This is a genomic window from Pseudomonas sp. GM60, assembly GCF_000282415.1.
GTDB lineage: Bacteria > Pseudomonadota > Gammaproteobacteria > Pseudomonadales > Pseudomonadaceae > Aquipseudomonas > Aquipseudomonas migulae.
In genome coordinates this window covers 1-52,160 of sequence record NZ_AKJI01000098.1, presented here as the reverse complement: position 1 = coordinate 52,160, position 52,160 = coordinate 1, and the positions used below count along the sequence as shown (strand labels likewise).

The 52,160-nt window shown below is 60.2% G+C and carries 44 protein-coding genes; 15 read left to right on the top strand and 29 right to left on the bottom strand.

The window, feature by feature from the left end:
• Positions 1–93: 93 nt before the first annotated feature.
• Positions 94–1,434 (bottom strand): substrate-binding domain-containing protein, encoded by a 1,341-nt coding sequence (locus tag PMI32_RS06715; RefSeq protein ID WP_008032792.1) that lies wholly within the window; start codon positions 1,432–1,434, stop codon positions 94–96.
• Between the two features lie 189 nt (positions 1,435–1,623).
• Positions 1,624–2,436, bottom strand: coding sequence for an exodeoxyribonuclease III (gene xthA / locus PMI32_RS06720; protein ID WP_008032791.1), 813 nt, complete (start codon positions 2,434–2,436; stop codon positions 1,624–1,626).
• Positions 2,437–2,677: 241 nt separating this feature from the next.
• Here xthA and PMI32_RS06725 point away from each other — a divergent pair, with 241 nt between their 5' ends.
• The 7 genes from PMI32_RS06725 to PMI32_RS06755 all read left to right on the top strand — a co-directional run bounded on the left by PMI32_RS06725 (position 2,678) and on the right by PMI32_RS06755 (position 13,868).
• The gene (locus PMI32_RS06725) at positions 2,678–3,328 is read left to right on the top strand and encodes a GNAT family N-acetyltransferase (RefSeq protein ID WP_008032790.1); all 651 of its coding nucleotides are present in this window, start codon (positions 2,678–2,680) and stop codon (positions 3,326–3,328) included.
• Between the two features lie 67 nt (positions 3,329–3,395).
• Positions 3,396–5,123: an autotransporter assembly complex protein TamA gene (locus PMI32_RS06730; RefSeq protein WP_008032789.1), complete on the top strand. Its 1,728-nt coding sequence runs from the start codon at positions 3,396–3,398 to the stop codon at positions 5,121–5,123.
• The gene (locus PMI32_RS06735) at positions 5,120–8,788 is read left to right on the top strand and encodes a translocation/assembly module TamB domain-containing protein (RefSeq protein WP_008032788.1); all 3,669 of its coding nucleotides are present in this window, start codon (positions 5,120–5,122) and stop codon (positions 8,786–8,788) included. Before PMI32_RS06730 ends, PMI32_RS06735 begins: the two co-directional genes overlap by 4 nt.
• Positions 8,789–9,025: 237 nt before the next feature.
• Entirely contained in the window at positions 9,026–9,499 is a 474-nt protein-coding gene (locus tag PMI32_RS06740; protein WP_008032787.1) for a MarR family winged helix-turn-helix transcriptional regulator, read from the top strand.
• Positions 9,496–10,965, top strand: a complete 1,470-nt coding sequence (locus PMI32_RS06745) for an efflux transporter outer membrane subunit (protein WP_008032785.1) — start codon at positions 9,496–9,498, stop codon at positions 10,963–10,965. The genes PMI32_RS06740 and PMI32_RS06745 overlap by 4 nt, the downstream gene beginning before the upstream one ends.
• A gap of 15 nt (positions 10,966–10,980) precedes the next feature.
• The gene (locus PMI32_RS06750) at positions 10,981–12,183 is read left to right on the top strand and encodes an HlyD family secretion protein (protein WP_008032783.1); all 1,203 of its coding nucleotides are present in this window, start codon (positions 10,981–10,983) and stop codon (positions 12,181–12,183) included.
• A 155-nt stretch (positions 12,184–12,338) separates the two neighbouring features.
• Positions 12,339–13,868 (top strand): DHA2 family efflux MFS transporter permease subunit, encoded by a 1,530-nt coding sequence (locus PMI32_RS06755; RefSeq protein WP_008032779.1) that lies wholly within the window; start codon positions 12,339–12,341, stop codon positions 13,866–13,868.
• A 126-nt stretch (positions 13,869–13,994) separates the two neighbouring features.
• On the opposite strand, the gene lpxH is transcribed toward PMI32_RS06755, so the two are convergent.
• Together lpxH and PMI32_RS06765 are read right to left on the bottom strand one after the other, a co-directional pair.
• The gene (gene lpxH, locus PMI32_RS06760; RefSeq protein ID WP_008032778.1) at positions 13,995–14,747 is read right to left on the bottom strand and encodes a UDP-2,3-diacylglucosamine diphosphatase; all 753 of its coding nucleotides are present in this window, start codon (positions 14,745–14,747) and stop codon (positions 13,995–13,997) included.
• Positions 14,744–15,247 carry a peptidylprolyl isomerase gene (locus PMI32_RS06765; RefSeq protein WP_008032775.1) on the bottom strand — a complete coding sequence of 168 codons (504 nt, stop codon included), beginning with the start codon at positions 15,245–15,247 and terminating at the stop codon, positions 14,744–14,746. The genes lpxH and PMI32_RS06765 overlap by 4 nt, the downstream gene beginning before the upstream one ends.
• A 250-nt stretch (positions 15,248–15,497) precedes the next feature.
• Between PMI32_RS06765 and PMI32_RS06770 the strand changes: the two genes are divergently transcribed.
• A complete protein-coding gene (locus PMI32_RS06770) occupies positions 15,498–17,198 on the top strand; it encodes a glutamine--tRNA ligase/YqeY domain fusion protein (RefSeq protein WP_008032773.1) in 1,701 nt (566 codons plus the stop codon).
• A 17-nt stretch (positions 17,199–17,215) separates the two neighbouring features.
• On the top strand, positions 17,216–18,598 hold the full coding sequence (gene cysS, locus PMI32_RS06775; protein WP_008032770.1) for a cysteine--tRNA ligase: 1,383 nt from the start codon (positions 17,216–17,218) through the stop codon (positions 18,596–18,598).
• 192 nt (positions 18,599–18,790) lie between these two features.
• Here cysS and PMI32_RS06780 read toward each other — a convergent pair whose 3' ends face one another.
• Positions 18,791–20,632: a sigma-54-dependent Fis family transcriptional regulator gene (locus PMI32_RS06780; protein WP_008032767.1), complete on the bottom strand. Its 1,842-nt coding sequence runs from the start codon at positions 20,630–20,632 to the stop codon at positions 18,791–18,793.
• 347 nt (positions 20,633–20,979) lie between these two features.
• Here PMI32_RS06780 and PMI32_RS06785 point away from each other — a divergent pair, with 347 nt between their 5' ends.
• Genes PMI32_RS06785 through PMI32_RS06810 form a run of 6 tightly spaced genes read left to right on the top strand, consistent with a single transcriptional unit; the run spans position 20,980 to position 26,916 of the window.
• The gene (locus tag PMI32_RS06785) at positions 20,980–22,074 is read left to right on the top strand and encodes an ABC transporter ATP-binding protein (RefSeq protein ID WP_008032765.1); all 1,095 of its coding nucleotides are present in this window, start codon (positions 20,980–20,982) and stop codon (positions 22,072–22,074) included.
• Positions 22,074–23,171 (top strand): ABC transporter ATP-binding protein, encoded by a 1,098-nt coding sequence (locus PMI32_RS06790; RefSeq protein WP_008032763.1) that lies wholly within the window; start codon positions 22,074–22,076, stop codon positions 23,169–23,171. The genes PMI32_RS06785 and PMI32_RS06790 overlap by 1 nt, the downstream gene beginning before the upstream one ends.
• A complete protein-coding gene (locus PMI32_RS06795; RefSeq protein WP_008032762.1) occupies positions 23,168–24,034 on the top strand; it encodes a carbohydrate ABC transporter permease in 867 nt (288 codons plus the stop codon). The genes PMI32_RS06790 and PMI32_RS06795 overlap by 4 nt, the downstream gene beginning before the upstream one ends.
• 8 nt (positions 24,035–24,042) lie before the next feature.
• Positions 24,043–24,843, top strand: a complete 801-nt coding sequence (locus tag PMI32_RS06800; RefSeq protein ID WP_008032760.1) for a carbohydrate ABC transporter permease — start codon at positions 24,043–24,045, stop codon at positions 24,841–24,843.
• A gap of 10 nt (positions 24,844–24,853) precedes the next feature.
• Complete coding sequence (locus PMI32_RS06805) at positions 24,854–25,126, top strand: DUF2160 domain-containing protein (RefSeq protein WP_032829048.1); 273 nt, start codon at positions 24,854–24,856, stop codon at positions 25,124–25,126.
• Positions 25,127–25,173: 47 nt separating this feature from the next.
• Positions 25,174–26,916, top strand: coding sequence for an ABC transporter substrate-binding protein (locus tag PMI32_RS06810; protein ID WP_008032756.1), 1,743 nt, complete (start codon positions 25,174–25,176; stop codon positions 26,914–26,916).
• A gap of 68 nt (positions 26,917–26,984) precedes the next feature.
• On the opposite strand, the gene PMI32_RS06815 is transcribed toward PMI32_RS06810, so the two are convergent.
• The 24 genes from PMI32_RS06815 to PMI32_RS30335 form a co-directional block, all read right to left on the bottom strand.
• Complete coding sequence (locus PMI32_RS06815) at positions 26,985–27,299, bottom strand: helix-turn-helix domain-containing protein (RefSeq protein WP_008032753.1); 315 nt, start codon at positions 27,297–27,299, stop codon at positions 26,985–26,987.
• A complete protein-coding gene (locus PMI32_RS06820; protein ID WP_008032750.1) occupies positions 27,289–27,639 on the bottom strand; it encodes a hypothetical protein in 351 nt (116 codons plus the stop codon). The genes PMI32_RS06815 and PMI32_RS06820 overlap by 11 nt, the downstream gene beginning before the upstream one ends.
• A gap of 250 nt (positions 27,640–27,889) precedes the next feature.
• The gene (nuoN, locus tag PMI32_RS06825) at positions 27,890–29,353 is read right to left on the bottom strand and encodes an NADH-quinone oxidoreductase subunit NuoN (protein WP_008032749.1); all 1,464 of its coding nucleotides are present in this window, start codon (positions 29,351–29,353) and stop codon (positions 27,890–27,892) included.
• Between the two features lie 7 nt (positions 29,354–29,360).
• Entirely contained in the window at positions 29,361–30,893 is a 1,533-nt protein-coding gene (nuoM, locus tag PMI32_RS06830; protein WP_008032746.1) for an NADH-quinone oxidoreductase subunit M, read from the bottom strand.
• Between the two features lie 40 nt (positions 30,894–30,933).
• Positions 30,934–32,787, bottom strand: coding sequence for an NADH-quinone oxidoreductase subunit L (gene nuoL / locus PMI32_RS06835; protein ID WP_008032743.1), 1,854 nt, complete (start codon positions 32,785–32,787; stop codon positions 30,934–30,936).
• The gene (gene nuoK / locus PMI32_RS06840) at positions 32,784–33,092 is read right to left on the bottom strand and encodes an NADH-quinone oxidoreductase subunit NuoK (protein WP_008032742.1); all 309 of its coding nucleotides are present in this window, start codon (positions 33,090–33,092) and stop codon (positions 32,784–32,786) included. Before nuoK ends, nuoL begins: the two co-directional genes overlap by 4 nt.
• Positions 33,093–33,094: 2 nt before the next feature.
• Positions 33,095–33,598 (bottom strand): NADH-quinone oxidoreductase subunit J, encoded by a 504-nt coding sequence (gene nuoJ, locus PMI32_RS06845; RefSeq protein ID WP_008032738.1) that lies wholly within the window; start codon positions 33,596–33,598, stop codon positions 33,095–33,097.
• Positions 33,599–33,607: 9 nt separating this feature from the next.
• Positions 33,608–34,153, bottom strand: coding sequence for an NADH-quinone oxidoreductase subunit NuoI (nuoI, locus tag PMI32_RS06850; RefSeq protein WP_008032736.1), 546 nt, complete (start codon positions 34,151–34,153; stop codon positions 33,608–33,610).
• A 12-nt stretch (positions 34,154–34,165) separates the two neighbouring features.
• Positions 34,166–35,173, bottom strand: coding sequence for an NADH-quinone oxidoreductase subunit NuoH (gene nuoH, locus PMI32_RS06855; RefSeq protein WP_008032732.1), 1,008 nt, complete (start codon positions 35,171–35,173; stop codon positions 34,166–34,168).
• A complete protein-coding gene (nuoG, locus tag PMI32_RS06860) occupies positions 35,170–37,884 on the bottom strand; it encodes an NADH-quinone oxidoreductase subunit NuoG (protein WP_008032730.1) in 2,715 nt (904 codons plus the stop codon). The genes nuoH and nuoG overlap by 4 nt, the downstream gene beginning before the upstream one ends.
• Positions 37,885–38,021: 137 nt before the next feature.
• The gene (nuoF, locus tag PMI32_RS06865) at positions 38,022–39,377 is read right to left on the bottom strand and encodes an NADH-quinone oxidoreductase subunit NuoF (RefSeq protein ID WP_008032727.1); all 1,356 of its coding nucleotides are present in this window, start codon (positions 39,375–39,377) and stop codon (positions 38,022–38,024) included.
• Positions 39,374–39,871, bottom strand: coding sequence for an NADH-quinone oxidoreductase subunit NuoE (gene nuoE, locus PMI32_RS06870; RefSeq protein WP_008020715.1), 498 nt, complete (start codon positions 39,869–39,871; stop codon positions 39,374–39,376). Before nuoE ends, nuoF begins: the two co-directional genes overlap by 4 nt.
• Before the next feature lie 2 nt (positions 39,872–39,873).
• Positions 39,874–41,658: an NADH-quinone oxidoreductase subunit C/D gene (nuoC, locus tag PMI32_RS06875; RefSeq protein WP_008032726.1), complete on the bottom strand. Its 1,785-nt coding sequence runs from the start codon at positions 41,656–41,658 to the stop codon at positions 39,874–39,876.
• Positions 41,659–41,730: 72 nt separating this feature from the next.
• Entirely contained in the window at positions 41,731–42,405 is a 675-nt protein-coding gene (locus tag PMI32_RS06880) for a NuoB/complex I 20 kDa subunit family protein (RefSeq protein ID WP_008032725.1), read from the bottom strand.
• Between the two features lie 10 nt (positions 42,406–42,415).
• Entirely contained in the window at positions 42,416–42,829 is a 414-nt protein-coding gene (locus PMI32_RS06885; RefSeq protein WP_003223812.1) for an NADH-quinone oxidoreductase subunit A, read from the bottom strand.
• A 649-nt stretch (positions 42,830–43,478) separates the two neighbouring features.
• A complete protein-coding gene (gene aceA, locus PMI32_RS06890; protein ID WP_008032724.1) occupies positions 43,479–44,804 on the bottom strand; it encodes an isocitrate lyase in 1,326 nt (441 codons plus the stop codon).
• Positions 44,805–45,279: 475 nt separating this feature from the next.
• Complete coding sequence (locus PMI32_RS06895; RefSeq protein WP_008032723.1) at positions 45,280–46,041, bottom strand: secretin N-terminal domain-containing protein; 762 nt, start codon at positions 46,039–46,041, stop codon at positions 45,280–45,282.
• A 321-nt stretch (positions 46,042–46,362) separates the two neighbouring features.
• Positions 46,363–46,788, bottom strand: coding sequence for a GNAT family N-acetyltransferase (locus tag PMI32_RS06900; protein ID WP_017339601.1), 426 nt, complete (start codon positions 46,786–46,788; stop codon positions 46,363–46,365).
• The gene (locus PMI32_RS06905) at positions 46,781–47,950 is read right to left on the bottom strand and encodes a ribosomal protein uL16 3-hydroxylase (RefSeq protein ID WP_008032721.1); all 1,170 of its coding nucleotides are present in this window, start codon (positions 47,948–47,950) and stop codon (positions 46,781–46,783) included. The genes PMI32_RS06900 and PMI32_RS06905 overlap by 8 nt, the downstream gene beginning before the upstream one ends.
• 86 nt (positions 47,951–48,036) lie before the next feature.
• The gene (gene purB, locus PMI32_RS06910) at positions 48,037–49,407 is read right to left on the bottom strand and encodes an adenylosuccinate lyase (protein ID WP_008032719.1); all 1,371 of its coding nucleotides are present in this window, start codon (positions 49,405–49,407) and stop codon (positions 48,037–48,039) included.
• Between the two features lie 127 nt (positions 49,408–49,534).
• Positions 49,535–50,158, bottom strand: a complete 624-nt coding sequence (hflD, locus tag PMI32_RS06915; RefSeq protein ID WP_008032717.1) for a high frequency lysogenization protein HflD — start codon at positions 50,156–50,158, stop codon at positions 49,535–49,537.
• Positions 50,155–51,300 carry a tRNA 2-thiouridine(34) synthase MnmA gene (mnmA, locus tag PMI32_RS06920; protein WP_008032715.1) on the bottom strand — a complete coding sequence of 382 codons (1,146 nt, stop codon included), beginning with the start codon at positions 51,298–51,300 and terminating at the stop codon, positions 50,155–50,157. The genes hflD and mnmA overlap by 4 nt, the downstream gene beginning before the upstream one ends.
• Before the next feature lie 59 nt (positions 51,301–51,359).
• The gene (locus PMI32_RS06925; protein WP_008032714.1) at positions 51,360–51,806 is read right to left on the bottom strand and encodes an NUDIX hydrolase; all 447 of its coding nucleotides are present in this window, start codon (positions 51,804–51,806) and stop codon (positions 51,360–51,362) included.
• Between the two features lie 190 nt (positions 51,807–51,996).
• Positions 51,997–52,160: NADP-dependent isocitrate dehydrogenase (locus PMI32_RS30335; protein ID WP_008032712.1), on the bottom strand; the 164-nt coding region annotated here is incomplete at its 5' end.

Below are 52,160 nucleotides of genomic sequence, written 5' to 3'. Positions count from 1 at the left end.
CTTGGTTACTTGGGGCTTTTCCAAGTGACTCGCCGTAAGGGCGAAACCATTAGTGGCCGTTACCACAGCAACGGATATACACACAAAACCCAATCAATACACCCAAACCTCAACCCGCCGATTCTTGATCCGCCCCTCATCCGCACTATTGGCCGCCACCGGCATCTCGGCGCCAAAACCGCGAATCTCGCGAAACACCACGCCGCTTTTCACCAACTCCCGCCGCACCGCCATGGCCCGCAATTTCGACAACAGGTCAGCCCGCGCCGGATCGCTCTTGGCATCGCCAAACCCCACCAACGTCACCTGCCGGTTGGTTTTCTGGTTCTGCTGAAGGTAATCGAGCACCCGCGTCAGGTCCTGTCGGGCCTTGTTGTCCAGCGTTGCGCTGCCTTCCTCGAAACGAAAATTCACAGTCAAGCGCTGGGCGTGGCGGCTGAGCGCCTGATAACCCTCGGGCATCAATGCATTGGGCGTAACGGCCATTGCCTGGACGGTCTGGGCAATAAACCCGTTGGCCGCGACGATGGCCTGGCCGTTGCTGCTTTGCGCAAACGCCACCAACGCTTCGGCCCAGGGGTTTTTGGCGTTGGGCGGCAGGTAAAAGAACAACCGCCGCGACAATGGATAGTCTTCCGTGGCGATCAGGCTGTTGAGCGGCGGCATAGCCTGGGATTGGCCATCGACGATCGCCACGGCTTTGGCCTGACGCACGTAGGGCAGGCCGATAAAACCGATGCCTTGCGGATCGAGGCTGACCGCGTCGGACAACTGCTCGCTGGATTCGAAACGTTTCGCTGCGCTGTTCAGCGATTTCCCACGACGGCTGAGGACCACTTCCTTAAACGTGTCGTACGTGCCCGATTGGTCATCCCGCGCATACAGGTGAATGGCTCCGCCGCTGCCGCCGAGTTCTTCCCAGGTTTTCACTTCGCCGCTGAAGATTTGCGCCAGTTGTTCGGTGTTGAGTTGATTCAGCGGGTTTTGCGGATGAAGGATGATTGCCAGGCCGTCGATGGCGATCACCTGCTCGGCGCCGGGGCTCTTCAGGTCGCCGAGGGATTGCAGGGCCAGCAGTTCGCTGTCCTTGATCGGGCGCGAAGAGGCGGCGAGACCCGCCGTGGCGTTTTTCAGGGCTGTGAAACCGGTGCTGGAACCGTGGGCCGCGATGTCCACCATGACCCGGCGGCCCTGAGCGGTTTCGCCGACCACGCGCAATTCGTTGGCTTTGTCCGGGGTTTCGCTGTGGACCTTGAGCAAGCCTTGCTCGCGCATCAAGCCCTCGACCAGCGCCGGGCCCAATGCCGCGCCGATGGTGTTGGAACCCTGGATGCGCAGCACCGGTCCCTGTTTGGGCGTCGGCAAGTCACCGGCCGAGGCGGTGATGGGCAGCCCGGCGCACAGCATTAACAGGAAGAAAACGCGCAGCGTCATGCCGGCACCTTTAAAGAACAAAGAAAGTGCCGGGAGATTAAGTCAGTAAGGTTTCTGAAAGATGACAGTTAACCTTGTAGGAGCTGGCTTGCCAGCGATGTGGGTTTGACATTCAACATTTAAGTTGACTGACAAACCGCTATCGCGAGCAAGCTTGCTCCTACAGTTGAGCTGCGTTGAACCGAGGGATCAGCTCAACTCAAGCCAGATCGGCGCATGGTCCGACGGTTTTTCCATCCCGCGCAGTTCGTAATCCACACCGGCATCCTTCACTCGCGGCAACAAGCCGTGGGACGCCATGATCACGTCAATCCGCAGCCCGCGCTTCGGTTCATCCTCAAAGCCACGGCTGCGGTAGTCGAACCAGCTGAATCGGTCGGCCACGTCCGGGTTCAGGTGGCGGAAGCTGTCCACCAGGCCCCAGTTCTTCAGGCGGGCCATCCACTCGCGTTCTTCCGGCAGGAAGCTGCATTTGCCAGTTTTCAGCCAGCGCTTCATGTTGTCCGGGCCGATGCCGATGTCGCAGTCTTCCGGGGAAATGTTCACGTCGCCCATCACCACCAGCGGCTGTTCGTTGTTGAACTGGCTTTCCAGCAGGTGCTGCAGATCGTTGTAGAAACGTTCCTTGGCCGGGAATTTGGTCGGATGGTCGCGGCTTTCACCCTGTGGGAAATAGCCGTTCATGATCGTCACCGGCACGCCATTGGCATCAGCGAAGGTGCCCCAGATGAAGCGGCGCTGGGCGTCTTCTTCATCGGTGACGAAACCTTTGTGCAGCTCCAGCGGTTCCTTGCGCGAGAGCAGGGCAACGCCGTAGTGACCTTTTTGCCCGTGGAAATACACGTGATAGCCCAGCGCCTGGATCTCGGCCAGCGGGAATTGATCGTCGTGGACCTTGGTTTCCTGCAGGCCGATCACGTCCGGCTGATGCTTTTCGATCAGCGCCGCCAGCTGATGAGGACGAGCGCGCAGCCCGTTGATGTTGAAGGAGACGATCTTCATGGTCGGCAGTCCTGGCAAAAGGGCGATGCTAGCTGACCTGTGGGATTGGGGCCAGTGTGGGGTGAGGGGATTCTCGGTGTTCTGTCAGATCTTCATTGGCAGTACCGGCCTCTTCGCGGGCAAGCCCAGTCGATGAAGATCCTGACTTGGTCTATACCTGTCTGGGGAACCGTGAAGCCACCCAAACGCTCGTACCAATAAGAGCGCAGCCACCCGAGCCGCGCCGGGGAGAATGACCGTTATGCCCGAAACCTCGACCGTCATCGCCGATATCCACATGCTCGACAGCGGCTATTCCCGCGAAGCCCGCTCCCTGTTGTACCAGGCCTACCGCCACGAGCCGACCTTCGGCTACCTCTTCGAAGCCGAACGCCCCGGTTATGAACAGCGGGTGCGCGCCACCGTACGGGAACTGGTCAAGCAACACTTTCTTCAGGATTTGCCAGCCATCGGCCTGCTGGTCAACGACCGCTTGATCGGTATCGCGCTGATCGCGCCGCCGCAACGACGCCTGGGCATCACCGAAAGCTGGGCGTGGCGCCTGCGAATGGTGCTCAGCACCGGGTTTCGCTGCACCCGCCGCTACCTCGAATACCACGACGCGGTGATGGCCTGCGTGCCGTCCGATTCGGTGCACCTGCTGCCATTGCTGGGGGTTCACCCGCAATTTCAGGGCAAGCACTTCGGCGAACAACTGCTGCAGGCGGTCCATAACTGGTGCGCGGTCGATGAACATTCCCAAGGTGTAGTCCTCGATACCGGGAATCCGCGTTATCTGGAGTTCTATAAACGTCAGGGCTACGAGGAAATCGGTGAAGTGGCGGTAGGACCGATCCGCGAGCACGTGTTTTTCCACGCCAACCCACAGGTGCTGCAAACCGCCACGGCATAAAACGGTAGAACTTTCGCGGGGCGCGAGGCTCTATCACGCTCCCACGCTCGTGATAGCATCCGCGCCTATGAAGTTTCCAGGAAGAATTACCAGCGGCGTGCTGATGCTGATCACCAGCTGCGCGGCGCTGGCGCAAAGTGAATTGGATGTGCGGATCAAACCGTCCAACGATGAACTGAAGGCCAATATAGAGGGCTATATCGGCAGCCTCGGCGATCGTGACGAGGAGGCCTTGTTGCGCTTCAGTCGTGGCGCCGAAGAACAGGCGCGCAAGGCCGCCCAGGCCTTGGGTTATTACCAGCCACAGATCGACACGGACGTGAAGGGCGGCAAGACACCGCGCCTGGTCATGAACATCGATCCCGGCGAGCCTGTGCATTTGCGCAATGTCACTATTCGCATCGACGGCCCTGCGGCCTCCCTCAAAACCTTTCGTGTGCCCAAAAGCAATGCGCTGAAAACCGGCGCAGTGCTCAATCATGGCCGCTACGAAGACGCCAAGCGGCTGATCCAGAACCAAGCCTCGCGTTACGGTTTCTTCAGCGGTTATTTCACCCGGCAGAAACTGGCGGTCGACCCGCGAGCCGGCGTTGCCGACATCGAACTGATCTACGAAAGCGGCCCGCGTTACACCTTGGGTAAAGTCAGTTTCGAAGGCGATACGCCGTTCGACGAAGAGTTGCTGCAACGCATGGTGCCGTTCAAGGCGGGTGAGCCCTATGACTCCGAACTGATCGCCGAACTGAATCAGAATCTGCAGGCAAGCGGGTACTTCGAAGGCGTGCGCGTCGACGCCGCGCCGACGGCGTCCAAGAACGATGTGATCCCGGTGGACGTCAAGCTCGACACCCGCAAGCCGCGGACCATGGGCCTCGGCCTGGGCTATTCCACGGACGTCGGCCCTCGGGTCAAGGCCAACTGGACCCGGCACTGGGTCAACCCTCAAGGCCACAGCTATGGCTGGGAAACCGAAGTCTCGGCGCCACGGCAAAACGTCGGGCTGTTTTATGACATTCCGCTGGACCCGCCGCTGACCGACAAACTGCGCTTCGCCGGTGGTTATCAGAGTGAAGAAATCGCCGACAAGGACAGCCTGAGCAAACTGCTGACCCTCGGCCCCGAATGGCACAGCAAGTTGCCCAGCGGCTGGCAGCGAGTGGTGTCGCTGAAATGGCAGCGCGAAGAATATCGACTCGGCGATGACTCGGGGCTGAGCAATCTGCTGATGCCCGGCGTCAGTTATTCCTACCTGAAAAGCGACAACCGCATCGACCCGCACAACGGCTATCGACTGCAGTTCGAAAGCAAAGTGGCCAAGGAAGGCTTGGGTTCCGACAACAACCTGCTTTACGGCACCGCGCTGGTCAAAGGCCTGACCACGGTGTTCGATAAACACCGTTTCCTCGGCCGGGTGCAGGTGGGTGGCAGTGCCACCAATGGCTACAAATCGGTGCCGCCGTCGCTGCGCTTCTTCGCCGGTGGCGATCAGAGCGTTCGCGGTTACGACTACCAGAGCCTGTCCCCGGAAAACTCCGACGGCGACCGCATCGGTGGTCGCTACATGATTGCCGGCAGCGTCGAGTATCAATATTCCATCGCCGAAAAATGGCGGGTCGCAACGTTCGTCGACCAGGGCAATTCCTTCAACAAACTCGAACTGCCCGATCTCAAGACCGGCGTCGGTATCGGCGTGCGCTGGGTGTCACCGGTGGGGCCGATTCGCCTCGACCTGGCCCACGCGATGGACGACGACGGCGGCATACGACTGCACTTTTCCATGGGGCCTGAGCTGTGAAGCGTGGTTTGAAAGTAACGCTGCTGACGATTCTGGCGCTGCTGATGCTGGTGCTGTTGGCTGTGACCACGGTGCTGGGCACCGCGACGGGCAGCCGCTGGGCGCTCGGCTTTGTGCCGGGTTTGACGGTCGAGAATTTCCAGGGCCGTCTGGGCGGTCAGTGGAGCGCCGATCATCTGGTCTGGCAGCAGGACACCAGTCGGGTTGAACTGAGCAAAGTGATTTTCGCCTGGTCGCCGTTGTGCCTGACGCGCATGGCCCTGTGCATCGAGCAACTGAAAACCGATCAGGTCAGCCTGCAATTTCCACCGGGCCCTGAAGAGCAGAGCAGCGGACCGATCACCTTGCCGGATCTGAAATTGCCACTGGCCATCGAGCTGGGCGATGTGCAGGTCGGCAGCTTGCTGTTCAACGGCAGCGAAGAACTCAAAGGCCTGCAACTGGCGGCGCACTGGACCGAGCAGGGGATGCAGATCGACTCCGTGCAACTGCAACGCGACGACCTCAGCCTGAACCTGTCCGGCCTCCTGCAACCCAACGGTAACTGGCCGCTCAAGGCTGAGGGCAAACTGACCCTGCCGGCGCCCGAGCCCTGGGCGCTGACGCTGAAAATCAACGGCGACCTGCTGAAAACCCTGAAGCTCACCGCCGACAGCAGCGGTTACCTGAACGGCCAACTGACCGGCGAGTTGCAGCCGCTGGTGGACAACTTGCCGGCCAAGGTGCGGATTACCGCCGATGGCTTCAAGCCCAGCGCCGATTTGCCAGACACCCTGCAACTCAATCAGCTTGAACTGACCGGCGACGGCGACCTGAAAAACGGCTACCAGTTGCGCGGCAACGCCACGCTACCTGCCGAGCAAGGCCCGGTTGCACTGATGCTGCAAGGCAAAGTCGACGCCAACGGCGCGCAGATCGCCGCGCTGGACCTGACCGCCAACGACAAGCAAAGTCTCAAACTCACGGGTGTTCTGGACTGGAGTAAAGGCCTGAATGCCACGGCGAAAATCGACTGGCTGGATTTCCCCTGGCACCGGCTCTATCCGCTGATCGACGAACCTGAAGTGGCGTTGCGCAGCTTCAACGGCGAAGTCTCTTACACCGACGGCAAATACCTCGGCAACTTCAAGGCTGCACTGGATGGCCCGGCCGGGGCGTTCAGCCTGAGCAGCCCGTTCGCCGGCGACCTGACGAAAATCTACCTGCAACAAATCCAGCTCGACGCGGGGCAGGGCAAGGCCGAAGGCCACCTGAACCTGCAATTTGCCGATGGCTTTGCCTGGGACACCGCGCTGGACCTCTCGGCGATCAACCCGGCGTACTGGGTCGCGGAATTGCCGGGCACCCTGGCCGGACCGTTGCGCAGCAAAGGCGAGATGAAGAATGAAAAACTCAGCCTGAACGCGGACCTTGATCTGAAGGGCAAGCTGCGTGGCCAGCCGGCCATCCTGCAAGCCAAGGCCGATGGCAGCGGCGAGCAATGGAACCTCAGCGCGCTGCAAATCCGCCTCGGTGACAACAGCATCACCGGCAAAGGCAGCTTGCAACAGAAACTCGCCGGCCAGATCGACATCAAGCTGTCGCGCCTGGCGCAGCTGTGGCCGCAACTGCGCGGCCAGCTCAATGGTCGCGTCGATGTCGCCGGCACGCTCAAGGCACCGCAAGGCAAGCTCGGGCTGCAAGGCACGCAACTGGCGTTCGAAGATAATCGCCTGCAAAGCCTGAACCTCGACGCGACCCTCGACAGTGCGCAACGGGCGAAAATCGACTTCAAGGGCAGCGGCATTCAGACCGGCGACACGTCGCTGGGCACGCTGACGGCCAGCGGTCAGGGCGATATCAAAAACCAGAAACTGACGCTCGATCTGCAAGGCCCGCAACTGAAACTGGCCCTGGGTTTCGACGGCAATCTGGACAAAGGCAACTGGCGCGGACGTTTGGCCGGCGGTGACATTCAGGCCGGTGGCCAGGACTGGAAGCTGCAAAACCCGGCGAAACTCGAACGGCTGGCGGACGGCAAAATCAACTTCGGTGCCCATTGCTGGATGTCCGGTCCGGCCAGTCTGTGCGGTGAAGACCAGCGCCTGATGCCGGAACCGAAGCTGCGTTATCACCTCAAGCAATTCCCGATTGAAAGCCTTGCGCAATGGCTGCCGAAGGATTTCGCCTGGAAGGGCCGGCTCAATGCCGACCTGCAACTGGACCTGCCGGCCAGCGGCCCGAACGGCCAGATCAGCCTCGATGCCAGCGGCGGCACCCTGCGCATCAAGGAAAAGGATCAGTGGCTGGACTTCCCCTACCAGACCCTGAAACTCACCAGCAAACTCACGCCCAAGCGCATCGACACCGACCTCAACTTCGTCGGCGGCAAGCTCGGCGAATTGAGTGTGCAGGCGCAGATCAATCCATTGCCGAAGAACAAACCGCTGACCGGCGCGTTCCGCCTCAATGGCCTCGACCTGTCCGTGGCGCGACCGTTTGTGCCGATGGTCGAGAAGCTCACCGGACGCCTGAATGGCAGCGGCACGATTTCCGGTGGTTTGCTGGCGCCTTTGGTCAACGGCAATCTGTTGCTCAGCGACGGCGAGATTTCCGGCCCTGAATTGCCGATGGACCTTGAAGCGTTGCAGCTTCAAGCGCTGATCGCCGGCGAAACCGTGCAGTTGAACGGTGGCTGGAAAAGCGGCAAGAGCGGGCAGGGCAGCTTGACCGGCAGCATCGCCTGGGGTCAGGCGCTGGTGGTGGACCTGGCGCTCAAAGGCACGCAATTGCCGGTCACTGTCGAACCGTACGCCAAGCTCGAAGTGGCGCCGGACTTGAAGATTTCGATGAAGGGCGACGAGCTGGCCATCGCTGGCAAAGTGCTGGTGCCGAAAGGCGAAATCACCGTGCGCGAGTTGCCGCCATCGACGGTCAAGGTTTCTGATGACACGGTGATCATTGGCGCGCAGACCGAAGAGGGCAAACCGCCGCTGGCGATGAAAATGGACATCGACGTGGCCGTCGGCGAAGACAAACTCAGCTTCGCCGGGTTTGGCCTGACCGCCAACCTGCAAGGGCACGTGCACATCGGCGACAACATGGACACCCGCGGCGAGCTGTGGCTCAACGACGGGCGTTATCGGGCCTACGGCCAGCGGCTGACGGTGCGCCGGGCGCGCTTGCTGTTTGCCGGCCCGATCGATCAGCCGTACCTGGACATCGAGGCGATTCGCCAGACCGACGACGTCATCGCCGGTATTCGCCTGAGCGGCAGCGCCGAGCAGCCGGCCACGCAGATCTTCTCCGAACCGGCGATGAGCCAGGAACAGGCCTTGTCCTATCTGGTGCTCGGGCGTCCGCTGAGCACCACCGGTGAAGACAACAACATGCTGGCGCAGGCCGCGCTGGGGTTGGGCCTGATGGGCAGTGCCGGGGTGACCGGCAAACTGGCCAGCGATCTGGGGATTCAGGATTTCCAGCTCGATACCGAGGGCAGCGGCAATACGACGAGTGTGGTCGCCAGCGGCAATATCTCCGAGAAGCTCAGCCTGCGATATGGCGTTGGCGTGTTTGAGCCGGCCAACACCATTGCCCTGCGCTACAAGCTGAGCAAGAAGGTGTACCTCGAAGCGGCGGGTGGCGTGGCCAGTTCGCTGGATATCTTCTACAAGCGGGATTTTTAACACCCGTCCTCTCCAAAACCGAGTCGCTTTCTTCGCGGGCAAGCCTCGCTCCTACAGGGATTACACCGAACCCGTAGGAGCGAGGCTTGCCCGCGAAGGCGTCATTGTGTTCACCACAAAAATCCGCGCCATTTTTCCATCAAATACAAAGCAACCTAACTATTACGTTGACATTGGCTGCCTAGGCAGTAACATCTCGACATACATTCTCTGCCTAGGCAGCTAATTGGTGGTCAGATGAAACATTTCACCCCGGACGAATTCAAGAACTGCCATCTCGGTCTCCTGCTCGGGCGCGCCGCGCTGCTCAAGGACCGGATCATCGACACGCACATGGAACCCCACGGCATCACCGCCGCGCAGTTCAAAGTGCTGATCATCATCGCCCAATACGGCGTCGATACCCCGGCCGAGCTGTGCCGACACTTGTCACTCGACAGCGGTTCGATGACCCGCATGCTCGATCGTCTGGAACAGAAAGGTTTCCTCGCCCGCCAACGCTCCGAAGCGGACCGCCGTCAGGTGCAGCTTGTGTTGACTGAGCAAGGCCAGCAGTTGGCTGACCGCTTGCCGGTGATCGGCGCCGACGCGATGAACGAACTGGCCGGCGCGATCACTCCGGATGAGCTGAAAACCCTGGAACAGATCCTGAAGAAAATTTTGGTGGCAGCCGGTGACTCGATCACGCTGCTGCGGGTAGGTGACAAATGAGCAGCAAAATCTTGCGCGCCGGCCTGAGCCTGGTGCTTGCGGCCATGACCCTGGCCGGTTGCGCCAGCTACAGCGGCCTGACCACCGAAGGCAAAAGCCTCGATGCGAAAGACCTCAAGGCCGGGCAATCCCTCAGCGGCGTGACCCTGTCGCCTGCGGCCTGGCCGAAAAGCGACTGGTGGAAAAGCCTCGGCGACCCGCAGCTCGACGGTCTGATTCGCGAAGCCCTGCACGACAGCCCCGACATGCAGATCGCCGACGCCCGTGCCCATCAGGCCAGTGCCGCCGCGTATGCCGCCGACGCTGCGCGGATGCCGACCCTCGATGCCAGCGCCGGCGTCAGCCGTTCGCGTCTGGCCCGGGATCAAGACCCGAGGGGCGAGGGCGATGCCTACTCCACCGTGCGCAACATCGGTGCCAGCTTCAACTACAACTTCGACCTCTGGGGCGGCCAGCGCGACGCCTGGGAAGCCGCGTTGGGCCAGGCCCGCGCTGCCGAAGTCGATCAGCAGGCCGCGCAGCTGACGTTGTCTGCCGACGTCGCCCGCGCCTACAGCGATCTGGGTCAGGCGCACATCGTTTATGACCTGGCCAACGAAGACCTCAAGCGCACCCGGCAAATGCTCGACCTGAGCCAGCGTCGCCTGAGCTCCGGGATCGACAGCCAGTACCAGTTCCAGCAAACCGAAAGCCTGGAAGCCACGTCTGAAGCCAGCCTGATCGACGCCGAGAAACGTCTGCAAAGCGCGAAAATCGCCCTGGCGGTCTTGCTTGGCAAAGGTCCGGATCGCGGAAATGAAATCGCCCGGCCGAAGATTCTTCAGGCCAGCGCCGTCGCATTGCCGTCGGTCCTGCCCGCCGAGTTGCTCGGTCGTCGTCCCGATCTGGTGGCCGCGCGCTGGCGGGTCGAGGCGGCGAGCAAGAACATCGACGCCGGCAAGACCCGGTTCTATCCCAACCTGAACCTCAGCGCGGCGGCCGGTGCCGAATCGTTGCTGGGCGACGCGATGTTCGGTTCGGCCAGTCGATTCTTCAACATAGCGCCGACCATTTCCCTGCCGATTTTCGACGGCGGTCGCCTGCGTGCCGACCTCGATGCCCGCGACGCTGATTACGACCTCGCCGTTGCGCAGTACAACAAAAGCCTGGTGAAAGCCCTCGGTGATGTCAGTGACACCATCAACCAGTTGCGTGACATCGGCCGGCAGATCGGCGCTCAGCAGCACGCCACCGACATTGCCCAGGATTCTTACAACACCGTGGTCCAGCGGTACGGTTCCGGCATCGGCAACTACCTGGACGTGCTCAGCATCGAGCAGCAATTGCTCCAGGCCCAGCGTCAGCTGGCCAACCTGAATGCCGAGCAGATCGACCTGTCGATCCAACTGATGCAGGCGCTGGGCGGCGGTTTTCAGGGCGAAACCCTGACCGCGGCCAACGCAACCCCAGCCACGCAGCACAACTAATTCAAGGTAATGGTCATGGCCACTGCACAAAACACACAAACCTCCGGCAACCCGCAGGACACCAGCAACCCGCGCAAACGCAAAGTCATGCTGGTGGTCCTGGCCATCGTGGTGGTCCTCGCCGGTGTCGGCGTCTGGGGTTATCACGAATTCTACGGGCGCTGGAACGAAAGCACCGACGACGCCTATGTGAACGGCAACGTGGTGGAAATCACGCCGCTGGTCACCGGCACCGTGGTCAGCATCGGCGCAGATGACGGCGACCTGGTTCATGAAGGCCAGGTGCTGGTGAATTTCGACCCGAACGACGCCGAAGTCGGTCTGCAAAGTGCCCAGGCCAACCTCGCTCGCACCGTGCGTCAGGTGCGCGGCTTGTACAGCAACGTCGACGGCATGAAAGCCCAGGTCAACGCCCAGCAAGCCGAAGTGCAGAAGGCTCAGGACAACTTCAATCGCCGGAAAAATCTGGCGGCGGGCGGGGCGATTTCCCAGGAAGAACTGTCCCACGCTCGCGATGACCTGACCTCGGCGCAAAACGCCCTGGCCAACGCCAAACAGCAACTGAAAACCACCAGCGCCCTGGTGGATGACACGGTGGTGTCGTCGCACCCGGACGTGATGTCGGCCGCCGCGCAATTGCGCCAGGCGTACCTGAACCATTCCCGCAGCACTCTGATTGCACCGGTGACCGGTTACGTCGCCAAGCGCTCGGTACAACTCGGTCAACGGGTCCAGCCGGGCACCGCGCTGATGGCCGTCATTCCACTGGACCAGTTGTGGATCGACGCCAACTTCAAGGAAACCCAACTGCGCGACATGCGCATTGGCCAACCGGTGGATATCCAGGCTGACCTGTACGGCAGCGACGTGAAATTCAGCGGCACCATCGACAGCCTCGGCGCGGGCACCGGCAGTGCGTTTGCCCTGCTGCCGGCGCAGAACGCCACCGGGAACTGGATCAAGATCGTCCAGCGTGTGCCGGTGCGGATTCACATCAACGCCGAAGAACTGGCCAAGCACCCGTTGCGCGTGGGCCTGTCGACTCAGGTCGATGTGAACCTGCGCGACCAGAGCGGCCCGGTGCTGGCTCAACAGCCGCCGCAAAAGGCGTCGTTCAGCACCAGCGTCTACGACCGTCAGTTGGCCGAGGCCGACGCGATGATCACGCAGTTGATCCACGACAACAGCGCAGCGGTCAGCAAAACCGCGCAACGCTGACACCGACCACTGTAGGAGTGAGCCTGCTCGCGATAGCGGTGGATCAATCAACACAGATGTTGGATGTAAGTCCTCCATCGCGAGCAGGCTCACTCCTACACGGTCAGCTGCGTCTTTAATGGGCGCAGCGCCCATCAGGTTTCAAAGGATTCGCGATGAGCAATAACGCGTCTTTCACCCCGCCCAGCCTGCTGCTCAGCACCATCGGCCTGTCGCTGGCGACTTTCATGCAAGTGCTCGACACCACCATCGCCAACGTGGCGTTGCCGACCATTTCCGGCAACCTGGGGGTGAGTTCGGAGCAGGGCACCTGGGTGATCACCTCGTTTGCGGTGAGCAATGCGATTGCGCTGCCGCTGACTGGCTGGCTCAGTCGGCGATTTGGCGAAGTTAAACTGTTTCTGTGGGCGACGATCCTGTTTGTGCTGGCTTCGTTTCTCTGCGGTATCTCCACCTCAATGCCGGAGCTGATCGGCTTTCGGGTGCTGCAAGGTCTGGTCGCCGGGCCGTTGTACCCGATGACCCAGACGCTGCTGATCGCGGTCTATCCGCCGGCCAGGCGCGGCATGGCCCTGGCGTTGCTGGCGATGGTCACGGTGGTGGCGCCGATTGCCGGGCCTATTCTGGGCGGCTGGATTACCGACAGTTATAGCTGGCCGTGGATCTTCTTCATCAACGTGCCAATCGGGGTTTTCGCGGTGATGGTGGTGCGTTCGCAGCTCAAGGCGCGGCCGGTGGTGACCAGTTATCAACCAATGGATTACGTCGGCCTGATCACGTTGATCATCGGTGTCGGCGCGTTGCAGGTGATCCTCGACAAGGGCAACGACCTCGACTGGTTCGAATCGAATTTCATCCTCATCGGCGCGGCCATTTCCGCGATTGCGCTGGCGGTGTTCGTGATCTGGGAAATGACCGACAAACACCCGGTGGTCAACCTGCGCTTGTTTGCGTATCGCAACTTCCGCATCGGCACGATTGTGCTGGTGTTGGGTTACGCCGGGTTCTTCGGCATCAACCTGATCCTGCCGCAATGGCTGCAAACGCAGATGGGCTACACGGCAACGTGGGCCGGGCTGGCGGTGGCGCCGATCGGGATTCTGCCGGTGATCCTCTCGCCGTTTGTCGGCAAGTACGCGCACAAGTTCGACCTGCGGCTTTTGGCGGGCCTGGCGTTCCTGGCGATTGGCCTCAGCTGCTTCATGCGCGCCGGGTTCACCAACGAGGTGGACTTCCAGCACATCGCCCTGGTGCAACTGTTCATGGGTATTGGCGTGGCGCTGTTCTTCATGCCGACCTTGAGCATTTTGATGTCGGACCTGCCACCGAGCCAGATCGCCGATGGCGCGGGCCTCGCGACGTTCCTGCGGACCCTGGGCGGCAGTTTTGCAGCGTCGTTGACCACGTGGATCTGGATTCGCCGGGCGGATCAGCATCATGCGTACATGAGCGAGAGCATCAGCACCTACGAACCGGCGACCCGCGAGGCCCTGAATGCGCTGGGCGGCGCGAACAACCCGGCGTATGCGCAGCTCGATCATGTGCTGACCAGTCAGGCGTACATGCTCTCCACCGTGGATTACTTCACGTTGCTGGGGTGGGCGTTCATGGGGTTGATCGTGCTGGTATGGCTGGCGAAACCGCCGTTTGCGGCAAAGGCCGGGCCCGCGGCCTCCGGCCACTAGAGCGAAACGCGGTCAAATGTGGGAGCGGGCTTGCTCGCGAAGGCGGTCTAACATTCAGCATCTCTGTTGACTGTTACATCGCCTTCGCGAGCAAGCCCGCTCCCACAATGGGTTTTGGGTTTGGCGTTAGCTCGCGGGGGCTGCGAGTTGTGGCGGCGGGGTGAAATCAAACGGCGCCAACGCAAACCCGCTCTCATCCACCTGCAACGCCCACCCTTGGCGATCCCAATCCCCCAGCACAATGCGCTTGGCCGCTTGATCACCAATCTGCAACTTGTGGATGGCCGGGCGATGGGTATGCCCGTGGATCAGGGTTTTCACGCCATAAGCCTGCATGATCCGCGGCACTTCGTCCGGCGTGACATCGACAATGTCATTGGCCTTCATCCGCGTCTGCGCACGGCTTTCGCTGCGCAGTTTGCGTGCCAGTTTATGGCGGGTGCGCAATGGCAAGTGGCGCAGGATGAACAGGGTGATCGGGTTGCGCAGGTAACGACGCAGCTTCATGTAAGCCTCGTCGCGGGTGCAGAGGCTGTCGCCGTGCATCAAGAGCACCGGCTCGCCGTTGAACTGCACGACACTCGGGTCCTTCAACAACGTACAACCGGCCTGTTTGCAAAAGGCCTGGCCGAGCATGAAGTCGCGATTGCCGTGCATCAGAAAAATCGCCGTGCCGCTGTCGCTGAGGTCGCGCAGGGCCTGGCAGATGGAACGCTGGAAGGGCGTCATGGCATCGTCGCCAATCCACGCTTCGAAAAAGTCGCCGAGGATGTACAACGCACTCGCCGAGCGGGCGCGTCCGGCGAGCAAATCCAGAAACGCCCGGGTGATGTCCGGGCGCTCCTCTTCCAGATGCAAGTCTGAAATCAGCAATATCACTCAATGATCTCGGCTTTCTCGATGATCACGTCGTCTGCTGGTACGTCCTGGTGGCCGGCCTTGGAGGTGGTGGACACGCCTTTGATCTTGTCGACGACGTCGGTGCCGGCGGTCACTTTGCCGAACACTGCGTAGCCCCAGCCCTGAACGTTCTTGCCGCTGTGGTTCAGGAAGCTGTTGTCAGCGACGTTGATGAAGAACTGGGCGGAAGCCGAATGCGGCTCCATGGTGCGGGCCATGGCGACGGTGTATTTGTCGTTGGAAAGACCGTTGTCGGCTTCGTTCTGGATGCTTGGGCGCTTGTCTTTCTTTTCTTTCATGCCTGGCTCGAAACCGCCGCCCTGGATCATGAAGTTACCGATGACGCGGTGGAAAACAGTGTTTTCGTAGTGACCGGCTTTAACGTACTCGATGAAGTTGGCCACGGTGATCGGGGCTTTCTCGGCGTTCAGTTCCAGGACGATGTCGCCGTGGTTGGTGGTCAGTTTGACTTGGGTCATGATCGGTACTCTTTCTGGGAATTCGTGGGTTTCAGGGCTGTCGAGCCCTCAACCGGTCCGGCCGATGTCGGCCAAGGTGCGCAGTTTAGCGCGACAGACGCCAATTTCGAGGCTGTTTTTCATTTGCATCCGATTAAATGCAGCCGTTTTCGGGCCTGTACTGTCAGCGACTTGACGGCTTCGGCTATGATAGCGGCTTTGTTTTATCAGGCCCGTGTTCCGGCCGCGCACTTGTACGTTCAAGGATCCTATGAGCAAGCCCACTGTCGACCCTACCTCGAATTCCAAGACCGGCCCTGCCGTGCCGGTCAATTTCCTGCGCCCGATCATCCAGGCGGACCTGGACTCGGGTAAGCACACGCAGATCGTCACCCGTTTCCCGCCTGAGCCCAATGGCTACCTGCACATCGGCCACGCCAAGTCGATCTGTGTGAACTTCGGTCTGGCCCAGGAGTTTGGCGGCGTCACCCACCTGCGTTTCGACGACACCAACCCGGCCAAGGAAGACCAGGAATACATCGACGCCATCGAAAGCGACGTCAAATGGCTGGGTTTCGAATGGTCCGGCGAAGTGCGCTATGCCTCGCAGTATTTCGACCAGTTGCACGACTGGGCCGTTGAACTGATCAAGGCCGGCAAGGCCTATGTTGACGACCTGAGCCCGGAACAAGCCAAGGAATACCGTGGCACTCTGACCGAGCCGGGCCGCAACAGCCCGTTCCGTGATCGCAGCGTCGAAGAAAACCTCGACTGGTTCGCCCGCATGCGCGCCGGCGAGTTCCCGGACGGCGCACGTGTGCTGCGGGCCAAGATCGACATGGCTTCGCCGAACATGAACCTGCGCGATCCGATCATGTATCGCATCCGCCATGCGCATCACCACCAGACCGGTGACAAGTGGTGCATCTACCCGAACTACGACTTCACCCACGGTCAGTCGGACGCCATCGAAGGCATCACCCACTCGATCTGCACCCTGGAGTTCGAAAGCCATCGTCCGCTGTACGAGTGGTTCCTCGAGAACCTGCCGGTGCCGGCGAACCCGCGCCAGTACGAGTTCAGCCGCCTGAACCTGAACTACACCATCACCAGCAAGCGCAAGCTCAAGCAGTTGGTCGATGAGAAGCACGTCAATGGCTGGGACGATCCGCGCATGTCCACGCTGTCCGGCTTCCGCCGCCGTGGCTACACCCCGGCGTCGATCCGCAATTTCTGCGACATGATCGGCACCAACCGTTCCGACGGCGTGGTTGACTTCGGCATGCTTGAGTTCAGCATCCGTCAGGACCTCGACGCGAACGCCCCGCGCGCCATGTGCGTGCTTCGTCCGTTGAAAGTCGTGATCACCAACTACCCGGAAGACAAGGTCGATCACCTCGAACTGCCTCGTCATCCGCAAAAAGAAGAACTCGGCGTGCGCAAGCTGCCGTTCGCCCGTGAAATCTACATCGACCGCGATGACTTCATGGAAGAGCCGCCAAAAGGCTACAAGCGCCTGGAACCGAACGGCGAAGTGCGTCTGCGTGGCAGCTATGTGATCCGTGCCGACGAAGCGATCAAGGACGCCGACGGCAACATCGTCGAACTGCGTTGCTCGTACGATCCGGAAACCCTGGGCAAGAACCCTGAAGGCCGCAAGGTCAAAGGCGTGATTCACTGGGTGCCGGCCGCGGCCAGCGTCGAGTGCGAAGTGCGTCTGTACGATCGCCTGTTCCGCTCGCCGAACCCTGAAAAGGCCGAAGACAGCGCCAGTTTCCTGGACAACATCAACCCTGACTCGCTGCAAGTACTCACTGGTTGTCGTGCTGAACCCTCCCTGGGCAATGCACAGCCGGAAGACCGTTTCCAGTTCGAGCGCGAAGGTTACTTCTGCGCGGATATCAAGGACTCGAAACCAGGTGCTCCGGTATTCAACCGTACCGTGACCTTGCGTGATTCGTGGGGCCAGTGATTCAAGGAACCTCTAACGTGCTTTCGATCTACAACACGCTCACCAAGAGCAAAGAAGTTTTCAAACCGCTGGATGGCAACAATGTGCGCATGTACGTCTGCGGGATGACCGTGTACGACTACTGCCACATTGGCCACGGCCGCAGCATGGTCGCGTTTGACCTGGTGACCCGCTGGTTGCGGTTCAGCGGTTATAACCTGACGTATGTGCGCAACATCACCGACATTGAAGACAAGATCATCAATCGGGCCAAGGAGAACGGCGAGCCGTTCGACGTGCTGACCGAGCGCATGATCACCGCGATGCACGAGGACGAGGCGCGCCTCAACATCCTCAAGCCGGACATGGAACCGCGGGCCACCGATCACATCGCTGGCATGCAGACCATGATCCAGACCCTGATCGACAAGGGTTACGCCTACGCACCGGGTAATGGCGACGTGTATTACCGCGTCGCCAAGTTCATGGGCTACGGCAAGCTGTCGCGCAAGAAGATCGAAGACCTGCGCATCGGCGCGCGGATCGAAGTCGACGAGTCCAAGCAGGACCCGCTGGACTTCGTGCTGTGGAAAGGCGCCAAGCCGGGTGAACCGAGCTGGCCATCGCCGTGGGGCGACGGTCGTCCGGGCTGGCACATCGAGTGCTCGGTGATGTCGACCTGCTGCCTGGGCGAGACCTTCGACATTCATGGCGGCGGCAGCGACCTTGAGTTTCCGCACCATGAAAACGAAATCGCCCAGAGTGAAGCGGCCACCGGCAAGACCTACGCCAACGCGTGGATGCATTGCGGCATGATTCGCATCAATGGCGAGAAGATGTCCAAGTCCTTGAACAACTTCTTCACCATTCGCGACGTGCTGGAAAAGTACCACCCGGAAGTCGTGCGTTACCTGCTGGTGTCGAGCCACTACCGCAGCGCGATCAACTATTCGGAAGACAACCTCAAGGACGCCAAAGGCGCACTCGAGCGTTTCTACCATGCGTTGAAAGGCCTGCCGACTGTCGCGCCTGCTGGCGGCGAAGCTTTTGTCGAGCGCTTCACCCAGGTGATGAACGACGACTTCGGCACGCCGGAAGCCTGTGCGGTGCTGTTCGAGATGGTTCGCGAGATCAACCGTCTGCGCGAGAGCGATCTTGATGCGGCGGCGGGTCTGGCGGCGCGTCTGAAAGAGCTGGCGAGCGTGCTGGGTGTGTTGCAGCTTGAGGCCGATGACTTCCTGCAGGCCGGTGCCGAAGGGCGGGTTGATGCGGCTGAGGTTGATGCGCTGATTGCTGCGCGTCTGGCAGCACGTGCGGGTAAGGACTGGGCTGAATCCGACCGTATTCGCGATCAACTGACCGCGATGGGTGTGGTGCTGGAAGATGGCAAGGGTGGCACGACCTGGCGTCTGGCTGACTGATTGCTGCGTTTGTTACAAACAAAACCCGCCTAGTGCGGGTTTTTGTTTTTTTGTATGGGCATCAGGGCTGTGGTGTTGCGGCTGACGTCATCGCCAGCAAGCTGGCTCCTACAGGGGGCGAGTCGTAAACAACATTCGCGAACGACTCGATCCCTGTAGGAGCCGGCTTGCTGGCGATTGACCGCGCAGCGGTCAGCTCTCCGACTGCCGCAAACGTTTATACAAGGTGTTCCGACTCACACCCAACCGCCGCGCCAGATGGGAAATATTCCCCCCAGCCGCCTGCAACTGCCGATTCAAATCCTCCACATCATTCAAATCAACCGCCAACGGCTCATCCACCTCCACCGGCTCCATCTCCAGATCGACAAAAAAATCATCCGGCAAATGCTCCGGCCGCACCGGTTGCTCTTCCGCCATGGCCAGCGCCACCTGCATCACGCTGCTGACCTGGCGCAAATTCCCCGGCCACGGGTGACGGCCGAACAACTCCAGCACCTCACGGCTCAACCCGGCCCACTGCGACGGTTCACGGTGTTGTTCCCACAAACGTTTGAACAGCGCCTGCTTGTCGCTGCGTTCCCTGAGCGGCGGCAATTCCAGGGTCAAGCCGCCGATCCGGTAATACAGGTCTTCGCGAAACCGTCCCAACTGAACCTGCTCACGCAACGAACGGTTAGTCGCCGAAATAATGCGGATGTCCACCGGGAACAGTTCGCTGCTGCCCACCGGCTGCACGCAGCGCTCCTGCAACACCCTTAATAGCCGGGCTTGGGTTGGCAATGGCATGTCACCGATTTCATCGAGAAACAGCGTGCCTTTGTCGGCCTTGCGAATCAGCCCGATGCTGCCTTTCTGATTGGCACCCGTAAACGCGCCTTTCTCGTAGCCAAACAGCTCGGACTCCACCAGTTCGGCGGGGATCGCTGCACAGTTGACGGCAATGAATGGTTGTTTGCTGCGAGAACTGGCCTGATGCAGCGCTTTGACGAACACTTCCTTGCCGACCCCGGTTTCGCCGTGGATCAACAGCGGAATGTCTTTCTCCAGCAGGCGCTCGGCCTGGCGCACGGCTTTTTCCACGCGGCTGTCGCCGAAATGCAGGGTATTGAGGCTGATCGCGGCGGGTGCGGGTGCCGCCACGGCGGGCTCGGCGAACATTCTTGCCTGGATCGGCGCCTGTTTCGGTCGCTTCAACAGGCACTGGAAGCGGTTGCGCCCGGAAGCCTGGAGGGAGAAGGGCAGGCCATCCGGCTGATTCAGCAGTTCGAGCAATGAGACCTTGAACAGGCTCTCGACACTGACTCGCGACAGGCTGATGCCCAGCAGATTGTCGGCGCGGCGATTGGCTGAGAGCACCTGGCCGGTCTCATCGAAAATCAACAGACCGGCCCATTGGCTGTCGAGATTGTTCAACCCGGTGTTGAACGTCAGTTGAAAGTGCTGGCCGTGGAACAGGTTGAGGATCAGCCGGTTTTCCACGGTCTGGCTCATCATCTTGACCATGCCGAGGGTGTGGGACGGCGGCAGGTAACTGTCGCTGGACACGTCCAGCACCGCGATGACCTTGCGTTCGGCATCGAAAATCGGCGCGGCGGAACCGGTCATGAAGCGGTTGGCCTTGAGGAAATGTTCATCGTGCTCGATGTGCACCGCCTGCTCACAGGCCAGGGCGGTGCCGATCGCATTGGTGCCGCTGCAACGCTCCATCCAGCTGGCGCCGGCGCTGAAGCCGCGGGTCAGGCTCGGCTCGATGAAGCGCTGGGTGCCCCAGGAGGTCAGGACCTGGCCCTGATTGTCGGCGAGCATGATCAGGCAATTGGAGTTGCTGAGGATGTTTTCGTAGTAGGGCAGGACTTCCTGATGGGTGGTCTGCACCAATGAATGCTGACTTTCCAGCAACTGCGCGATGTCCGCTGCCGGTAGCTGGTCGAATGCCGGGGCACTCTGATGATCGAGCCCGAACGCGCGGCAACGGGACCAGGAGTCCTGGATGATGGCGTCGTGGGAGAGCGGCGAGGCAGGTGCGGCCATGGCAGTCGATCTCTGAGCAAGCTTTTATTGTTTTTATGATGGTTCTGACACGCCACGCCCCTGTAGGAGCCGGCTTGCCGGCGATGGCGATTTTGAGGGCGCCATCGCCGGCAAGCCGGCTCCTACAGTGGGCGTGAACAGTCCGTAGAGTGTTGTTCACTATTGTTCATTGTCAACGGTTCGATTGTTCAATTGTTCAGCCGTCGTTGTTCATTTCTGTTCAGCAACGAAAGCGGTTTCACCGCTGTATCAAGGATTTCCAAGCCAGATCAACACGTTGCAATTTCTGGCATGAAACTCGCTCTACTGCTCCGGTCGCTTGACTCCAATAATAAAAAGGCCGAGCCATGTCACTCACTCTGGAGCACGTCAGCCGCACCGTCGAGGGCCAGACCTGGATCGACGATGCGTGCCTGAGTTTTGAACCTGGATCCTTCAACGTTTTGCTGGGCCGCACGCTGTCCGGCAAAACCAGTCTCATGCGCCTGATGGCGGGCCTGGACAAGCCCGACAGCGGCCGCATCCTGATGAACGGCGTCGATGTCACCCAACGCCCGGTGCGCTTGCGCAACGTGTCGATGGTCTATCAGCAGTTCATCAACTACCCGACCATGACGGTGTTCGAAAACATCGCCTCGCCGCTGCGTCAGGCCGGCGTGTCCAACGAACTGATCCAGAGCAAGGTGCTGGAAACCGCGAAGATGCTGCGCATCGAGAAGTTTCTCCAGCGCTATCCGCTCGAGCTCTCCGGCGGTCAGCAACAGCGCACCGCGATGGCCCGGGCGCTGGTCAAGGACGCCGAACTGATCCTGTTCGACGAGCCGCTGGTCAACCTCGACTACAAGTTGCGCGAAGAACTGCGCCAGGAAATGCGCGAGCTGTTCAAGGCACGGCACACCATCGCCATCTACGCCACCACCGAGCCCAACGAAGCGCTGGCGCTCGGTGGCACCACGACCATTCTTCACGAAGGCCGGGTGATCCAGAGCGGCAAGTCCTCCGAGGTCTATCACCAGCCGCAATCGGTGCTGGCCGCCGAGCTGTTCTCCGAACCGCCGATCAACCTGATGCCCGGGCGCATCGCCGGCAACGAAGTCAGCTTCGCCAATTTCGTGCACTTCCCGTTGAACGTCGATTTGCGCCCGGTGGGCGAGGGCGAGTTCCGCTTCGGCGTGCGTCCGAGCCACATCTCGCTGGTGCCAAGCAACGACGATGACCTCGAACTGGCAGTGACCGTCGAGGTCGCCGAGATCAGCGGCTCGGAAACCTTCCTCCACGTGCGCAACGAGCATTTCCTGCTGGTGCTGCATTTGCCCGGGGTTCACGAATACGACGTCGATGCGCCGATCCGCATCTACATCCCGACCCATAAACTGTTTGTGTTCGATGCGCAGGGGCGGCTGGTCCAGGCGCCCGGTCGCCGTATATCGAGGGTTGCCTGATGGCCGAAATCCGTTTGCAGAACCTCGCCCACAGTTACACGCGCACGCCGAGCGGCCCCGAGGATTACGCGATCCGCGAGATGGATCACATCTGGGAGCAGGGCGGTGCCTACGCCTTGCTCGGGCCTTCGGGGTGCGGCAAGTCGACCTTGCTCAACATCATTTCCGGATTGCTCAGCCCGTCCCAGGGCCATGTCCTGTTCGACGGCAAAGCGGTCAACGACCTGACCCCGGAGAAGCGCAATATCGCTCAGGTTTTCCAGTTTCCGGTGGTCTACGACACCATGACGGTGTTCGATAACCTGGCCTTTCCGTTGCGCAATCAGGGCATGGCCGAAGCGAAAATTCACAGCAAGGTGCAGGAAATTGCCGAGGTCCTCGACCTCCAGGCGTTGCTGAGCAAGAAGGCGCGCAACCTCACCGCTGACGAAAAACAGAAAGTCTCGATGGGTCGCGGGCTGGTGCGCGATGACGTCTCCGCCATCCTCTTCGATGAACCGCTGACGGTGATCGACCCGCACTTGAAGTGGAAGCTGCGGCGCAAGCTCAAACAGATCCATGAGCAGTTCAACATCACCATGGTCTACGTCACCCACGATCAACTCGAAGCCTCGACCTTCGCCGACAAGATTGCGGTGATGTACGGCGGGCAGATCGTGCAGTTCGGCACGCCACGGGAATTGTTCGAACGGCCGAGCCATACCTTTGTCGGTTATTTCATCGGCAGCCCGGGGATGAACCTGATCGACGTGCAGCCGCAACCGGGCGGTGTCGGTTTTGCCTCGACGCATTTGCCGTTGTCCGAGGCGCAACTGCAACGCATCGCCGGGTCCGAGTGGAAAACCCTGAAGGTTGGCATCCGACCTGAGTTCGTACACGTGTGGGACGAACCGTTTGACGACGCGATGCAGGCAAAGGTCGTACACGTCGAAGACCTCGGCACCTACAAGATCATGACCCTGAACCTCGACGGCGTGACGTTGAAAGTGCGGTTGGCCGAAGACAAACCGGTGCCGGAGGGCACGGCGTACATCAGCTTTCCGGCGCAATGGTTGATGGTCTATGCCGATGATTACTTGCTGGAGGTGCTGCCATGAACAAGGTGCAGAACAACAAGGCCTGGTGGCTGGTGCTGCCGGTGTTTTTGCTGGTGGCGTTCAGTGCGGTGATCCCGATGATGACCGTGGTCAACTATTCGGTGCAGGACATCTTCGACCAGTCCAGCCGCTACTTCGTCGGCGCCGACTGGTACAAACAGGTGCTGCTCGACCCACGGCTGCACGACTCGCTGCTGCGACAGTTCATCTACTCCGGCTGCGTATTGCTGATCGAAATCCCGCTGGGCATCGCCATCGCCCTGACCATGCCGACCAAGGGCCGCTGGTCTTCCCTGGTGCTGATCATCCTGGCGATTCCGCTGCTGATTCCATGGAACGTGGTCGGCACCATCTGGCAGATCTTCGGCCGGGCCGACATCGGCTTGCTCGGGTCGAGCCTCAATGCGATGGGCATCAACTATAACTATGCGGCCAACACCATGGACGCCTGGGTCACGGTGCTGGTGATGGACGTCTGGCACTGGACGTCGCTGGTGGCGCTGTTGTGTTTCTCCGGGTTGCGGGCGATTCCAGACGTGTACTACCAAGCGGCGCGGATTGATCGCGCATCCGCCTGGGCAGTGTTCCGACACATCCAGTTGCCCAAGCTCAAGAGCGTGCTGTTGATCGCGGTGATGCTGCGGTTCATGGACAGTTTCATGATCTACACCGAGCCGTTCGTGCTCACGGGCGGCGGGCCGGGCAATGCCACGACCTTCCTCAGCCAGACCCTGACGCAAATGGCCATCGGCCAATTCGACCTCGGCCCGGCGGCGGCGTTCTCGCTGGTGTACTTCCTGATCATCCTGTTGGTGTCCTGGCTGTTCTACACCGCCATGACTCACTCTGACGCCAACCGCTGAGGTCCGCCATGAGCAAGAGAAAGCTGATTCCACTGCTGATCTACATCCTGTTCCTGCTGGTGCCGATCTACTGGCTGCTGAACATGTCCTTCAAGAGCAACACCGAAATCCTCAGCGGCCTGACGCTGTTTCCGCAGGATTTCACCTTTGCCAACTACAAGGTGATCTTCACCGATCCGGCCTGGTACACCGGTTACCTCAACTCGCTGTATTACGTGAGCCTGAACACGCTGATTTCCCTGAGCGTGGCGTTGCCGGCAGCGTACGCGTTCTCGCGGTATCGCTTCCTCGGCGACAAGCACCTGTTCTTCTGGCTGCTGACCAACCGCATGGCGCCACCGGCGGTATTCCTGTTGCCGTTCTTCCAGCTGTATTCCTCGATTGGTCTGTTCGACACCCACATCGCCGTGGCGTTGGCGCATTGCCTGTTCAACGTGCCGTTGGCGGTGTGGATTCTCGAGGGCTTCATGTCCGGCGTTCCGAAGGAAATCGACGAAACCGCCTACATTGATGGCTACAGTTTTCCCAAGTTCTTCGTGAAGATTTTTGTGCCGCTGATTGGCTCGGGGATCGGCGTGACGGCGTTTTTCTGCTTCATGTTTTCCTGGGTCGAATTGTTGCTGGCGCGGACGCTGACCTCGGTCAACGCCAAGCCGATTGCCGCGGTGATGACCCGAACCGTTTCGGCGTCCGGCATCGACTGGGGCGTGCTGGCGGCGGCGGGGGTGTTGACCATCCTGCCGGGCATGCTGGTGATCTGGTTTGTCCGTAACCACGTGGCCAAGGGCTTTGCCCTCGGCCGAGTATGAGGAACTGATGATGGAATGGATGAGTTGGACTGTCCCCACAGCGGCGTTCTTCACCGTCATTGGCCTGATTCTGGTGGGCATGACGACGTGGGAACTACGCTCGCCGAGCGTTCTTCGGCGTGGTTTTTTGCCGATTGCCACCACCCGTGGCGATCGGCTGTTTATCGGTCTTCTCGGCAGCGCCTACCTGCATCTGCTGGTAATCGGCGTCACCGACTGGAGCATCTGGGTAGCGTTCGCGTTGTCCCTGGTGTGGCTGTTGGCTGTGATGCGTTGGGGCTAGTCGAATCGCTCGGCAATGTTGCTCCGAAACCCTAAAAGGAGGTCTCTATGTTCGACAAAAACAATAAGCTGCGACATAGCATTTCATTGGCAGCCATGCTGGCACTCAGCGGTTTGAGCGCTTCGGCCTGGGCCGATGCCTACGAAGAAACCGCGAAAAAATGGATCGGCAGCGAGTTCAAACCGTCCACCCTGTCGGCGGATCAGCAACTCGCGGAACTGAAGTGGTTCATCAAGGCCGCCGAGCCGTTTCGCGGGATGGACATCAAGGTCGTCTCGGAGACCCTGACCACTCACGAATATGAGTCCAAGGTATTGGCCAAGGCTTTTACCGAGATCACCGGGATCAAGGTGACCCACGATTTGCTGCAGGAAGGCGACGTGGTGGAAAAGCTGCAGACCGTGATGCAGTCGGACAAGAGCATCTATGACGGCTGGGTCAACGACTCTGACCTGATCGGCACGCACTTCCGTTACGGCAAGACTGAATCCATTACCGACCTGATGGCCAATGAAGGTAAAAACTTCACTTCGCCGACCCTGGACCTCAAGGATTTCATCGGCCTTTCCTTCACCACCGCGCCCGACGGCAAGCTCTATCAACTGCCCGACCAACAATTCGCCAACCTCTACTGGTTCCGCGCCGACTGGTTCGAGCGCGCGGACCTTAAAGCCAAGTTCAAGGAAAAGTACGGTTACGAGCTGGGCGTTCCGGTGAACTGGTCGGCCTATGAAGACATCGCCAAATTCTTCAGCGAAGACGTCAAGGAAATCGACGGCAAGCGGGTCTACGGGCACATGGATTACGGCAAGAAAGACCCGTCCCTGGGCTGGCGCTTCACCGATGCCTGGTTCTCCATGGCGGGTGGTGGCGACAAGGGCTTGCCTAACGGTTTGCCGGTGGACGAGTGGGGCATCCGCGTCGAGGACTGCCACCCGGTCGGTTCCAGCGTGACTCGCGGTGGCGACACCAACGGCCCGGCGGCGGTATTTGCCACCACCAAATACGTCGACTGGCTCAAGGCCTACGCACCACCGGAAGCGGCGGGCATGACCTTCTCCGAGTCCGGCCCGGTGCCGTCCCAGGGCAACATCGCCCAACAGATCTTCTGGTACACCGCATTCACCGCCGACATGACCAAACCGGGTCTGCCCGTGGTGAACGCCGACGGCACACCGAAATGGCGCATGGCACCTTCGCCGCGCGGTCCGTATTGGGAAGAGGGCATGAAGCTGGGTTATCAGGACGTGGGTTCCTGGACGTTCATGAAGTCCACGCCTGAGAAACAGAAACTGGCTGCCTGGCTCTATGCGCAGTTCGTGACGTCGAAAACCGTGTCTCTGAAGAAAACCATCGTCGGCCTGACACCAATTCGCGAGTCGGACATCAACTCGCAAGCGATGACCGATCTGGCACCGAAACTGGGTGGTCTGGTCGAGTTCTACCGCAGCCCGGCCCGCGTGCAATGGACCCCGACCGGGACCAACGTGCCGGACTATCCGCGTCTGGCGCAACTGTGGTGGAGCCACATCGCCGAAGCCGCCAGCGGCGACAAAACCCCGCAACAGGCGCTTGATGGCCTGGCCAAGGATCAGGACGCGATCATGTCCCGTCTGGAACGCTCGAAGGCCCAAGCCACCTGCGCCCCGAAAATGAACCCCGAGCGCGATGCGCAATACTGGTTCGATCAGCCGGGTGCACCAAAACCGAAACTGGCGAACGAAAAGCCTAAGGGTGAAACCGTGAGCTACAACGAACTGCTGAAGTCGTGGGCGGATGCGCGTAAGTAAACGGCGGTACTGAGAAAGGCGAACGGCACCGGAAGGTGCCGTTTTTGTTGGTGCATGACGCTCTGAGTTCAAGTCAGGGTTGCGAGATGATCGATCGTCTGCGGAAAGCGCTCGACCAGACGGATCAGGGTCGTGGCTTGGGCATTGGGAGTTGCACGCCCCTGTTCCCAGTTCTCCAGGGTTCGGGTATTGGTACGCAGATACATCGCGAACACCGACCGGGAGAGATTGAGCTGTTGGCGGATGGCGACCACTTCCTCGGCGGTGATGGGCATCAGTTCGGGCAGATCAACCTTGTGAGTTCGCAGTGTGATCTTGCCTTGGCGCTCATCGGCCAGAGCCTCCAGGCCGTCCATCAGTTCGGAAAAAATGTCACGTTTCATAATGGGATCTCGTTTTGATTTCTCTATCCAGTGCTTGTCTGAAGATTTTTTTCTGGAAAGGCGACAGGTCGTCTTGCTCGTTTTTGCCATACACAGTGAACAGCCAGAACTGATTGAAGCCCGACCACCAGTAATAAATCACTCGTAATCCACTGCGTTTGCCTTTACCTCTTCGTTGGTCGCAGAAGCGAATTTTGCGCAGCCCACCTGTGCCCTCAATGAGGTCGCCCGCTTCAGGGTTCTTCAGCAACTCCAGCTGAAAGCTGCAAAACAATTCGTCGTCCAGGTAGTCGTCTCGATGTTTTTGAAACAAAGGTAATTCGATGAACAGAGCTTCCATATTCTGTACGCTACCTGCGTATAGTGTTATCTCGATAATCGAATCGGTCAAGCCATCCAGGCCATCCTTTTCATCCCCGTTTACAACGGTAGACCCCGGTCTTAAAAACACCTGTAGGACAAGTCGACTAATCCCGCGAGAGCATTCGGGGATTGCAGAAGGAGGGCAGGGCAGCAGTACCAAACCCCACAAACGCAAAAACGGCACCCGAAGGTGCCGTTTCTGTTTTCTACCGAGTATCGCTAAACGATCAACCCGCCAGACCAGCCTGTTGAACCAGAGCCAGCAACGGCTGCGGATACAGCCCGAGGAAGAACGCCAGTACGGCGATGGCCAGCAGCATCACGCCGCCTGCACGTTGTTCCCAATGCAGTTGCGCATCGTGGCGACGCAGGTTTGGCTCCATCAGGTACAGAGTGACCATGACGCGCAGGTAGTAGAAGACGCCGATGGCGCTGCCCAGTACCAGGGAACCTACCAGCCACCATTGGTGCGACTCGACACCGGTGGCGATGATGTAGAACTTGCCGATGAAGCCCGCGGTCAGCGGGATACCGGCCAGGGACAGCATCATCACGGTCAGTACGGCGGTCAGGTACGGACGGCGCCAGAACAGGCCGCGGTATTCGTACAGGGCATCCGCGTCACGGCCGTTGTACGGCGAGGACATCAGGGTGATCACGCCGAAGGCGCCGAGGCTGGTGATCACGTAGGTGACCAGGTACACGCCGATGGCTTCCACGGCCAGACCCTTGCTCGCCACCAGGGCGATCAGCAGGTAGCCGAAGTGCGCGATGGACGAGTAACCCAGCAGACGCTTGAGGTTGCTTTGGGTCAGGGCCAGCAGGTTACCGAACAGGATCGAGGCAATGGCGATGATGGTCAGCACGTCGCTGAGTACACCGCTGCTCGCCGCTGGCGAGATCTGGAACAGACGCACCATCACCGCGAACACAGCGACTTTGGAAGCGGTCGCCAGGAACGCCGCCACCGGTGCAGGAGCACCTTCGTAAACGTCCGGAGTCCAGAGGTGGAACGGTACCAGCGACAGTTTGAACGCCAGGCCGATCAGCATCATGCCCAGGCCCATTTGCGCCAGGGAGCTTGGCAGACCGGTGGCCGCGAGGGCCTGGCCGATACCGACAAAGCTCAGGCTGCCGGAATCGGCGTAGAGCAGGGCCATACCGAACAACAGGAACGCGGAACCGGCGGCCGACAGCACCATGTACTTGATACCGGCTTCCAGCGAACGCTTGTTGAAGAAGGCGTAGGCCACCAGACCGTAGACCGGCACCGAGAGCAGTTCCAGACCGATGAACAACCCGGCCAGGTGCTGCGCGCTGACCAGAACCAGGCCACCGGCGGCGGCCATCAGGATCAGCAGGTACAGTTCTTCGCGGTTGCCCGGGTAACCCGAACCGCCATCGCCGAGGTAGGCGTGGGCGAGGGTCACACAGGCCAGGGTGGCGACCAGGATCAGCGCCATGTACAAGCAGGCAAAGCTATCGATCTGCAGCAGTGGGGTCACGGCCAATGGCGCGACTTTCAATGCTGGCAGGATCGACAGCAACGCCAGGTTCAGGCCCGCCACGGAAATCAGGAAGGTCTGCGAGTGGTTGCGGCGCCAGGCAATCGCCAGCATCACCACGATGATCGTGGCGCTGGTGATCAACAACGGCGCTAGCGCGATAAAGTGTTGAGTCGTGAATTCCATAGCGCTCTTACCGGGCCGAAGCGAGTTGAGTGAAGGCGGTGCCGAGCCATTGCTGCACGCCATGCATCGTCGCAGCAGAGGTATCGAGGAACGGTTGCGGGTACACGCCGATGTAGATCAGCAGTGCCGCCAGACCGACCACCATGATCAGTTCGCGACCGTCCATGCCATGCAGCACCGCGTCCGATTTGGCCGGACCGAAGTACGCACGGTGGATCATGATCAGCGAGTAGACCGAACCGAACACCAGGCCTGACGTCGCGATGATGGTGACCAACGGTGCAGCAGGGAAGGTACCGATCAGGATCAGGAACTCACCGACAAAGTTACCGGTGCCCGGCAAGCCCAGCGACGCGGCTGCGAAGAACAGGCTGAGGGCCGGCAGGTAAGCGATCTTCGACCACAGGCCACCCATTTCACGCATGTCGCGGGTGTGGGTGCGCTCGTACAACTGACCGCTCAGGATAAAGAGTGCCGCGGCCGACAGACCGTGCGCCAGCATCTGCATCACCGCGCCCTGCAGCGCCAGTTGGCTGCCGGAGTAAATGCCGATCAGTACGAAGCCCATGTGGGAAACGGACGAGAAGGCAATCAGACGCTTGATGTCGGTTTGTGCGAAGGCCAGGAACGCGCCGTAGAAAATTCCGATCAGACCGAGGGTCATGGCAATCGGCGCAAACTCGGCCGACGCATTCGGGAACAGCGGCAGGGCGAAACGCAGCAGACCGTACGCAGCGGTTTTCAGCAAGATACCGGCTAGGTCGACGGAACCTGCGGTCGGCGCCTGGGCGTGAGCATCAGGCAACCAGGAGTGGAACGGTACGACTGGCAGCTTGACCGCGAAGGCGATGAAGAAACCGAGCATCAGGATGTACTCGGTGGTCAGCGACATCTTGGTTTTCAACAGGTCGGCGTAGTTGAAGGTAATCACGCCGGTGTCGTTGAAGTTGACCAGTACCAGACCCAGGATCGCCACCAACATGATCAGGCCGGAAGCCTGAGTGAAGATGAAGAACTTGGTCGCCGCGTAGATCCGGGTTTTCTTGCCGTCCGAAGAACTGTGACCCCAGAGCGCGATGAGGAAGTACATCGGCACCAGCATCATTTCCCAGAAGAAGAAGAACATGAACAGGTCGAGGGCGAGGAACACGCCGACGACACCGCCCAGGATCCACATCAGGTTCAGGTGGAAGAAGCCAACGTGACGTTGAATCTCTTTCCACGAGCAGAGTACCGACAGCACACCCAGCAGACCGGTCAGCATGATCATCAGCAGCGACAGGCCGTCGAGGGCTAGGTGCACGCTGATGCCGAAGCGCTCGATCCAGATGTGCTTGAACTCAAGCGCCCAGGTCGGGTCGGCGCCAGGCGCCGGGGCAAATGAATAGTCACCGGTGGCCCACAGCCAGAGGCCGAGGGAGAGCAACAGGGACATGGTGATCAGCGCAATCCAGCGGGGGAGGGTGGCGCCGAAGCGCTCACCCATCCAGCACAGCAGGCCGCCGATGAAGGGGATCAGGATTAGCCAAGGCAGAATCATGACGGGCTCAATTCCTTTCGCAAGTTCGCAAGGTTCATATTCAGACCGCTACCAGCACGATGGCGCCGATGACCAGCACGGAGCCGGCTGCCATCGATGCCGCGTACCAACGCAGTTGACCGGTTTCGGTACGGCTCAGGGCGGTGTGACCGCCTTTGGCCATACGCGGGATCAGACCGATGGTCTGGTCGAGCGGGTCTTTGCGCAGTACATGGCTGATCGCCAGGTATGGCTTGACGAACAGTTTGTCGTAGATCCAGTCGAAGCCCCAGGCAGCGAACCACCAGGCCGAAAGGAAGCGGCCGATGCCGCTGTTGGCGATTGCAGTAACGAAACGACGCTTGCCGAGGAACAGCAACGCGGCCAGCAGGATACCGGCCAGGGCGATGGCGCCCGAGGCGATTTCCAGGCTGTGCTTGGCTTCGCCGCCGGCGTGGCCGACGCTTTCCGGCAGCACACCGTGCAGCGGCGGAACGATCATCGCGCCAATGGCGGTGGACAATACGATCAGCACCGACAATGGCAGCCAGTGAGCGATGCCGTGACCGGCGTGCGCTTCGGTCTTCACTTCACCGTGGAACGCGATGAAGATCAGGCGGAAGGTGTACAGCGAAGTCATGAACGCACCGACCAGACCTGCGTACAGCAGACCCTGGTTACCGCTGGCAAACGCTTCCCAAAGGATTTCGTCCTTGGAGTAGAAGCCTGCGGTCACCAGTGGCAGGGCCGCCAGGGCCGCGCCGCCGACGATGAAGCTGGCGTAGGCCAGTGGCAGTTTCTTCCACAGGCCGCCCATCTTGAAGATGTTCTGCTCGTGGTGGCAGGCAACGATCACCGCACCGGAGGCAAGGAACAGCAGCGCCTTGAAGAATGCGTGGGTCATCAGGTGGAAAATCGCGCCATCCCATGCGCCAACGCCCAGCGCCAGGAACATGTAGCCGATCTGGCTCATGGTCGAGTAGGCGAGGATACGTTTGATGTCGGTCTGTACCAGGGCTGCGAAACCGGCGAGTACCAGAGTCACGCCGCCAACGATGCCGACCAGGTGCAGGATTTCCGGCGCCAGGGTGAACAGGCCGTGGGTACGGGCGATCAGGTAGACACCGGCGGTTACCATGGTCGCGGCGTGGATCAGTGCCGAAACCGGGGTAGGACCGGCCATCGCGTCCGCCAGCCAGGTTTGCAGTGGCAGTTGCGCGGATTTACCGACAGCGCCGCCCAGCAGCATCAGGGTGGCCATGACCATCCAGAAGTCGCCGGCCTGGAATTTCTGCGGTGCCAGCACCAGCAGTTCCTGGACGTTCAGCGTGCCCAGTTGGGCGAACAGGATGAACAGGCCGATGGCCATGAACACGTCGCCGATGCGGGTCACGATAAAGGCTTTGAGTGCGGCGTTACCGTTGTTGCGGTTGCTGTAGTAGAAACCGATCAACAGGTACGAGCACAGGCCCACGCCTTCCCAGCCGAAGTACAGGAACAACAGGTTATCGCCCAGGACCAGGAACAGCATGCTGGCGATAAACAGGTTGGTGTAGGCGAAGAAGCGCGAGTAACCGGCTTCACCGCGCATGTACCAGGACGCGAACAAGTGGATCAGGAAGCCGACACCAACGACCACACCGAGCATGGTCAGGGACAGACCATCCAGGTACAGCGCGAAGTTCGGCGTGAAGCCTTCCACCGCCATCCACTGCCACAACACCTGGGTGTAGTGACCGCCTTCAGGTGGCGCGACGTTGAACTGCCAGATCACGTAAGCGGTGACGATGGCAGACAGGCCGATGGAACCGACGCCGATCAGCGCCGACAGGTTTTCCGAGAGGCGTCCACGGGAGAACGACAGCAGCAGGAAACCTATGAGAGGGAATACGAAAGTCAGATAGAGAAGATTCATCCGCGCATCTCACTGGCAGCGTCGATATCGAGCGTGTGGAAGCGGCGATACAGTTGCAGCAGGATCGCCAGGCCGATACTGGCCTCGGCGGCTGCCAGGCTGATCACCAGGATGAACATGATCTGTCCATCCGGCTGCGCCCAGCGGCTACCGGCAACGATGAACGCCAAAGCGGAGGCATTCATCATGACCTCCAGGCTCATCAGCACGAAGAGAATGTTGCGGCGGACCATCAGGCCGACCAGACCGAGGCAGAACAGGATGCCGGCGACCGCCAGACCATGCTCCAAAGGGATAACAGGCATCGTCATTGCTCCTTGGCTTCGTTACGGCCCAAGTGGAACGCCGTCACGGCTGCGGCGAGCAGCAGCATCGAGGCGAGTTCGACCACCAGCAGGTACGGACCGAACAGGCTGATGCCCACGGCCTTGGCGTCTACGGTGGTGTGGCCGACGGCCTGGCCGCTCTGGTGGGAGAACAGCACGTACAGCAGTTCAGCCAGCAGCAGGGCGCCGAGAATCACCGGGCCGAGCCAGATGCCGGGCTTGAGCCAGACGCGCTCTTGCTGAACCGAGGCCGGGCCCAGGTTCAGCATCATCACCACGAACACGAACAGCACCATGATGGCGCCAGCGTAGGCGATCACTTCCAGAACACCGGCAAACGGTGCGCCGAGGGCGAAGAACGTCATGGCCACGGCGATCAGCGAAATGATCAGGTAGAGCAGGGCGTGCACAGGGTTGGTGTGGGTGATCACGCGAAGCGTGGACACCACAGCGATACCCGATGCGAAATAGAAAGCGAATTCCATCTTTCTTCCTTAAGGCAGCAAGCTCTTCACGTTGATCGGTTCGGCTTCATTCTGCGCGGAGCCTTTCGGCTTCCCGGCAATCGCCATACCTGCAACACGATAGAAGTTGTAATCAGGGTTTTTGCCGGGGCCGGAGATCAGCAGATCTTCTTTCTCGTAAACCAGGTCCTGACGTTTGAACTCGGCCATCTCGAAATCCGGTGTCAGCTGGATCGCGGTGGTCGGGCAGGCTTCCTCGCAGAGGCCGCAGAAAATGCAGCGCGAGAAGTTGATGCGGAAGAAGTCCGGGTACCAGCGACCGTCTTCGGTTTCAGCTTTCTGCAGCGAGATGCACCCGACCGGGCACGCCACGGCGCACAGGTTGCAGGCTACACAACGCTCTTCGCCATCAGGGTCGCGGGTCAGGACGATACGGCCACGGTAGCGCGGCGGCAGGTAGACCGGTTCTTCCGGGTACTGCAGCGTGTCGCGCTTGCGGAAGGCGTGGCCGAAAATCATCACCAGGCTGCGAAGCTGGGTGAAGAAGCCATGCACGATGTCAAATATGTACTTCATGATTCTCTATCCTCACTGAGCCGCGACGGCGGGCGTGTTGAGCAACACGATCGCAGCGGTCACCAGCATGTTGACGAGGGTCAGCGGCAGGCAGAACTTCCAGCTGAAATCCATCACTTGGTCATACCGTGGGCGCGGAATCGAGGCGCGCAACAGGATGAAGATCATGATGAAGAACGCGGTTTTCAGCGCAAACCAGATGAACGGGATCTGCGGCAGAATGTTGAACGGACCGTGCCAGCCACCGAAGAACAAGGTCACCAGCAGCGCCGAAATCAACACGATGCCGATGTACTCGCCGACGAAGAACATGCCCCATTTCATGCCGGCGTATTCAATGTGGTAACCGTCAGCCAGTTCCTGCTCCGCTTCCGGCTGGTCGAACGGGTGACGGTGAGTCACGGCGACGCCGGCGATGAAGAAGGTCAGGAAACCGAAGATCTGCGGAATGATGAACCACAGGTTCTGCGCTTGGTATTCAACGATGTCGCGCATGTTGAACGAGCCGACCTGGATCACGATGCCCATCAGCGACAGGCCCATGAACACTTCGTACGACACGGTTTGTGCCGAGGCCCGCAAGCTGCCCAGCAGGGCGAACTTGTTGTTACTCGACCAGCCGGCGAACAACACCGCGTAGACCGACAGACCGGCCATGGCGAAGAAGAACAGGATGCCGATGTTGATGTCCGCCACGCCCCAGGTCGGGGTGATCGGGATGATCGCGAAGGCAATCAGCAGGGCGCTCATGGCCACGACCGGTGCCAGGGTGAAGATCATCTTGTCGGCGAACGGCGGGGTCCAGTCTTCCTTGAAGAACATCTTGATCATGTCGGCCGCGATCTGGAACGCGCCGAACGGGCCGACGCGGTTCGGACCGTAACGGTCCTGCCAGAGGGCGAGCAGACGACGCTCGACCCAGCTCAGCAGCGCGCCGCACACCACCACGGCGAGCAGGATCACGATGGCCTTGAGGACCGCGATGATCACGTCAATCACTTCAGGCGTGAACCAGGTCATTGAGCTGCCTCCTGCAGACCGTCAACGGATTTGCCAAAGATCGCTGGCGGAATGCCCGCGATACCGGCCGGCAATGCGACCAGGCCAGCACCCAGCTCTTCGTTGATGCGCAGCGGCAGACGCAGGGTCTGGCCGGCAACGTTCAAGCTCAGCAGGGCACCGTCATTGACACCCAGACGGTCGGCTTCGGACTTGGCCAAAGCGACGTAGGCGGCCGGGATGCGTTCCTGAACCGGTGTGGCTTTCGAAGAGTTCTCTTCGCTGCCGAGCAGGTGGAAGAACGGCACGACCTGCCAGGTGCCCGGGGCCGGGTTGAAGGCGCGCGGAACAGCCGAGAACCAGTTCAGCGAATCACCGGTGCTTTCGATCAGGCGGGTGCCCGGGTCGCCAGCGCGGATGTGACCACCGACTTCGTCCTGGAACTTGTTCCAGGCTTGCGGCGAGTTCCAGCCCGGAGACCAGGCGAAAGGCACTTGCTGACGCGGTTCGGCCGAGCCCGAGTAACCTTCCATGGAGAAGGCGAACGCGGTGTCCTTGTCTTGCGGGGTACGCGGTTCGTGCACGTTGATGTCAGCGCGCATGGCGGTACGACCCGAGTAACGCAGCGGTTCGCGGGCAAGCTTCATGCCCTTGATGCGGAACGAGGCGGACGGTGCGGCATCGACGATGCGGTTCAGTTGCGGCGTGCTTGCAGCGACGGCAGCGGTGACGTGGTCCAGTTGGGTCCAGTCGATCGGCTGGTTCAGCAAGGTAGCACGCAGGGCATGCAGCCAGCGCCAGCCTTCGTGAACCAGGATGCTCGCGTCCATGTACTTCGGATCGAAGACCTGGAAGAAGCGCTGGGCGCGGCCTTCCTGGCTGACCAGCGTACCGTCGCCTTCAGCGAAGCTGGCGGCTGGCAGAACCAGGTGCGCGCGATCGCTGGTGGCGGTTTTCTGGTGGTCGGCAACGATCACCACTTTCGCGGCGGTCAGGGCGGCATCGACACGGGCTTTGTCGGTGCGGGTGTACAGATCGTTTTCCAGCACGACGATGGCGTCGGCCTTGCCATCGATCACCGCTTGCAGCGCGGCGTCGACCGATTCGCCACCGAGCATGGCCAGGCCGAGGCTGTTGGCCTCTGGCACGATCAGGCTGATGGAACCGTTCTTCTCGCGCAGCTTCAGGGCTTTGGCGATGTTCGCGGCGGCTTCGATCAATGCTTTGGAACCCAGCGAGGTGCCGGCAATGATCAGTGGGCGCTTGGCCGCGAGCAGGGCGTCGGCAATGCGCTTGGCCAGTTCGAGGGCTTCGGCGTCGAGGCCTTCAACCGCTGGGGCGCAGGCGTCGAGGGCGTGAGCCACGGCGAAACCGATGCGCGCCAGATCGTCGGGAGCGGCGTGAACGCACTCTTCGGCGATGTCGTCGAGCTTGGTTTCAGCCAGGCTGGCGATGAACAGCGGGTTCAGTTCGTGCTGACCGATGTTCTTCACCGCAGCGTCGAGCCAAGGCTGAACGCGCATGCCGTCGGCCATGTCTTCTGCCTTGCCCTTGACCGATTGACGCAGGGACAGCGCCATACGGGCGGCAGTCTGGGTCAGGTCTTCGCCGAGGACGAAGATGGCGTCGTGGTCTTCGATGTCGCGCATGTTCGGGATCGGCAGCGGGCTGTCTTTGAGCACCTGCATGACCAGACGAATGCGTTCCAGCTCGGCGGCTTCGATACCGGAGTAGAAGTGCTCGGCGCCGACCAGCTCGCGCAACGCGTAGTTGCTTTCGAGGCTGGCACGCGGCGAACCGATACCGACGATGTTGCGACCGCGCAGCAGGTCAGCCGCTTTATCCAGCGCTTCGTCGAGGCTCAGCTTGGTGCCGTTGGCCAGCAGAGGCTGACGCGGGCGGTCTTCGCGGTTGACGTAGCCATAACCGAAACGGCCACGGTCGCACAGGAAGTACTGGTTGACCGAACCGTTGAAGCGGTTTTCGATCCGACGCAGTTCGCCGTAACGCTCGCCCGGGGAGATGTTGCAACCGCTGGAGCAGCCATGGCAGATGCTCGGCGAGAACTGCATGTCCCACTTGCGGTTGTAGCGCTCGGAGTGAGTCTTGTCGGTGAACACACCGGTCGGGCAGACCTCGGTGAGGTTGCCGGAGAATTCGCTTTCCAGTACGCCGTCTTCAACGCGACCGAAGTACACGTTGTCGTGGGCGCCGAACACACCAAGGTCGGTGCCGCCAGCGTAATCCTTATAGAAGCGCACGCAGCGGTAGCAAGCGATGCAGCGGTTCATTTCGTGGGAAATGAACGGGCCCAGTTGCTGGTTCTGGTGGGTACGCTTGGTGAAGCGATAACGGCGCTCGTTGTGGCCGGTCATCACGGTCATGTCTTGCAGGTGGCAGTGACCGCCTTCCTCACAGACCGGGCAGTCGTGCGGGTGGTTGGTCATCAGCCATTCAACAACACTGGCGCGGAAGGCCTTGGACTCTTCATCTTCGATGGAGATCCAGGTGCCGTCGGTGGCAGGGGTCATGCAGGACATGACGATGCGACCGCGGGTGTCGTTCTCGTCGGTGTACTGCTTGACCGCGCACTGGCGGCAAGCGCCAACGCTGCCAAGGGCAGGGTGCCAGCAGAAATAAGGGATATCGAGGCCTAGCGACAGACATGCCTGTAACAGGTTGTCTGCCCCATCGACTTCGAGCTCTTTGCCGTCTACGTGGATAGTGGCCATGGTTCAAAGTTCTTCGTTGGCCCGGTGTCAGCGGGCGTGGCTAATGGAATCTTGTTATTCGCGTGAATCAACACAGCCGTTCAAGGCGTCATCACACGAGAAGGCGAACGGCACGGACCGTTCGCCTTTTTTAAGCGTTAAGCGCCGACTACGATCGGCCTTGCCAGAGGCGGGACGACGGCGCTGACAGGCGCGATGCCGGCTTCGAACTCATGGCGGAAGTATTTGATTGCGCTGCCCAACGGCTCCACGGCACCCGGTGCGTGAGCACAGAAGGTCTTGCCTGGGCCGAGGAAACCGACCAGACCCAGCAGGGTCTCGATGTCGCCTGGCTGGCCTTCGCCGTTCTCGATGGCCATCAGCAGCTTGACGCTCCATGGCAAGCCATCGCGGCAAGGGGTGCAGAAACCACAGGATTCGCGGGCGAAGAACTGCTCCATGTTGCGCAGCAGCGAAACCATGTTGACGCTGTCGTCCACCGCCATGGCCAGGCCGGTACCCATACGGGTGCCCACTTTGGCGATGCCGCCGGCGTACATTTGTGCGTCCAGGTGTTCAGGCAACAGGAAACCGGTACCGGCGCCGCCTGGCTGCCAGGCCTTGAGCTTGTAACCGTCGCGCATGCCGCCGGCGTAGTCTTCGAACAACTCGCGACCGGTGACGCCGAATGGCAATTCCCACAGGCCCGGGTTCTTGACCTTGCCGGAGAAGCCCATGAGCTTGGTGCCCATGTCTTCACTGCCTTCGCGAGCCAACGATTTGTACCAGTCCACGCCATCGGCAATGATCGCCGGGACGTTGCACAGGGTTTCAACGTTGTTCACGCAAGTCGGCTTGCCCCACACGCCAACGGCGGCAGGGAAGGGCGGCTTGGAGCGCGGGTTGGCGCGGCGGCCTTCGAGGGAGTTGATCAGTGCGGTTTCTTCACCGCAGATGTAACGCCCGGCGCCGGTGTGGACGAACAGCTCGAAATCGAAGCCGCTGCCCAGGATGTTCTTGCCCAAAAGGCCAGCTGCCTTGGCTTCTTCCACGGCACGGTTGAGGTGCTTGGCGGCGGTGGTGTATTCGCCACGCAGGAAGATGTAGCCACGGTAGGTTTTCAGTGCGCGGGCACTGATCAGCATGCCTTCGATCAGCAGATGGGGCAGTTGCTCCATCAGCATGCGGTCTTTCCAGGTGTTCGGCTCCATTTCATCCGCGTTGCACAGCAGGTAGCGGATGTTGATGGATTCGTCTTTCGGCATCAGGCCCCACTTCACGCCCGTGGGGAAGCCTGCACCGCCGCGACCTTTCAGGCCGGCGTCTTTCACGGTCTGGACGATGTCGTCCTGAGCCATGTCGGCGAAGGCCTTGCGCGCAGCCGCGTAACCGTTCTTGGCCTGGTACTCGTCGAGCCAGACAGCTTCGCCGTCGTCACGCAGACGCCAGGTCAGCGGGTGAGTCTCGGCCGAACGCTTGATGCGGTTGGCAGGACCGAAGGAAGTCAGGGTCATACGTAGCCCTCGAGCAATTTGGCAACGCCGGCAGGCTGCACATCACCGAAAGTGTCGTCGTCGATCATCAACGCCGGCGCCTTGTCGCAGTTGCCGAGGCAGCAGACCGGCAGCAGGGTGAAACGACCGTCGGCGGTGGTCTGGCCAAGGCCGATGCCGAGTTTGCTCTGGATTTCGCTGACTACCGATTCATGGCCGCCGATGTAGCAGACCATGCTGTCGCAGACGCGAATGATGTGGCGACCGACTGGCTGACGGAAGATCTGGCTATAGAAAGTAGCCACGCCTTCAACGTCGCTCGCCGGGATGCCGAGGATCTCGCCGATGGCGTAGAGCGCGCCGTCAGGCACCCAGCCACGTTCCTTCTGGACGATCTTCAGGGCTTCGATCGACGCCGCGCGCGGGTCTTCGTAGTGATGCAGCTCGTGCTCGATGGCCGAGCGCTCGGTTTCACTCAAGGTGAAACGGTCTGTCTGGATAAGCGTGCTGTTCATGCTTAGCGGTCCACGTCGGCCATAACGAAATCGATACTACCCAGGTACGCAATCAAGTCCGCGACCATGCTGCCTTTGATCACCGAAGGGATCTGCTGCAGGTGCGGGAAGCTTGGGGTGCGAATCCGGGTGCGGTAGCTCATGGTGCCGCCATCGCTCGTCAGGTAATAACTGTTGATGCCCTTGGTCGCTTCGATCATCTGGAAGGATTCGTTGGCCGGCATGACCGGGCCCCACGAAACTTGCAGGAAGTGCGTGATCAGGGTCTCGATGTGCTGCAGCGTGCGCTCTTTCGGCGGCGGCGTGGTCAGCGGGTGATCCGCCTTGTACGGGCCTTCCGGCATGTTGCGCATGCACTGGTCGATGATCTTGATGCTCTGGCGCATTTCTTCGACGCGCACGATGCAACGGTCGTAGGCATCGCCATTGGCGGCCAGCGGCACTTCGAATTCGAAGTTCTCGTAGCCCGAGTATGGACGCGCTTTACGCAGGTCGAAGTCGCAACCGGTCGAACGCAGGCCTGCACCGGTGACGCCCCATTCGAGGGCTTCTTTGGTGTTGTAGGCAGCGACGCCGATGGTCCGGCCACGCAGGATGCTGTTGTCCAGGGCGGCTTTCTGGTATTCGTCCAGACGCTTTGGCATCCACTCGACGAAGTCTTTCACCAGTTTTTCCCAGCCGCGCGGCAGGTCGTGCGCGACGCCACCGATGCGGTACCAGGCCGGGTGCAGACGGAAACCGGTAATGGCTTCGATCACCGTGTACGCCTTCTGGCGGTCTGTGAAGGTGAAGAACACCGGGGTCATGGCGCCGACGTCCTGGATGTAGGTACCCAGGAACAGCAGGTGGCTGGTGATCCGGAAGAACTCGGCCATCATGATGCGGATGACGTCGACCTTCTCGGGTACCTTGATGCCGGCCAGCTTCTCGACCGAGAGCACGTACGGCAGGTTGTTCATCACGCCGCCGAGGTAGTCGATACGGTCGGTGTACGGGATGAAGCTGTGCCAGGACTGACGCTCGGCCATCTTCTCGGCACCACGGTGGTGGTAGCCGACGTCCGGTACGCAATCGACGATCTCTTCACCGTCCAGCTGCAGGATGATGCGGAACGCACCGTGCGCGGAAGGGTGGTTGGGACCGAGGTTGAGGAACATGTAGTCCTCGTTCGCACCGGAACGCTTCATGCCCCAGTCTTCAGGCTTGAAGCGCGCGGCTTCTTCCTCAAGCTGTTGCTTGGCCAGGTTCAGGGTGAACGGGTCGAACTCGGTGGCACGGGCCGGGAAGTCCTTGCGCAGCGGGTGACCTTCCCAGGTCGGCGGCATCATGATGCGGGTCAGGTGCGGGTGGCCGGCAAAGTCGATGCCGTACATGTCCCACACTTCACGCTCGTACCAGTTGGCGTTCGGCCAGATCCCGGTGACGGTCGGCACGCTGAGGTCGCTCTCGGACAAGGCGACCTTGATCATCACGTCACTATTACGTTCGATCGACATCAGGTGATAGAACACGGTGAAGTCGGCGCCGCTTGGCAGCCCTTGACGCTTGGTGCGCAGACGCTCGTCCACGCCGTGCAGGTCATAGAGCATGACGTACGGCTTGGGCAGGTTGCGCAGGAAGGTCATCACTTCGACGAGTTTGGCGCGGGCAACCCAAAGCACCGGCATGCCGGTGCGGGTAGGCTGGGCGGTGAACGCCTCGGGGCCAAAACGGTTATTCAGTTCGACGACCACATCCTGGTCGTCTGCCTTGTAAGGCGGGATGTACAGAGCACTGCCTGTAGTCATGGTTATTTATCGCTTTCGGTCAACGTAAAGAATGAAGCCAGTGTCTCGTTCTATATAAGAAGCAGATCTGGATCAGACTTCGTCGGGGCTGCGCAGGTTGGTGACTGCGATTCGCTGTTCGCGGCGCTTGTCCTTCTCGGAAGGCATCTCGGCGCGATACACGCCTTGATCGCCAACGACCCAGGAAAGCGGACGACGCTCCTGTCCAATCGACTCCTGCAAGAGCATCAAGCCTTGCAGAAAAGCTTCAGGACGAGGCGGGCAGCCAGGCACGTAGACGTCCACGGGCAGGAACTTGTCCACCCCTTGAACGACTGAGTAGATGTCGTACATGCCACCGGAGTTGGCGCACGAACCCATGGAGATAACCCATTTAGGTTCGAGCATTTGCTCGTAGAGACGCTGAATGATCGGCGCCATCTTGATGAAGCAGGTACCGGCGATAACCATGAAATCCGCCTGACGCGGCGATGCCCGGATAACCTCGGCGCCAAAGCGCGCGATGTCGTGGGGCGCCGTGAAGGCGGTGGTCATTTCCACGTAGCAGCACGAAAGGCCGAAGTTATACGGCCACAGGGAGTTCTTGCGCCCCCAGTTGATCGTGCCGTTAAGCACGTCTTCGAGCTTGCCCATGAAGATGTTTTTGTGGACTTGATCTTCTAACGGATCGGAAACGGTTTCCCGTTCGCCAATCGGATACTGCTCGTTAGGAGCATCGGGGTCGATCCTGGTGAGATTGTATTGCATTGCCAAAGCCTCATTGTTTCAGCTTCGCTTGCCGCTTACGACGAGCTTCCGGAGCCCAGTCAAGGGCGCCCACTCGGAATAGGTAGACAAGGCCTGCCAACAGAATTGCTATGAAAACGAGAGCTTCGACGAATCCGGTCCAGCCGCTTTCGCGGACGGACACAGACCAGGCAAAGAGAAAAAGGGCTTCGATATCGAAGATCACGAAGAGCATCGCGACCAGATAGAATTTGGCTGAGAGCCGCAAGCGGGCGCCACCTGTAGGTAGCATGCCGGACTCGAACGGTTCGTTTTTGCTGCGGCCCCAGGCTTTTGACCCGAGGAGGCTGGAGACGCCGAGCATGAAGGCGCAAAGGCCGACAACGCCCAGAAGGAAAATGGCAAAGCCCCAGTTGTGGGCCATGAGTCCTGTCGCTTCGGGCATGCTGGTAATCCTTAACAGAGAGCAAAGGTCTCTGAGCTTGAAAAAGAAACAAAGCAGTGACGATATGTCGCAGCAATCAATCCCGCTGATTTTATGGCACAACACCGTGCAAGTAAAATTCCTATAGCGAAATTATTTATAGGAATAAGGACATAGCGCACCTCCAAAGTCCCGCAGCCCATGCGTTGCGGGCATTAGCAGGCTTTTCATCAATTATGTTTTGTAGGGAATGTAACGAACATAGTTTGAGCTAAATGATAATCAATATTGTTTGAGGTGGTTTTCAAACTGTTTAACGGGTAGGTGGGTGGAAAGTTGTCTTATATGCGCGTTACTGCAAGTAGCGGGCGGCACCGTTTTACCCTGTTTTTCTGATCGTGAAACTGCGCTGGATCAAGGATTATCCTGCGGTTTTCGGCTGCACGCATTCCCTGTGGGAGCCGGGCTTGCCCGCGATGGCGTTGTGTCAGGCGCCAAAGATGCCGGCTGATACGCCGCCATCGCGGGCAAGCCCGGCTCCCACAGGGATTGTGGTGTTTATGAAATCGCAGGCAAAAAAACGCCCCGAACCAGTCGGGGCGTCAGATGTGCGGCGTTGCGGTTAGCTTTTTATTCGGTCCGCAACGGCCGTTCGTTCAGGCGAAGCAGATCAGTGGAACTGTTCTTCTTCAGTCGAACCGGTCAGTGCGGTAACCGACGACGAGCCGCCCTGGATCACGGTGGTCATGTCGTCGAAGTAGCCGGTGCCCACTTCCTGCTGGTGAGCCACGAAGGTGTAACCCTTGGCGGCGTCGGCGAATTCCTGCTCTTGCAGCTTCACGTAGGCAGTCATGTCGTTGCGGGCGTAGTCGTGCGCCAGGTTGAACATGCTGTGCCACATGTTGTGAATGCCGGCCAGGGTGATGAACTGGTGCTTGTAACCCATGGCGGACAGTTCGCGCTGGAACTTGGCGATGGTCGCGTCGTCCAGGTTTTTCTTCCAGTTGAAGGAAGGCGAGCAGTTGTACGACAGCAGTTGGTCCGGGTATTCCTTCTTGATCGCTTCAGCGAAGCGACGGGCTTCGTCCAGATCCGGCTTGGCGGTTTCGCACCAGATCAGGTCGGCGTACGGAGCGTAAGCCAGGCCGCGAGCGATTGCCTGGTCCAGGCCAGCGCGCACTTTGTAGAAGCCTTCCTGGGTACGTTCGCCAGTCACGAATGGCTGGTCGTACGGGTCGCAGTCGGAAGTCAGCAGGTCAGCCGCGTTAGCGTCGGTACGTGCCAGGATGATGGTCGGAGTACCGGCAACGTCAGCCGCCAGACGGGCAGCGGTCAGCTTCTGTACCGCTTCCTGGGTAGGAACCAGTACCTTGCCGCCCATGTGGCCGCATTTTTTCACGGAAGCCAGTTGGTCTTCGAAGTGAACGCCGGCGGCGCCTGCTTCGATCATGCTCTTCATCAGCTCGTAAGCGTTCAGTACGCCGCCGAAACCGGCTTCGGCGTCAGCCACGATTGGTGCGAAGTAGTCGATGTAGCCTTCGTCGCCCGGGCCCTTGCCGGCTTTCCACTGGATCTGGTCAGCACGACGGAACGAGTTGTTGATGCGCTTGACCACGGTTGGAACCGAGTCCACCGGGTACAGCGACTGGTCCGGGTACATCGATTCGGCGGAGTTGTTGTCCGCAGCAACCTGCCAGCCCGACAGGTAGATCGCCTGGATGCCGGCTTTGACTTGTTGTACAGCCTGGCCGCCGGTCAGGGCGCCCATGCAGTTGACGAAATCTTTCTCAGGACGGAAGGACGGCTTGGCGCCCTGGGTGACCAGGTTCCAGAGCTTCTCGGCGCCGAGTTTTGCAAAGGTGTGCTCAGGTTGAACCGAGCCACGCAGGCGGACGACGTCAGCAGCGGAGTAAGCGCGTGTCACGCCTTTCCAGCGTGGGTTTTCAGCCCAGTCTTTTTCGAGGGCTGCAATTTGCTGTTCGCGTGTCAGTGCCATGGAGATAAACCTCGTCGCGTCTTTTACGGAAAGTTGTTCTGCGGTGGAAAATTCATGCGCTCGCAGACCAGAAGCTTAGGCGGTCAAGTCGAATTCGGCGGGGTTGGCGACGGGATGAACGATGGGCTCGAGGGGAAGTGAGCAGGTAAGGGCGGACTGGCGAGCGCATTCGGGCGTCGTGGGCCTTTATACGAACTTCAGTGTGATGCCGGGTTACCTAAATACGCTTCCGTCCCTCGGGACAACTTCGTTCCAGTCGGCAACCTCGTCAAACACACCTTGTGGGCGGTACAGACACGAAACGGCTCGCGGGGTAGGTGCGAGCATCGCCTCGAAGGCCCTTGCCAGGGCCCCTGATTAGCGGGAGCGAGGCCATCATGCCTTCGCTTTTTTGGCTCGTCAAACGTTTTGTAGTGCTTTTTTTCGAGCACTACATCTTTGGTCTAATACGACTAATCAGTCAGTTTTTGGTGGTTTAGTCCAAAGTATCGACTTTCACCCGCAGGGTCATGTCATCCCGGCCCTGAGTCGAGTAGCTGCGGGTCATGCCCTGTTTGTCGGCCTGAGTCTGGCGATTCACGCCGGCGAGAGTGATCCATTCGCCGAGGCGGCCGGTGACGGTTGTGTCGGTGCTTTGCACGTTCACTACATCGGGACGTTCCTGGCTCATGCGGTCACGGTTGGTACTGATCGACAGGTGAACGATGTCGCCGGTGACGCTCGCGGTGACATAGAAACCCTGGGTGACGTTGCGGTATTCGGTCTGGCTGCGGGGATCGCCATAGGAATCGATCTGCGTGCTGGTCAACGGCACGCTCTGGCCAACCTGGATCAGCGCCGGTGTACCTTCGCTGGCTTGGACTTGTTGAATGCCGCCGTCACGGCTTTCGGTGCTGCGATTGATGATTCGGGTCTGGCTGGGTTTGGCGCCGTTCACCGAGTAACCCTGATCGCCCTGGAAGTTGTTTTCGTTGGTGTCGACGGTGATCAGCAGGCGCTTGGGCTGAGTGTCGAGTTGGGCGATAAGCGCTTTAAGTTCGTCGATCTTGCGTTGATCGGCATTGACGATCAGTTGGTTGCCGTAGGCGCTGACCTGGCCGTCCTTGCCGATAAAATCCTGCGCCATCGGCAGCATGTCGGCGCTGGTGTGGTAGTTCAACGGCACGATCTCGGTGGCTGCCATGACCGAAAAACTGCAGGTCAGCAGCAGCGTGGTGAGCAGGGTGCGTAGGGACATATCCGTTATCTCCGGCCTTGAAGTTTGTGTGTAGGAGCCAGCTTGCTGGCGATGGTCGTCAACGATGACGCTGGAAGCCTGATACCCCGCGGCGCTCTCACGACCATCGCGAGCAAGCTCGCTCCTACAGGTCTTGAGTTTGCCAGTTTGTCGGCCCGGCGTGGGGCAAGTTGAATCGTAGACAGCAAAACGCCCCGGCATCCGAAAATGGCGGGGCGTTTTGTGGTGTTCTTCGGGGCCTCATCGCGAGCAGGCTCACTCCCACAGGTCTAGCGTAATCCTTGTAGGAGTGAGCCTGCTCGCGATGGGGGTACCTCGGTATCAGGCCGAGTGCCGCACCATGTCCACATGCGGAATCCCGGCTTCCAGGAACTCCTCACTGACCAGGCTGAAGCCCAGGCGCTCATAGAACGCCGTCGCCTGCACCTGCGCGCTCAGCATCTGCTGCTTCAGCCCGCGCTTCTCGGCTTCACCGATCACCGCTTGCATCAGCGCGTCGCCAACCTTCAAGCCGCGCCAGTCTTTCAGCACCGAAACCCGGCCAACATGCCCATCGGGCAGCAAGCGTGCGGTGCCAATCGGAAAGTCACCTTCGAAGGCCAGGAAATGCACCGCTGTTGCGTCATCTGCATCCCATTCCAGCTCGGGCGGAACGGATTGCTCGGCGATGAACACCGTCTCACGAATGCGCCGGATCTCGGCGTTATCCTTCTGCCAGTCTGCGACACGTACGTGAATTTTATTCATCGGCAAACCCCAGGCTTCCTTGCTTGATCAGTTCGCAAATCAAGCCGCGACCGTCTTCGTCGCTCAGCCATTCGCCGAGGTTGTCGATGTGCAGCGCATCGGCAGCGCAGATCAGCTTCAGCAGATCGCGCAGTTTGCCCGGCAGATAACGGCTCTGACCGCTGGCGAACAGCAGCAGGTCGTCATCGACTTCGGACCAGGCCATACGGGCGCTCGGGTTGCGGATCAGTACGGCGCCTTGCTCCAGGCTGGCAAGCAGGTCGTCTTCTTCGATTTCTTCAGGGCCGACCACCAGTTCCGGGTAGCGCGGTTCGGTCATGAACTGGCCGAACCAGGTCAGCAGCAGGCGTTCGTCGCTCATGTGCTCGGCCAGCAGGGCTTTCAGGCGATCGAGGGCGTCGTGCTGGATCTGATGCGGATCAACTGCAGGCAGGGCGTCGGCGTCGGTGTAACGCTCTTCGTCAGTCAGGAACTGGCTGAGGAAGTCGGTGAAGTGGGTCAGCACTTCAGCGGCGCTCGGTGCGCGGAAACCTACGGAGTAGGTCAGGCAGTCATCGACGGCCACGCCGCAGTGAGCCAGACGCGGCGGCAGGTAGAGCATGTCGCCCGGTTCCAGAACCCATTCATCAGTGGCTTCGAATTCAGCGAGGATGCGCAGGTCCGCGTGTTGCAGCATCGGGCTTTCGGAGTTGCACATCTGGCCAATTTTCCAGTTGCGCTTGCCGTGACCTTGCAGCAGGAACACATCGTAGTTATCGAAGTGCGGACCGACGCTGCCACCCGGCGCAGCGAAGCTGATCATCACGTCGTCGATGCGCCAGCTCGGCAGGAAGCGGAACTGTTCCAGCAGTTCGCTGACTTCCGGCACGAACTGGTCAACCGCTTGTACCAGCAGGGTCCATTCGGTTTCCGGCAGCTTGCTGAATTCGTCTTCGGCGAACGGGCCGCGGCGCAATTCCCAAGGACGCTCGCCGTGCTCGATGATCAGGCGCGATTCAACTTCTTCTTCCAGCGCCAGGCCGGCCAGTTCGTCGGCGTCGATCGGGCTTTCGAAATCAGGGATCGCCTGACGGATCAGCAGGGGTTTTTTCTGCCAGTAGTCACGCAGGAATTCGCGCGCCGTGATGCCGCCCAGAAGTTGAAGAGGAATGTCAGGATTCATGTGTAACCTATTGAAAAAAAGCACTTTTCAGACGGGAATAAAAACGCCCGGCGCTGCCGGGCGTCTCAAACGGGTAAAGCGGTCGATCAGATGCGCTTGGCTTGCTCTACAGCGTTGCCGATGTAGTTCGCCGGGGTGAGCAGTTTCAGCTCGGCCTTGGCGGCGGCAGGCATGTCCAGCCCGTCGATGAAAGTTTGCAGCGCTTCAGGGCTGATGCCCTTGCCACGGGTCAACTCTTTCAGCTTCTCGTACGGGTTTTCGATGTTGTAGCGACGCATCACGGTCTGGATCGGCTCGGCCAGGACTTCCCAGCAAGCATCGAGGTCAGCAGCGATTTTCTGAGCGTTGAGCTCCAGTTTGCTGATGCCTTTGAGGCTGGCTTCGTACGCGATCACGCTGTGGGCGAAGCCGACGCCGAGGTTGCGCAGTACGGTGGAGTCGGTCAGGTCGCGCTGCCAGCGGGAGATCGGCAGTTTGCTCGCCAGGTGCTGGAACAGTGCGTTGGCGATGCCCAGGTTGCCTTCGGAGTTTTCGAAGTCGATCGGGTTGACCTTGTGCGGCATGGTCGACGAACCGATTTCGCCAGCGATGGTGCGCTGTTTGAAATAACCTAGGGAGATGTAGCCCCAGATGTCGCGGTCGAAGTCGATCAGGATGGTGTTGAAACGCGCGATCGCGTCGAACAGCTCGGCGATGTAGTCGTGCGGTTCGATCTGCGTGGTGTAAGGGTTGAAGCCCAGGCCCAGCTCGTCTTCGATGAAGGCGCGGGCGTTGGCTTCCCAGTCGATCTCAGGGTAGGCCGACAGGTGAGCGTTGTAGTTGCCGACAGCGCCGTTGATCTTGCCCAGCAGCGGAACGGCAGCGACTTGAGCGATCTGGCGCTCCAGACGGTAAACCACGTTTGCCAGCTCTTTGCCCAGGGTGGTCGGCGAGGCCGGTTGACCGTGGGTGCGCGACAGCATCGGCACGTCAGCGAAACGGATGGCCAGTTCGCGGATGGCTTCTGCAGTCTGGCGCATCAGCGGCAGCATGACGTCATCACGGCCTTCGCGCAGCATCAGGGCGTGGGACAGGTTGTTGATGTCCTCGCTGGTGCAGGCAAAGTGGATGAACTCGCTGACAGCCGCCAGTTCCGGCAGCTTGGCCGCTTGCTCTTTGAGCAGGTATTCGATGGCTTTGACGTCGTGGTTGGTGGTGCGCTCGATCTCTTTGACACGCTCGGCGTGCTCCAGAGAGAAGTTTTCCGCCAGGGTGTTCAGCACAGCGTTGGCTTCGGCGGAGAACGCCGGCACTTCGCTGATGGCAGGGTGAGCGGCGAGGCGCTGGAGCCAGCGCACTTCAACCAGCACGCGAGCACGGATCAGACCGTATTCGCTGAAAATTGGGCGCAGGGCCTGGGTTTTGCCGGCGTAGCGGCCGTCAACAGGGGAAACCGCAGTGAGCGAAGAAAGCTGCATGGGGTGTTCTCGGACAGTCGGGCAACGAAATGGGGCGCGTATCATACATGAAAAAATCCGCCGGTCCGTTGCCAACTGACCAGCGTATTACGCGTTACTGACTACAAAACGGTGTTGCGGGCGCGGTTCAGCTGCTGCGCATCAGCGGGTAAAGCTCTTTCAGCAATTTGCGGCGGCTGACGACCAACTGCCAGCGATGACCGCCCAACTGCCGCCACAGGCGCGCCGAACGAATCCCGGCCAGCAACAGCGCACGGATCTTCGAAGCGTTGCTCGGCTGCTGCAGGTTGCGCATGTCGCCGTGAACCTGAATCCGTTGGCGCAAGGTGCTCAGGGTGTCCTGGTACAGCGCGCCGCAAGCGGCGATCACATTTTCGTGCGCCGGGCCGAAGTGTTCGACCTGGGACTGAATCTGCGGCAGACGTTTGCCGATCACCTCGAGCATGTCGCCGCGCTTGGCCAGTTGCCGCTCCAGCCCGAGCATTGCCAGGGCGTAGCGCAGCGGTTCGCGCTGCAGGGTGCTCGGGTCGCGTTCAAGGGCGCCGATCAGTGCGCGGTAACCTTCGCGCAGATTGATGTCGTCGCCGCCGTAGACTTCCAGCGTGTCCTTGGGGTCGCGAATCAGCAGGCTGCCAAGCATGCAGGTCAGGCCGGCTTCGCTGGTCTGGCCGGTCTTGGCGATCTTGTCGACAAGGACGGCGGCGAGAAACACGCCGCCCAGCGCCGTCAGTTGCTCCTGAGTGGGGCTCATTGCTGCTCGCCTTGAAGGGTGCCTTTGCTGGTCCACGGTTCTGCCACTTCAATCACGCCGCCGCCGAGGCAGATTTCGCCGTCGTAGAACACCACGGACTGACCGGGGGTGACCGCGCGTTGCGGCTCATCGAAGGTCGCGCGGTAGCCGGTGGCGGTTTTCTCCAGCGTGCACGACTGGTCGCTCTGGCGATAACGCACTTTGGCGGTCAGTTTGCGCGGCTCGCTCAGGTCGATCGGGTTGATCCAATAGATGTCCGAGGCGAGCAGGGCGCGGGAGAACAGGTAAGGGTGGTCATTGCCCTGGCCAACGATCAGCTCGTTGTGTTCCAGGTCCTTGATCAGCACGTACCACGGCTCGTCGCTGGCGTCTTTCAAACCGCCGATGCCCAGGCCCTGACGCTGGCCGATGGTGTGGTACATCAAGCCGTGGTGGCGGCCGATGACTTCACCTTCGGTGGTTTTGATTTCGCCTGGCTGCGCCGGCAGGTACTGCTTGAGGAAGTCGCTGAAGCGGCGTTCGCCGATAAAGCAGATCCCGGTGGAATCCTTTTTCTTCGCGGTGGCGAGTTCGTATTTCTCCGCAATCGCCCGCACTTGCGGTTTTTCCAGCTCGCCGACCGGGAACAGGGTCTTGGCGATCTGTTCGCCGCCGACGGCGTGCAGGAAGTAGCTCTGGTCCTTGTTCGGGTCCAGGCCCTTGAGCAGTTCGGTGCGGCCGTCGATGTCGCGGCGGCGCACGTAGTGGCCGGTGGCGATCAGGTCGGCGCCGAGCACCATGGCGTAGTCGAGGAACGCCTTGAACTTGATTTCGCGGTTGCACAGGATGTCCGGGTTCGGCGTGCGACCGGCCTTGTATTCGGCCAGGAAGTGCTCGAACACGTTGTCCCAGTACTCGGCGGCGAAGTTGGCAGTGTGCAGCTTGATGCCAATTTTGTCGCACACGGCCTGGGCGTCCGCCAGGTCGTCCATGGCGGTGCAGTATTCCGTTCCATCGTCTTCTTCCCAGTTCTTCATGAACAGGCCTTCCACCTCATAACCCTGCTCGATCAGCAGGAGGGCGGAAACGGAAGAGTCCACGCCGCCGGACATGCCGACAATGACGCGCTTCTTTTGTGTGTCAGAAGGGGCTGGATCACGCATAGGGATTCAATGAGTGTCTTGAAAAAGGACGCGATTCTAGCAGGCCGCAGCCCACAAGGCTAAAGAGAAGGGCGGATCAGTTCGAGGCCGAAGTGTTTACCGTCCAGATAATCATCGATACAACGGATGATCAGCTCACTGCGCCAGTTTGCGCGTTGTGCCAGCAGTTCGTCACGCGTCAGCCATTTTGCGCCGACGATGCCGTCATCCAGCTGATAGTCAGGGTGGTGCTTGAGCGCTTTTGCGATGAAGCAGACTCGCTGATACGTCACTCCGTTGCTGGGCGCGGTGTAGAGGTAAATGCCCACCACGCCGGTAGCCTCGACGTCCCAGCCGGTTTCTTCGAGGGTTTCGCGTACGGCGGCTTCGGTCAGGGTTTCGTTCGGGTCGAGGTGGCCGGCGGGCTGGTTGAGCACCGTCCGTCCGTGCTTGGTTTCTTCGACCATCAGGAAGCGACCATTGTCTTCGACGATGGTGGCGACGGTGATGTGGGGTTTCCAGTCCATAGATAGTCCTCAAATGTTGAAATGCGAAACCTGTAGGAGCCGGCTTGCCGGCGATCGCGGAGTGTCAGCCAATAAAAATGTTGAATGATAAACCGCTATCGCCGGCGAGCCGGCTCCTACAAGGTTTTGGTCAGTCTGTAGAAACAGAAACCCCGGCACATGGCCGGGGCTTCTTTGCATCCTTACAACCTTAAACCAGCGCAGCGATCGCGGCGTTGAAAGTGTTGCTCGGGCGCATGGCCTTGCTGATCAGCTCGGCATTGGCGTGGTAGTAACCGCCGATGTCCACTGGCTTTTCCTGAACGGCGTTGAGCTCGGCAACGATGGTCGCCTCGTTCTCGGTCAGGGTTTTTG

Bases quoted from the DNA above. Each gene is read 5' to 3' on its own strand.
- PMI32_RS06715 (WP_008032792.1), bottom strand. From the start codon at position 1,434: ATGACGCTGCGCGTTTTCTTCCTGTTAATGCTGTGCGCCGGGCTGCCC.
- xthA (WP_008032791.1), bottom strand. From the start codon at position 2,436: ATGAAGATCGTCTCCTTCAACATCAACGGGCTGCGCGCTCGTCCTCAT.
- PMI32_RS06725 (WP_008032790.1), top strand. From the start codon at position 2,678: ATGCCCGAAACCTCGACCGTCATCGCCGATATCCACATGCTCGACAGC.
- PMI32_RS06730 (WP_008032789.1), top strand. From the start codon at position 3,396: ATGAAGTTTCCAGGAAGAATTACCAGCGGCGTGCTGATGCTGATCACC.
- PMI32_RS06740 (WP_008032787.1), top strand. From the start codon at position 9,026: ATGAAACATTTCACCCCGGACGAATTCAAGAACTGCCATCTCGGTCTC.
- PMI32_RS06745 (WP_008032785.1), top strand. From the start codon at position 9,496: ATGAGCAGCAAAATCTTGCGCGCCGGCCTGAGCCTGGTGCTTGCGGCC.
- PMI32_RS06750 (WP_008032783.1), top strand. From the start codon at position 10,981: ATGGCCACTGCACAAAACACACAAACCTCCGGCAACCCGCAGGACACC.
- PMI32_RS06755 (WP_008032779.1), top strand. From the start codon at position 12,339: ATGAGCAATAACGCGTCTTTCACCCCGCCCAGCCTGCTGCTCAGCACC.
- PMI32_RS06765 (WP_008032775.1), bottom strand. From the start codon at position 15,247: ATGACCCAAGTCAAACTGACCACCAACCACGGCGACATCGTCCTGGAA.
- PMI32_RS06770 (WP_008032773.1), top strand. From the start codon at position 15,498: ATGAGCAAGCCCACTGTCGACCCTACCTCGAATTCCAAGACCGGCCCT.
- PMI32_RS06780 (WP_008032767.1), bottom strand. From the start codon at position 20,632: ATGGCCGCACCTGCCTCGCCGCTCTCCCACGACGCCATCATCCAGGAC.
- PMI32_RS06785 (WP_008032765.1), top strand. From the start codon at position 20,980: ATGTCACTCACTCTGGAGCACGTCAGCCGCACCGTCGAGGGCCAGACC.
- PMI32_RS06790 (WP_008032763.1), top strand. From the start codon at position 22,074: ATGGCCGAAATCCGTTTGCAGAACCTCGCCCACAGTTACACGCGCACG.
- PMI32_RS06795 (WP_008032762.1), top strand. From the start codon at position 23,168: ATGAACAAGGTGCAGAACAACAAGGCCTGGTGGCTGGTGCTGCCGGTG.
- PMI32_RS06800 (WP_008032760.1), top strand. From the start codon at position 24,043: ATGAGCAAGAGAAAGCTGATTCCACTGCTGATCTACATCCTGTTCCTG.
- PMI32_RS06805 (WP_032829048.1), top strand. From the start codon at position 24,854: ATGGAATGGATGAGTTGGACTGTCCCCACAGCGGCGTTCTTCACCGTC.
- PMI32_RS06810 (WP_008032756.1), top strand. From the start codon at position 25,174: ATGTTCGACAAAAACAATAAGCTGCGACATAGCATTTCATTGGCAGCC.
- PMI32_RS06815 (WP_008032753.1), bottom strand. From the start codon at position 27,299: ATGAAACGTGACATTTTTTCCGAACTGATGGACGGCCTGGAGGCTCTG.
- PMI32_RS06820 (WP_008032750.1), bottom strand. From the start codon at position 27,639: ATGGAAGCTCTGTTCATCGAATTACCTTTGTTTCAAAAACATCGAGAC.
- nuoN (WP_008032749.1), bottom strand. From the start codon at position 29,353: ATGGAATTCACGACTCAACACTTTATCGCGCTAGCGCCGTTGTTGATC.
- nuoM (WP_008032746.1), bottom strand. From the start codon at position 30,893: ATGATTCTGCCTTGGCTAATCCTGATCCCCTTCATCGGCGGCCTGCTG.
- nuoL (WP_008032743.1), bottom strand. From the start codon at position 32,787: ATGAATCTTCTCTATCTGACTTTCGTATTCCCTCTCATAGGTTTCCTG.
- nuoK (WP_008032742.1), bottom strand. From the start codon at position 33,092: ATGCCTGTTATCCCTTTGGAGCATGGTCTGGCGGTCGCCGGCATCCTG.
- nuoJ (WP_008032738.1), bottom strand. From the start codon at position 33,598: ATGGAATTCGCTTTCTATTTCGCATCGGGTATCGCTGTGGTGTCCACG.
- nuoI (WP_008032736.1), bottom strand. From the start codon at position 34,153: ATGAAGTACATATTTGACATCGTGCATGGCTTCTTCACCCAGCTTCGC.
- nuoH (WP_008032732.1), bottom strand. From the start codon at position 35,173: ATGACCTGGTTCACGCCTGAAGTGATTGACGTGATCATCGCGGTCCTC.
- nuoG (WP_008032730.1), bottom strand. From the start codon at position 37,884: ATGGCCACTATCCACGTAGACGGCAAAGAGCTCGAAGTCGATGGGGCA.
- nuoF (WP_008032727.1), bottom strand. From the start codon at position 39,377: ATGACCCTGACTTCCTTCGGTCCTGCCAACCGCATCAAGCGTTCGGCC.
- nuoE (WP_008020715.1), bottom strand. From the start codon at position 39,871: ATGAACAGCACGCTTATCCAGACAGACCGTTTCACCTTGAGTGAAACC.
- nuoC (WP_008032726.1), bottom strand. From the start codon at position 41,658: ATGACTACAGGCAGTGCTCTGTACATCCCGCCTTACAAGGCAGACGAC.
- PMI32_RS06880 (WP_008032725.1), bottom strand. From the start codon at position 42,405: ATGCAATACAATCTCACCAGGATCGACCCCGATGCTCCTAACGAGCAG.
- PMI32_RS06885 (WP_003223812.1), bottom strand. From the start codon at position 42,829: ATGCCCGAAGCGACAGGACTCATGGCCCACAACTGGGGCTTTGCCATT.
- aceA (WP_008032724.1), bottom strand. From the start codon at position 44,804: ATGGCACTGACACGCGAACAGCAAATTGCAGCCCTCGAAAAAGACTGG.
- PMI32_RS06895 (WP_008032723.1), bottom strand. From the start codon at position 46,041: ATGTCCCTACGCACCCTGCTCACCACGCTGCTGCTGACCTGCAGTTTT.
- PMI32_RS06900 (WP_017339601.1), bottom strand. From the start codon at position 46,788: ATGAATAAAATTCACGTACGTGTCGCAGACTGGCAGAAGGATAACGCC.
- PMI32_RS06905 (WP_008032721.1), bottom strand. From the start codon at position 47,950: ATGAATCCTGACATTCCTCTTCAACTTCTGGGCGGCATCACGGCGCGC.
- purB (WP_008032719.1), bottom strand. From the start codon at position 49,407: ATGCAGCTTTCTTCGCTCACTGCGGTTTCCCCTGTTGACGGCCGCTAC.
- hflD (WP_008032717.1), bottom strand. From the start codon at position 50,158: ATGAGCCCCACTCAGGAGCAACTGACGGCGCTGGGCGGCGTGTTTCTC.
- mnmA (WP_008032715.1), bottom strand. From the start codon at position 51,300: ATGCGTGATCCAGCCCCTTCTGACACACAAAAGAAGCGCGTCATTGTC.
- PMI32_RS06925 (WP_008032714.1), bottom strand. From the start codon at position 51,806: ATGGACTGGAAACCCCACATCACCGTCGCCACCATCGTCGAAGACAAT.